The organism is Corallococcus exercitus (genome assembly GCF_003611585.1).
In the GTDB taxonomy this organism is placed as follows: domain Bacteria; phylum Myxococcota; class Myxococcia; order Myxococcales; family Myxococcaceae; genus Corallococcus; species Corallococcus exercitus.
This window is the reverse complement of record NZ_RAVW01000011.1, coordinates 1-52,573: the sequence shown is the minus strand read 5'-3', so window position 1 is coordinate 52,573 and position 52,573 is coordinate 1. Positions and strand designations below refer to the sequence as shown.

The 52,573-nt window shown below is 70.5% G+C and carries 47 protein-coding genes and 1 pseudogene; 28 read left to right on the top strand and 20 right to left on the bottom strand.

Annotated features, from left to right (window positions below; all coding sequences use genetic code 11):
• Nucleotides 1-293, top strand: a pseudogene (locus D7W79_RS02740) (threonine/serine exporter family protein); the annotation flags it as partial.
• Between the two features lie 3 nt (nt 294-296).
• Here D7W79_RS02740 and D7W79_RS02735 read toward each other — a convergent pair.
• The 3 genes from D7W79_RS02735 to D7W79_RS02725 form a co-directional block, all read right to left on the bottom strand.
• Nucleotides 297-1,298: a formylglycine-generating enzyme family protein gene (locus D7W79_RS02735; RefSeq protein WP_120523762.1), complete on the bottom strand. Its 1,002-nt coding sequence runs from the start codon at nt 1,296-1,298 to the stop codon at nt 297-299.
• A 123-nt stretch (nt 1,299-1,421) separates the two neighbouring features.
• Nucleotides 1,422-3,092 (bottom strand): arylsulfatase, encoded by a 1,671-nt coding sequence (locus D7W79_RS02730; RefSeq protein ID WP_120523761.1) that lies wholly within the window; start codon nt 3,090-3,092, stop codon nt 1,422-1,424.
• Nucleotides 3,093-3,208: 116 nt separating this feature from the next.
• A complete protein-coding gene (locus tag D7W79_RS02725; RefSeq protein WP_120523764.1) occupies nt 3,209-5,140 on the bottom strand; it encodes a SulP family inorganic anion transporter in 1,932 nt (643 codons plus the stop codon).
• Between the two features lie 120 nt (nt 5,141-5,260).
• Between D7W79_RS02725 and D7W79_RS02720 the strand changes: the two genes are divergently transcribed.
• The 4 genes from D7W79_RS02720 (at nt 5,261) to D7W79_RS02705 (ending at nt 9,551) form a co-directional block, all read left to right on the top strand.
• The gene (locus tag D7W79_RS02720; protein ID WP_120523760.1) at nt 5,261-5,914 is read left to right on the top strand and encodes a glutathione S-transferase family protein; all 654 of its coding nucleotides are present in this window, start codon (nt 5,261-5,263) and stop codon (nt 5,912-5,914) included.
• 126 nt (nt 5,915-6,040) lie between these two features.
• The gene (locus D7W79_RS02715) at nt 6,041-7,963 is read left to right on the top strand and encodes a S8 family peptidase (RefSeq protein ID WP_208729619.1); all 1,923 of its coding nucleotides are present in this window, start codon (nt 6,041-6,043) and stop codon (nt 7,961-7,963) included.
• A gap of 112 nt (nt 7,964-8,075) precedes the next feature.
• Nucleotides 8,076-8,885: a hypothetical protein gene (locus D7W79_RS02710; RefSeq protein WP_120523759.1), complete on the top strand. Its 810-nt coding sequence runs from the start codon at nt 8,076-8,078 to the stop codon at nt 8,883-8,885.
• 42 nt (nt 8,886-8,927) lie between these two features.
• A complete protein-coding gene (locus D7W79_RS02705) occupies nt 8,928-9,551 on the top strand; it encodes an LURP-one-related family protein (RefSeq protein WP_120523758.1) in 624 nt (207 codons plus the stop codon).
• Between the two features lie 83 nt (nt 9,552-9,634).
• Here the strand turns inward: D7W79_RS02705 and D7W79_RS02700 are convergent, their stop codons facing one another.
• Together D7W79_RS02700 and D7W79_RS02695 are read right to left on the bottom strand one after the other, a co-directional pair.
• A complete protein-coding gene (locus D7W79_RS02700; protein WP_120523757.1) occupies nt 9,635-10,828 on the bottom strand; it encodes a FadR/GntR family transcriptional regulator in 1,194 nt (397 codons plus the stop codon).
• A gap of 173 nt (nt 10,829-11,001) precedes the next feature.
• The gene (locus tag D7W79_RS02695) at nt 11,002-11,484 is read right to left on the bottom strand and encodes a helix-turn-helix domain-containing protein (RefSeq protein WP_120523763.1); all 483 of its coding nucleotides are present in this window, start codon (nt 11,482-11,484) and stop codon (nt 11,002-11,004) included.
• Between D7W79_RS02695 and D7W79_RS02690 the strand changes: the two genes are divergently transcribed.
• Both D7W79_RS02690 and D7W79_RS02685 read left to right on the top strand, forming a co-directional pair.
• Nucleotides 11,483-13,012 (top strand): FAD-dependent oxidoreductase, encoded by a 1,530-nt coding sequence (locus tag D7W79_RS02690; RefSeq protein WP_158616872.1) that lies wholly within the window; start codon nt 11,483-11,485, stop codon nt 13,010-13,012. The genes D7W79_RS02695 and D7W79_RS02690 overlap by 2 nt on opposite strands.
• Nucleotides 13,013-13,107: 95 nt before the next feature.
• The gene (locus D7W79_RS02685; RefSeq protein WP_120523755.1) at nt 13,108-13,842 is read left to right on the top strand and encodes a hypothetical protein; all 735 of its coding nucleotides are present in this window, start codon (nt 13,108-13,110) and stop codon (nt 13,840-13,842) included.
• Nucleotides 13,843-13,851: 9 nt separating this feature from the next.
• Here the strand turns inward: D7W79_RS02685 and D7W79_RS02680 are convergent, their stop codons facing one another.
• Nucleotides 13,852-14,898, bottom strand: a complete 1,047-nt coding sequence (locus D7W79_RS02680) for a histone deacetylase family protein (protein ID WP_120523754.1) — start codon at nt 14,896-14,898, stop codon at nt 13,852-13,854.
• Between the two features lie 90 nt (nt 14,899-14,988).
• On the opposite strand from D7W79_RS02680, the gene D7W79_RS02675 reads away from it, so the two are divergent.
• From D7W79_RS02675 to D7W79_RS02655, 5 genes are all read left to right on the top strand, one after another.
• Nucleotides 14,989-17,052, top strand: coding sequence for a methyl-accepting chemotaxis protein (locus D7W79_RS02675; RefSeq protein ID WP_120523753.1), 2,064 nt, complete (start codon nt 14,989-14,991; stop codon nt 17,050-17,052).
• A 26-nt stretch (nt 17,053-17,078) separates the two neighbouring features.
• Nucleotides 17,079-18,380: an MFS transporter gene (locus D7W79_RS02670; RefSeq protein WP_120523752.1), complete on the top strand. Its 1,302-nt coding sequence runs from the start codon at nt 17,079-17,081 to the stop codon at nt 18,378-18,380.
• Nucleotides 18,381-18,533: 153 nt separating this feature from the next.
• Complete coding sequence (gene tatB / locus D7W79_RS02665) at nt 18,534-19,010, top strand: Sec-independent protein translocase protein TatB (RefSeq protein ID WP_120523751.1); 477 nt, start codon at nt 18,534-18,536, stop codon at nt 19,008-19,010.
• 39 nt (nt 19,011-19,049) lie between these two features.
• Nucleotides 19,050-20,255 (top strand): twin-arginine translocase subunit TatC, encoded by a 1,206-nt coding sequence (tatC, locus tag D7W79_RS02660; RefSeq protein WP_120523750.1) that lies wholly within the window; start codon nt 19,050-19,052, stop codon nt 20,253-20,255.
• A 13-nt stretch (nt 20,256-20,268) separates the two neighbouring features.
• Complete coding sequence (locus D7W79_RS02655) at nt 20,269-21,360, top strand: potassium channel family protein (RefSeq protein WP_120523749.1); 1,092 nt, start codon at nt 20,269-20,271, stop codon at nt 21,358-21,360.
• On the opposite strand, the gene D7W79_RS02650 is transcribed toward D7W79_RS02655, so the two are convergent.
• Nucleotides 21,332-22,159, bottom strand: coding sequence for an NAD(P)H-dependent oxidoreductase (locus D7W79_RS02650; RefSeq protein WP_120523748.1), 828 nt, complete (start codon nt 22,157-22,159; stop codon nt 21,332-21,334). The two genes, D7W79_RS02655 and D7W79_RS02650, sit on opposite strands and share 29 nt — an antisense overlap.
• A gap of 75 nt (nt 22,160-22,234) precedes the next feature.
• On the opposite strand from D7W79_RS02650, the gene D7W79_RS02645 reads away from it, so the two are divergent.
• The gene (locus D7W79_RS02645; protein WP_120523747.1) at nt 22,235-22,579 is read left to right on the top strand and encodes a winged helix-turn-helix transcriptional regulator; all 345 of its coding nucleotides are present in this window, start codon (nt 22,235-22,237) and stop codon (nt 22,577-22,579) included.
• Between the two features lie 70 nt (nt 22,580-22,649).
• Nucleotides 22,650-23,573: an MBL fold metallo-hydrolase gene (locus D7W79_RS02640; protein ID WP_120523746.1), complete on the top strand. Its 924-nt coding sequence runs from the start codon at nt 22,650-22,652 to the stop codon at nt 23,571-23,573.
• Between the two features lie 4 nt (nt 23,574-23,577).
• Here D7W79_RS02640 and D7W79_RS02635 read toward each other — a convergent pair whose 3' ends face one another.
• Nucleotides 23,578-23,850 carry a DUF6289 family protein gene (locus D7W79_RS02635; protein WP_120523745.1) on the bottom strand — a complete coding sequence of 91 codons (273 nt, stop codon included), beginning with the start codon at nt 23,848-23,850 and terminating at the stop codon, nt 23,578-23,580.
• A gap of 89 nt (nt 23,851-23,939) precedes the next feature.
• Here D7W79_RS02635 and D7W79_RS02630 point away from each other — a divergent pair, with 89 nt between their 5' ends.
• Both D7W79_RS02630 and D7W79_RS02625 read left to right on the top strand, forming a co-directional pair.
• Complete coding sequence (locus D7W79_RS02630) at nt 23,940-24,653, top strand: SRPBCC domain-containing protein (RefSeq protein ID WP_158616871.1); 714 nt, start codon at nt 23,940-23,942, stop codon at nt 24,651-24,653.
• 229 nt (nt 24,654-24,882) lie between these two features.
• Entirely contained in the window at nt 24,883-25,692 is an 810-nt protein-coding gene (locus D7W79_RS02625; protein WP_120523743.1) for a transglycosylase SLT domain-containing protein, read from the top strand.
• Nucleotides 25,693-25,695: 3 nt separating this feature from the next.
• Here D7W79_RS02625 and D7W79_RS02620 read toward each other — a convergent pair whose 3' ends face one another.
• Genes D7W79_RS02620 through D7W79_RS02610 form a run of 3 tightly spaced genes read right to left on the bottom strand, consistent with a single transcriptional unit; the run spans nt 25,696 to nt 30,849 of the window.
• The gene (locus D7W79_RS02620) at nt 25,696-28,209 is read right to left on the bottom strand and encodes an amino acid kinase family protein (RefSeq protein WP_158616870.1); all 2,514 of its coding nucleotides are present in this window, start codon (nt 28,207-28,209) and stop codon (nt 25,696-25,698) included.
• A complete protein-coding gene (locus tag D7W79_RS02615; protein ID WP_120523741.1) occupies nt 28,206-29,552 on the bottom strand; it encodes an alpha/beta fold hydrolase in 1,347 nt (448 codons plus the stop codon). Before D7W79_RS02615 ends, D7W79_RS02620 begins: the two co-directional genes overlap by 4 nt.
• Nucleotides 29,553-29,556: 4 nt before the next feature.
• The gene (locus D7W79_RS02610; RefSeq protein WP_120523740.1) at nt 29,557-30,849 is read right to left on the bottom strand and encodes an O-acetylhomoserine aminocarboxypropyltransferase/cysteine synthase family protein; all 1,293 of its coding nucleotides are present in this window, start codon (nt 30,847-30,849) and stop codon (nt 29,557-29,559) included.
• Between the two features lie 410 nt (nt 30,850-31,259).
• Between D7W79_RS02610 and D7W79_RS02605 the strand changes: the two genes are divergently transcribed.
• Nucleotides 31,260-32,195, top strand: a complete 936-nt coding sequence (locus D7W79_RS02605; protein ID WP_158616869.1) for an alpha/beta hydrolase family protein — start codon at nt 31,260-31,262, stop codon at nt 32,193-32,195.
• Between the two features lie 124 nt (nt 32,196-32,319).
• On the opposite strand, the gene D7W79_RS02600 is transcribed toward D7W79_RS02605, so the two are convergent.
• Nucleotides 32,320-32,943: a glutathione S-transferase family protein gene (locus tag D7W79_RS02600; RefSeq protein WP_120523738.1), complete on the bottom strand. Its 624-nt coding sequence runs from the start codon at nt 32,941-32,943 to the stop codon at nt 32,320-32,322.
• Nucleotides 32,944-33,067: 124 nt separating this feature from the next.
• Between D7W79_RS02600 and D7W79_RS02595 the strand changes: the two genes are divergently transcribed.
• Nucleotides 33,068-33,904, top strand: a complete 837-nt coding sequence (locus tag D7W79_RS02595; RefSeq protein ID WP_120523737.1) for a class I SAM-dependent methyltransferase — start codon at nt 33,068-33,070, stop codon at nt 33,902-33,904.
• A 3-nt stretch (nt 33,905-33,907) separates the two neighbouring features.
• On the opposite strand, the gene D7W79_RS45625 is transcribed toward D7W79_RS02595, so the two are convergent.
• On the bottom strand, nt 33,908-34,894 hold the full coding sequence (locus tag D7W79_RS45625; RefSeq protein WP_208729620.1) for an alpha/beta hydrolase: 987 nt from the start codon (nt 34,892-34,894) through the stop codon (nt 33,908-33,910).
• Between the two features lie 86 nt (nt 34,895-34,980).
• On the opposite strand from D7W79_RS45625, the gene D7W79_RS02585 reads away from it, so the two are divergent.
• Nucleotides 34,981-36,168 (top strand): cytochrome P450, encoded by a 1,188-nt coding sequence (locus D7W79_RS02585; RefSeq protein WP_120523736.1) that lies wholly within the window; start codon nt 34,981-34,983, stop codon nt 36,166-36,168.
• Between the two features lie 10 nt (nt 36,169-36,178).
• Here the strand turns inward: D7W79_RS02585 and D7W79_RS02580 are convergent, their stop codons facing one another.
• From D7W79_RS02580 to D7W79_RS02560, 5 genes are all read right to left on the bottom strand, one after another.
• Nucleotides 36,179-37,027 (bottom strand): aldose epimerase family protein, encoded by an 849-nt coding sequence (locus D7W79_RS02580; RefSeq protein WP_120523735.1) that lies wholly within the window; start codon nt 37,025-37,027, stop codon nt 36,179-36,181.
• A gap of 4 nt (nt 37,028-37,031) precedes the next feature.
• Complete coding sequence (pruA, locus tag D7W79_RS02575; protein ID WP_120523734.1) at nt 37,032-38,687, bottom strand: L-glutamate gamma-semialdehyde dehydrogenase; 1,656 nt, start codon at nt 38,685-38,687, stop codon at nt 37,032-37,034.
• 130 nt (nt 38,688-38,817) lie between these two features.
• Complete coding sequence (locus D7W79_RS02570) at nt 38,818-39,216, bottom strand: response regulator (RefSeq protein ID WP_120523733.1); 399 nt, start codon at nt 39,214-39,216, stop codon at nt 38,818-38,820.
• 149 nt (nt 39,217-39,365) lie between these two features.
• Nucleotides 39,366-39,650 carry a hypothetical protein gene (locus D7W79_RS02565; protein ID WP_208729618.1) on the bottom strand — a complete coding sequence of 95 codons (285 nt, stop codon included), beginning with the start codon at nt 39,648-39,650 and terminating at the stop codon, nt 39,366-39,368.
• 120 nt (nt 39,651-39,770) lie between these two features.
• Nucleotides 39,771-40,436: a S1 family peptidase gene (locus D7W79_RS02560; protein WP_120523732.1), complete on the bottom strand. Its 666-nt coding sequence runs from the start codon at nt 40,434-40,436 to the stop codon at nt 39,771-39,773.
• Nucleotides 40,437-40,774: 338 nt separating this feature from the next.
• Between D7W79_RS02560 and D7W79_RS02555 the strand changes: the two genes are divergently transcribed.
• The 7 genes from D7W79_RS02555 (at nt 40,775) to D7W79_RS02525 (ending at nt 48,569) form a co-directional block, all read left to right on the top strand.
• Nucleotides 40,775-44,425, top strand: coding sequence for a serine/threonine-protein kinase (locus D7W79_RS02555; RefSeq protein ID WP_120523731.1), 3,651 nt, complete (start codon nt 40,775-40,777; stop codon nt 44,423-44,425).
• A 28-nt stretch (nt 44,426-44,453) separates the two neighbouring features.
• Nucleotides 44,454-45,131, top strand: a complete 678-nt coding sequence (locus D7W79_RS02550) for a 2-hydroxychromene-2-carboxylate isomerase (protein WP_120523730.1) — start codon at nt 44,454-44,456, stop codon at nt 45,129-45,131.
• Nucleotides 45,128-45,778, top strand: coding sequence for a hypothetical protein (locus D7W79_RS02545; protein WP_120523729.1), 651 nt, complete (start codon nt 45,128-45,130; stop codon nt 45,776-45,778). Before D7W79_RS02550 ends, D7W79_RS02545 begins: the two co-directional genes overlap by 4 nt.
• Before the next feature lie 76 nt (nt 45,779-45,854).
• Entirely contained in the window at nt 45,855-47,051 is a 1,197-nt protein-coding gene (locus D7W79_RS02540; protein ID WP_120523728.1) for an acetyl-CoA C-acetyltransferase, read from the top strand.
• A gap of 53 nt (nt 47,052-47,104) precedes the next feature.
• The gene (locus D7W79_RS02535) at nt 47,105-47,320 is read left to right on the top strand and encodes a hypothetical protein (RefSeq protein ID WP_120523727.1); all 216 of its coding nucleotides are present in this window, start codon (nt 47,105-47,107) and stop codon (nt 47,318-47,320) included.
• Nucleotides 47,321-47,507: 187 nt separating this feature from the next.
• Nucleotides 47,508-47,705 carry a hypothetical protein gene (locus tag D7W79_RS02530; RefSeq protein WP_120523726.1) on the top strand — a complete coding sequence of 66 codons (198 nt, stop codon included), beginning with the start codon at nt 47,508-47,510 and terminating at the stop codon, nt 47,703-47,705.
• A 132-nt stretch (nt 47,706-47,837) separates the two neighbouring features.
• The gene (locus D7W79_RS02525) at nt 47,838-48,569 is read left to right on the top strand and encodes a DUF1751 domain-containing protein (RefSeq protein WP_120523725.1); all 732 of its coding nucleotides are present in this window, start codon (nt 47,838-47,840) and stop codon (nt 48,567-48,569) included.
• Between the two features lie 29 nt (nt 48,570-48,598).
• Here D7W79_RS02525 and D7W79_RS02520 read toward each other — a convergent pair whose 3' ends face one another.
• A complete protein-coding gene (locus D7W79_RS02520; RefSeq protein WP_120523724.1) occupies nt 48,599-50,239 on the bottom strand; it encodes a sigma-54-dependent Fis family transcriptional regulator in 1,641 nt (546 codons plus the stop codon).
• 144 nt (nt 50,240-50,383) lie between these two features.
• On the opposite strand from D7W79_RS02520, the gene D7W79_RS02515 reads away from it, so the two are divergent.
• Both D7W79_RS02515 and D7W79_RS02510 read left to right on the top strand, forming a co-directional pair.
• Nucleotides 50,384-51,259 (top strand): dioxygenase family protein, encoded by an 876-nt coding sequence (locus D7W79_RS02515; RefSeq protein ID WP_120523723.1) that lies wholly within the window; start codon nt 50,384-50,386, stop codon nt 51,257-51,259.
• A 33-nt stretch (nt 51,260-51,292) separates the two neighbouring features.
• Entirely contained in the window at nt 51,293-51,919 is a 627-nt protein-coding gene (locus D7W79_RS02510) for a YceI family protein (RefSeq protein ID WP_120523722.1), read from the top strand.
• Nucleotides 51,920-52,021: 102 nt separating this feature from the next.
• Here D7W79_RS02510 and D7W79_RS02505 read toward each other — a convergent pair.
• A partial coding sequence (locus tag D7W79_RS02505; RefSeq protein WP_439099169.1) for a DUF6982 domain-containing protein occupies nt 52,022-52,573 on the bottom strand: 552 nt, incomplete at its 5' end.

The following is a 52,573-nucleotide window of genomic DNA, read 5'->3' as shown; positions in this document are numbered from 1 at the left end:
GGGGCAGCCCGATCGTGGCCGCGTTCGTGCTGGGCGTGGGGGGGCTGCTCTACGGACGCGGGAGGGACCGGATGCCCATGACGGTCATCATGCCCGGGATGTTGCAGCTGGCGCCGGGCTTCATCGGCACGGAGGCCATTGTCGCGCTGTTGGGCGCGGGCAGCGCGGGCGCGGAGGATGCCCGGCTGTTCAACGTGCTGCTGGTGGCGCTCCAGCTGGTGCTGGGGCTGGTGTTCGCCACGGTGGTGGTGCCGCCGCGCATCTCCATGGAGTACGACGCCAGCAGTGCGTAGCGGCTACGGGCGCACGATGCAGCGAAAGCCGATGTGGCTGGCCCCGCTGTCCACGGCCTGTGGCGAGCGAGCCGCGGGCCGGTAGCGGCGGCAGTAGTTGGGCGCGCACAGGTGGCTGCCGCCCTTGAGCACCCGGCGCGGGAGGGTGATGGCGGGCGTGGAAGGGTCCTGGCTGCCCTGGGCCGTGGCGGGGCCGCGAGGGTTGACGGGGATGCAGCACGCCTTGCCTTTGTTTCCCTGGTGGCGCTCCTGGTACCAGTCGGTGGTCCATTCCCAGACGTTGCCGGCCATCTCGTGGAGGCCATAGCCATTGGGAGGGAAGGCGCCGACGGGGCAGGTGCCCTCGTGGCCGTCCTCGCGCAGGTTCTGCCACGGGAAGTAGCCCTGCCAGGTGTTGGCCAGGTGTTCGCCGTTCGGGGTGAAGTCATTGCCCCAGCAGAACTCGTTGCGGTCCAGACCTCCGCGCGCGGCGCGCTCCCATTCGGCTTCGGAGGGGAGGGCCTTGCCGGCCCAGGTGGCATAGGCCTCCGCGTCCTCGAAGGCGACGTGGACGACGGGGTGGTCGCGGCGGTGCTTCACGGAGGAGCGGCGGCCTTCGGGGTGTTTCCAGCAGGCGTCGGGGACATAGCTCCACCAGTTGGCCACGTTGCCCAGGTCCACGGGGCCGTGGGCCTTCTGGAACACGAGCGAGCCGGGCACGAGCGATTCCGGCGTGGCGCCGGGGTAGTCCGCGGGATTGAGAGGGCGTTGCGCGACGGTGACGTAGCCGGTGGCTTCGACGAAGCGGGCGAACTGTTCGTTCGTCACGGTGAAGCGGTCCATCCAGAAGCCGGAGACGGTCACCTGATGCGCGGGGGCCTCTTCGGGATAGTGGTGGTCGGAGCCCATCCAGTACGTGCCGCCAGGAATCCAGACCATGTCCGGGAACGGAGCGCGGCCAGGTCGCGCGGCGGTGTCGGTGGGCTCCGCGTCAGGCGTGGCGTCGCGGCTGTCGTTGCGGTGCATGGCTGGAAGTCCTCCAACGGAGAACATCCGGCCCGGCGCCCCGAATGACACTCGCACCGGGGGCCGGGGCGGGTGTCGGGCAGTGGAGGGATGGACGCTCCACCGCCCGACGGACCCGAGCGGCTACGTATGCGACTGCTGGAAGCGGTGGATGAACTGCTCCACCTCGTTGGCCAGGGACATGACCTGGTCGCTGATGCTGGGCTCCTCCTTCTGCTTCCTCGCCTCCGCCATCTTCTGTTTCACGCGCTCCTTCAGCGGCCCGATGCTCAGGCTGCCCGGGGCCTGGCTGGGCAGGAACTCGATGAGGCTCTCCGCGAACTGCTTCACCAGCATCTGCGCCGGGACGAAGGTGAACATGCGCTCGCCGTACCACTGCGTGTAGAGGCCGGAGTGCGTCGCGTACTCGAACGGGTCCGAGCGCAGGTTGATGAGGTAGGGCCACGCCGGGTTGAAGCGCTTGCCGCTGAACCACATGTCCGGCCCTTCACCGTCCTGGTAGCTGAAGATGATCTTCCAGTCGTTGTAGCGGACCGCCGCGAGGTTGCCGCTGTCGAGCACGTAGATGAATTCGTGCCGGCGGCCCTCCTCCGTGCCCGCCAGCAGCCCCCGCTGGTCGTACCCGTCCAGGTAGACCTTGAAGGTCTTGTCCCCCACCTTGTAGCCCTGCTTGCACTTCTCCGCGAGGTCCGGGGGGCCGCCCGCGGCCGCCACCATCGTGGGCATCCAGTCCTCGTGCGCGAAGATGTCGTTGATGACGCGCCCCGGCTCCACCACGCCCGGCCAGCGCACCACGCACGGCACCCGCACGCCGCCCTCCCACGTCGACCCCTTCTCCCCGCGGAACGGGCTGTTGCCGCCGTCCGGCCAGCCCATCTTCTCCACGCCGTTGTCCGTGGAGAACACCACCAGGGTGTTGTCCGCGATGCCCAGCTCGTCCAGCTTGGCCAGCAGCACGCCCACGATGTCGTCCAGCTCCCGCATCGCGTCCGCGTAGAGGCCATAGCCCGTGGCGTTGCGGTACTTCTCCTGGAGGTACGTGAAGACGTGGGTGCGCGTGGTGTTGTGCCAGAGGAAGAACGGCTTGCCGTCCTTCACCGCGCGCTCCATGAAGTCCAGCGCCTCCTTCAGGAACTCGCCGTCCACCGTCTCCATGCGCTTCTTGGTGAGCGGGCCGGTGTCCTCGATGCGCTGCCTGCCCACGACGCCCCAGCGCGGGTCCTCGGTGACGTCCTGGCGGTCCGTGGCCCAGCTGTGCAGCACGCCGCGAGGCCCGAAGCGCGCCTTGAAGGCCGGATCCTTCGGGTAGTCGGGGCACTCCGGCTCGCACTCCGCGTTCAGGTGGTAGAGGTTGCCGAAGAACTCGTCGAAGCCGTGGTTCGTGGGCAGGTAGGGATTGGAGTCGCCCAGGTGGTTCTTGCCGAACTGGCCGCAGGTGTAGCCCAGCGGCTTGAGCATCTCCGCGATGGTGGGGTCGGAGTCCTGAAGGCCGTACTTCGCGCCCGGCATGCCAATGGTGGTGAGCCCCGTGCGCAGCGGGTTCATGCCCGTGATGAACGCCGCGCGGCCCGCGGTGCAGCTCTGCTGGCCGTAGCAGTCCGTCATCAGCGCGCCTTCCTTCGCGATGCGGTCGATGTTGGGCGTGCGGTAGCCCATCATCCCCTGGTTGTAGGCGCTGATGTTCCAGAAGCCGATGTCATCTCCCCAGATGACCAGGATGTTGGGCTGCTGCTTCGCCTGCTTCCCGTGACCATTGCCATGGCCGTTGCCCGAGGGCTTCGCCTTGCTTGCCATTCGCCACCTCCTGGGCACGAGGTGCCCACGGAGGCCGGTCCGGACATCGTTCCGGCGGCCGGGGCGGGCGGACGCTCAGGAGGCAGGTCCCGCTTCCCGCGTGACGCTCGCTGGCCTCAGTGCGTGGGCCCCCGCGAGTCATCATCGGCCGGTGGATGCGGCAGGTTCCGCAACAGCTCCCGCATGCGCGTGTCCGCCTCGTCCAGCCGGATGAGGAGGTCCTCCTGCCGGTGGCGCTCCTCGCCGTGCAGCGCCGCGCCCGCTTCGTCCACGCGCGAGCGCACCAGGTACAGCCCGTCCTGGATGAGGCGCCACTCCTGCCAGGCCTGGGACTCGTGCCGCGCCATCCAGGCCTCCACGCCCGTACTCACCTGGGGATACACGTTCCGCCGCTCCACCTTCGCCAGTACTCCGGTGCGCTCCAGCAACCGGAGCGTCGGCGCGTGCACGCGGGCCAGGGCCAGGGTGATGCCCCGGTGCGACAGGTCCTCGTGCAGGCCCGCCAGCATGTCCGCGCCCGGCACGTCCAGGTCCTCCGTCAGCTCCAGGTCCAGCAGCACCTCGCGCACCGGCACCTTCGCGTCACGCACGAGGGCTAGTACCTGGTCCCGCAGCGCCGTCGCGTTCGCGAAGAAGAGGCCTTCCTCCGGCCGGATGACGTGCAGGCCGGGCAGGGTGATGGCGGAGGACTCGCGGTGCGTGGCCACCAGGTCCAGCGTCCCGGGCACCCGCCCCAGCTCACTCAGGCGCGGCTGGCTGGCGCGGTAGACCGTGAGGAACAGCGACATGCCCACCGCGATGAGCAGGCCGGGCAGCACGTCGAAGGCCAGCACCGCCGCCAGCGCCACCGCCGCGCCCAGGAAGTCCCTCCGGCGCAGGCGCGCCAGCCGCGTCAGCGCCTTCACGTCCATCATCCCCAGGATGGCCACCACCACGATGGCGCCCAGCGTGGCCTCCGGCAGTGCGCGGAACAGCCCGGTGAGGAACAGCGCCACCAGCAGCGTCAGCCCCGCCGTCACCAGCGAGGACACCTGCGTGGTGGCGCCCGCCTGATCATTCGCGGCGGACTTGGACAGGCTGCACCCCATGCTGAAGCCCCGGAAGAGCCCGCCGCCCAGGTTCGCGGCGCCCAGGCCCACCAGTTCCCGGTTGGGGTCCACCTCGTAGCCGTGCTTCGCGGCGAACATGCGCGCCGGGCCTATGGCCTCCGCGAACGCCACCAGCGCGATGCCGCACGCGCCCGGGAGCAGCTTCACCAGGTCGCCCAGGCCCACGTCCGGAAGCTGGGGTGGCGCCAGGCCCGCGGGGATGTGCCCGACGATGGCCACCCCCTTCGCGTCCAGGTGCAGCCCGGCGGACACGGCGATGCCCAGCACCAGCACCACGAGCGCCGCGGGGATGCGCCGCGACAGCCGCCCCAGCAGCAGCAGCGCCGCGATGCTCGCCGCCCCCACGGCGAGCGTCAGCGGATGCGTCTGTCCCAGATGGGCGAGGATGAAGCCCAGCCGCTCGAAGAAGCCGCCCTTCGCGCCCTCGATGCCCAGGAGCTTGGGCACCTGCTTGATGGCGATGATGAGCGCCAGCCCGAACACGAAGCCGCTCAGCACGGAGGTGGAGAAGAACTGCGCCACGCGCCCCAGCTTCAGCACGCCCGCCAGCACGGCCACGGCACCCGCCATCAGGGCCAGCGCGGCCGTGAGCGCCACGAAGCGCGGGGTGCCCTGCCGTGCCATCGCGCCCACCGTGGCGGCGGACAGCACCGACACGCTGGCGGACACCGCGATGATGAGCTGCCGCGAGCTGCCGAACAGCGCGTAGAGCGCCAGCGCCGCCGGGGTGGAGTACAGCGCCGCCTGCGGAGGCAGCCCCGCGAGCTGCGCGTAGGCCATGCCCTTCGGGATGTGCAGCGCCGTCACCGTGAGCGCGCCCACCAGGTCCTTCTTCAGGCGCGTCCGGTCATAGCCCCGCAGCGAGCCCGGGAAGGGACTGACGCGGGTGAGCCACGAGGTGTGGCTCCGCGCGGAGCCCCGGCGCGCTTCGTCTCCCATGCGCACGAGGTGGCCACCGGGCCCGACACGGGCATCGTCCTCCGGGCAGGGGCATCCGGGCGGACAGGTGTTTCAGATGACGCTGGTCATGCCTGCCTGCATGACGCGAGGCTGCCGGGCATGATCACCGTCAGTGCTTTCAAGTGGGTGCCGCCGTTCGCGCAGGGCCTGGTGCGAGACCTCCGGGTGCGGTGGGCGCTGGAGGAGGCGGGCCTTCCGTATCAGGCGAGGCTCATCGATGGCGAAGTCCAGCGGTCGGCCGACTACCGCATGCAGCAGCCCTTCGGGCAGGTGCCGGTGTACGAGGAGGACGGCCTGTCCCTCTTCGAGTCGGGCGCCATCCTGGTGCACATCGCGTTGAAGAGCGACGTGCTCCTCCCCACGGACGAGGCAGGCCGGGGGCGTGCGCTGTCGTGGTTGTTCGCGGCGCTGAACTCGCTGGAGATCCACATCCAGCAGCTCGCGGAGATCGACCTCTTCGTCCCGGACGCCGAGTGGGCGAAGCTCCACCGGCCCGACGTGGTGAAGCGCATCCACCAGCGCATGGGCGAGCTGGCCACGTGGCTGGGAGACCGCCCGTACCTGGAGGATCGCTTCACCGTGGGCGACCTGATGATGACCACGGTGCTGCGCATCCTGCGGCACACGGACGTGCTCGACGCCCATCCCGCGCTCAAGGCCTACAAGGAACGCTGCGAGGCCCGGCCCGCGTTCCAGCGCGCGCTGGCCGCGCAGTTGAGCGCGTTCCAGGACGCGACGCCGCGCGGGAACTGAGGCCTGTCCGGGCTTTAGCCGCATTTCTTGTCAGACGGGTATTCTAGGGTGGAAGGCCGACGGAGGAGCCGGGCAGGAGGCCCGGTGACTCCGTCGATGACGTCTCCTTCCACGCCGGAGAACCGGATGAACACTTCGCGTTTCGCCTCCCGCCTGACGGGCGCGCTCGTCGGGCTCACGTTGTGCACCACCGCCTTCGCCGCTCCCCAGGAGCAGCAGCCCCGCGTCGCCGCCGACAAGCGTCTGCAGAAGGCGCTGCCGTCGGGCACGCCCGTGGAGCGCCTGGTGGTGAAGTTCCACGAGGGCAGCCGCGTGCGCCTGCGGGGCAATGCCCTGCGCCCGCTCGCGACGGAGCGCTCCCAGTCCGAGCGCTCGCTGCTCGCCGGGCGTGGGCTCTCCGAGGCCCGGCTCGACGGTGACGTGAAGGCCGCGCAGGCCCTGCTGGAGCGCGCGCCCCGTGCCTCCGCGCTCCGCCGCCTCTTCACGGAAGAAGAAGGTTCGCTGGAGGCGCGCAAGGTGTTGGGCGAGTCCGAGAGCGGCCGCCAGCTGGCGGACCTCAACCTCTACTACGAGGTGCCGCTCGTGCCCGGCACCACCGCGGAGCGCGTGGCGGAACTCGTCGCGTCGCTCAACGCGCTGGACAGCGTGGAGGTCGCCTACGCGGAGCCTCCCGCCGAGCCCGCCATGGTGAACTTCGGCATGGAGCCCACGCTGCGCGCGCTGCTCGCCGCCGCGGACATCGCTCCCACGACGCCGCTGTACGAGGGCAACCAGGGCTACCTCAACGCGGCCCCCAGCGGCGTGGACGCGCGCTTCGCCTGGGGCGTGGCTGGTGGCAACGGCGCGGGCATCCGCTTCGTGGACATCGAGGGCGGCTGGCGCACCACCCACGAGGACATGCCGGGCCTCTTCACGCAGATTGGCACGCAGTACAACGACCTGGGCTGGCGCAACCACGGCACCGCGGTGCTGGGTGAAATCGTGGGCACGGCCAACGGCTACGGCGTGACGGGCATCGCGCACGGCGCGACGGTGGGCGTGTCCGCGGCCTCGCAGGGCACCGCCGCCGCCATCTCCAACGCGGCGGCGGCCGTGGGACGTGGCGGCGTCATCCTGATTGAACTGCACGCGCAGGGGCCCGCGGACAGCACGCCCTGTACCTGCAACCAGGGCCAGTGCAACTACATCGCGATGGAGTACTGGCAGGCCAACTACGACGCCATCGCCACGGCCACCGCCAACGGCGTCACCGTGGTGGAGGCGGCGGGCAACGGCAGCGCCAACCTGGACGAGGCCGCGTACGGCGGCGTCTTCAACCGCAACGTGCGCGACTCGGGCGCCATCGTGGTGGGCGCGAGCACCGCCACCACGCGCGTCCCCATGTGCTGGACGAACTTCGGCTCGCGCGTGGACGTGCACGGCTGGGGTGAGAGCGTGGCGTCCATGGGCTACGGCGACCTGTTCGGCTCCGCCTACGGCGAGGACCAGTACTACACGGGCACCTTCAGCGGCACGTCCAGCGCGTCGCCCATCGTCACCGGCTCCGCGCTGAGCCTCCAGGGCGTGGCGCGTGCGCGCGGCACGGGCGCGCTCGACCCGCGCTACGTGCGCGGCCTGCTGGCCAGCACGGGCACGGCGCAGGCGGCGGATGCGCGCAACATCGGCCGGCTGCCCAACCTGCGCCAGGCCATCCAGACGATGCCGGACATCGCCTGGTCCTCGGCGGGCCCCATCGCCGGCCGGTACTGCACCCAGGTGAACGAGTCGTTGGACCCGGACACGTGGAACGACAACTTCCTGTGCTCCACGGTGAACTACGGCTTCGCGTGGAGCAGCGCGGGCCCCATCGCCGGCATGCGCTGCACGCAGGTCTACGAGGACTCCGAGCCCGCCGCGCACACGTGGAACGACAACTTCCTCTGCGTGCCGTCCAACAGCCCGCTGCAGCTGTCCTGGTCGCAGGCGGGCCCCATCGCGGGCAAGCTCTGCACGCTCATCCACGAGGGCGCGGACCCCCACGCCTGGAACGACAACTACCTCTGCTACTGATTGATGCTTGAAGTTCGGACACGCCGTGCGTGACGCGGCGTGTTCACCGGGCCATGGCGGGCGCTATCCTGCGCTTCCAGTTCCTCCAGAACCTCCCCTCAGGAGCGCCCCCATGCCCCGCGGAATCTCCAAGTTCAGCTCAGGTCCGTCGCTTCCGGTGAAGCGCAAGCACGACGACCTCACCTCGCCCATCCGCAAGCCCCAGGTGGAGGGGCCGCCGCAGAAGAAGCAGCGGACCGAGGGCCCCAACACCGTGCAGCAGCAGCCGGTGCAGAAGCCGCCCACGGACCCCTCGATGCATGCCGTCTACGACAAGATGGCGCACGAGGAGATGCTGAAGAACCCGAAGTACGCGGCGCTGGCGGACGACGCCGCGAAGGCGTCCGATGGCAAGCCGGTCAATGTCGTCACCAAGGACCAGGTCCATGGCGGCATGTTCTACAAGAAGGACAACCAGATCGGCCTGCGGCCGGACCTCACGGGCCCCAAGCGCGCCAGCGTCATGGCCTTCGAGGCCACCAACGCCGCGCAGCAGAAGAAGTTCAGCAAGGTCACGAGCGATGCCTTCAAGAACGAGCTCAACGCCGTGCAGGGCAAGCAGACCTTCGGCGGGGACCTGAACGCCCGGCGCGAGAACTTCGCCAAGAGCATGGAGCGCATCGAGTACGACGGCATCAAGCGCCACCATGACGTGATGAAGCACGGCATCGACAACCATGGCTGGCCCAAGGAGATGGACCGCTTCGGCAAGCGCCTGGAGGGCTCGGACCCCAGCTTCGACAGCTACTGGGCGCGCCAGAACGTCGCGGACGCGAAGACGGGCAAGAGCCACTCGGACGTGTACCGCGCCCAGTTCGACAACATCCACGCCACCGCGCAGAAGGCCGTGGCGGAGAGCAAGGCGAAGCAGGGCATCAAGTAGCCCCCTGGTCCCGCGTGCCGCTTCGCGCTAGGGAGGGAGGCCATGTCCTCCGCCATCCAGCCCCGTCCCCGGAGTGAGCTTGCCTCCGGGCGCCTCGGCCAGTCCCGCTACATGATCCGCCGCAAGTTCTTCAAGCTGTTCGGCGGCGCGTTCCACATCTACGACGAGGCGGGCAACGTCGCCTTCTACTCGAAGATGAAGGCCTTCAAGCTGAAGGAGGACCTGCGCATCTACAGCGGCGAGGACATGCAGGAGGAGCTCATCACCATCCAGGCGCGCAGCATCCTGGACTTCGGCGCCACCTACGACGTCACCGACGCGGCCACCGGCGAGCGGGTGGGCGCGCTGCGCCGCAAGGCCCTGAGCTCCATGCTGCGCGACACCTGGCTCATCCTGGACGTGGACGGGAACGAGGTGGGCAGGGTGGAGGAGGACAGCATGCTGCTGGCGCTCGTGCGGCGCTTCCTCACCAACCTCCTCCCACAGACCTTCACCGGCACCCTGGGCGGTGCGCAGGTGTTCAGCTTCCGGCAGCACTTCAACCCGTTCATCCAGAAGATCGACCTGGACTTCTCCATGGACACGCAGCGCCAGCTGGACCGGCGCCTGGGCATCGCCGCGGCGGTGCTCCTGTGCGCCATCGAAGGCCGCCAGTCCGGCGGGTGAGGTCTATCGGCGCGGGCGCTCTGCCTCAAGGGCGGGCGCGCGGAGCCTCATGGGCCCGAGTGGGCACGAAGGGCTGTCGCCGGTCATGAAGCGGGGGGCTTTGGCGTGTGGGCCATGGAGGCGTCAGAGGGGCACAGCCCATCGTCCTCGTGGTGGGGGTGGGCCCCTGGGGGCCATGAGGCGGCCCGCTCGACTTGCGCTTCTCCTCGCGCAAGCGGCTCCTCTTCCTGAGACGAAGCGCTCCCACCCGCTCGACAGTCGGACAGGTTTCCCGGGGCCGCGCCCGTCACGTCCACAGGGGCGCACGCACCCTGCGGCTCGCCGGGAGTAAGGCATGGGGCAGCTGGAAGACGCGGCGTCCCGCGGTCCGGCTCCACGGGAAGGGCTCCCTCGTGGACGCGGGGGGCAATACCGAGCGTTTCCGTTGCCCCGGCGGCTGGCGCGAGGGGGGCAGGGCCATGCTCCTCCACGCAGGGGCCCGCGGCGGGCGCATCGTCCTGCGCGGAGGCTGAAGCGGGGGCGTCAGGGTGGCACTCCGGGAGGCACTCGGCCTCGGGGGATTCCTGCTCCTGGGGGACAGGGGCGAAGTCCTCCAGCACGCGCTCATCGCACGCCTTCAGCAGCGCCGGCAGCTCGTGCTGGAGCGCCCGCGCGTCGCGATTTCGCAGGGCCTCTATCGCGCACAAGACCCACTGGCGCAGCGTCTCGCCGCCCATGAGGGACAGCAGCCGGGTCGCGTTGCCCCGTAAAGCCCGCTGCAGCGACTGGATGAGGAGCAGGTGCCCTGGACGCTCCGCAGCCCGGGCCGCGAGCCGCAGCAACTCGAACTCCCACTGTGCGCAGCGCGCGCCAGGATTCCAGCGCGCCGCGTCCGAAAGCCAGAAGCAGGCGTCCTCCAGCTGGCACAGGGCCGCGTCGGAGGCACTCGTGCAGCAGTCGGCCAGGAGCTCCACCAGCACCTGCCGCTTGAGGCTGAAGAAGCCCTCCAGCAGCCGACGGCACTCCGGGCGGCGTTCGTCATGCAGCGCCAAGCCCAGGTTCTCCAGCGTCAGCGACTCATCCAGCGCCACGGCTCTTGTCTGACGTCCGGAGCGCTGCTCCACCAGGCCCCGCGCCGCCAGCCGCCGCAGGGCCTCGCGCACCGTGCCCCGACTCACCCCGTAGATGCGCGCCAGCGTCTTTTCCGAGCCCAACTGCCCGCTTCTCGGCAGCCTCCCCAGCGAAATGTCCCGCTCGAGCTGCTCCTCCACGTACGCCACGAGTCCAACCCGCACCATCACCGTCGCCCTCCTCGCCCAAGCCTCGTGCACCAAACCACGGGGGTCTGACATGGATGCGGGCCAGCCCGCCCTGGGGCGCCAGGCGGCGCGAACCTGTCCGACTGTCGGACAGGTTTGGAGAGGGCGTTCCCGGCAGGGCGCCGCTGCACGTGGACTCGCCTTGGCGTCGTTCATGCACACCGTCGGGCCCACCACCGCTCCGCGAGGTGCGGGGCCTCGCGGAGAACTTCGAGGCAGGATGGGTTGACGAACTCCTGGCGGCCTTCTCGTCCGTGGCGCGAGGTACTCGCGGGGCGCGCAGCCGAAGCGGGAACGGAAGGCCCGGGTGAAGCGGCCGGGTCTCCGAAGCCGCACATGCGCGCGGTCGCCAGCACGGACGCGGCCTGGCCCTGGCGGAGCCGCTCCGCCGCGCGCGCCAGCCGGTAGCCTTGGAGGTACCGGGTGGGGCTTTCGCCCATGCTGGCGCGGAAGGCCCGCAGGAAGGGGGCGCGGCACAGGCTGGCGGCTTCCACCAGATCCTTCACGCGCAGGGCGTCCGCGTCCTCCACCACGATGCGCTCCAGGGCCCGCTGGGGCCGCGCGTCACGATTCGCCGGATGGACCACCCGTTGCGCCAGGACCGGGTCGCGGCCTGGCGCTATATCTCCGGGCATGCAAGCCCATCCCTCGCAGGTGCGTCAGGTCCCCGTGCTCATCGTCGGAGGCGGCCTCGTGGGGCTGTCGACCGCGTTGTTCCTCGCCCACCAGGGTGTGCGCGCGCTGATCATCGAGAAGCACGCGGGCACGTCGCTCCATCCGCGTGCACGCGGCTTCCACGCGCGCACCGTGGAGTTGTTGCGGTCCACGTGCGCGGGTGAGGAGGTGGAACGGGCCGGGGCCGTTCCCGAGGGCACGGTGGTCGGAGAACTGGTGGCCGTCACGCTCGCGGGGCCGGTGCATTCGTGGAAGACGCGGGCGGTCTCCACGCAGCGGATGGACCTCAGCCCGTGTCCGTTCGTCTTCCTGGGCCAGGACCGGCTGGAGCCCATCCTCTTGACCGCCGTGAGGAGCCAGGACGTGGAGGTGTGCTTCCGTCACGAGCTGACGGGCTTCACGCAGGATGAGCAAGGCGTGCGCGCCACGGTGCTCGACCGCGACACGGGCGCGGTGTCCACCGTGCATGCGGCGTATCTCATTGGCGCGGACGGGGTGCGCAGTCCGGTGCGCGAGGCGCTAGGCATCCAGCAGCGTGGCCGGGGCTCCTTTGGCCACAACCTCTCCACACTCTTCGAGGCCGACCTCTCGCCCGTGCAGCGGGAGGTGCCGCTGGGCTTCGCGGTGCTCACGCATCCGGAGGTGGGCGGCGTCATCGTGGCCACGGACGTGAAGGACCGGTGGATCCACGCGACCCGGATCGACATGTCCCGTGAAACGGCCGCTGACTTCACGGAGGCCCGGTGGACACAGCGGCTGCGCACCGTCACGGGCATCCCGGACCTGAAGCCCACGTTCCACGGGACCTTCGTGTGGGAGGGCGCGGAGCGAGTCGCGGAGCGTTTCAGCGCGGGCCGTGTCCTTCTTGTCGGAGACGCCGCGCACCAGATGCCGCCCACGGGAGGCTTTGGCGCCAACACCGGCATCCATGACGCGGCGAACCTCGCCTGGAAGCTGGCGGCGGTGTTGAATGGCCACGCAGGCCCCGCGTTGCTGGAGACCTACGACGCCGAGCGAAGGCCCGTGGCTGCTGCCACCGCGAACCAGGCCGCGCTGCTCGCGATGAAGATGATGAAACGCGAGCTTCCGGCGGGCGAGGAGATCGTCGAGGACGACGCCGTCACCCTGGGCTACCGCTACGGTGACGGTCCGCCATTGCCGAAGACCTTCGTCCCCACGGGCGAACCCGGCACGCGCGCGCCGCATGTCTGGCTGGACGGAGCGGAGGGGCGCAAGTCGACGCTGGATCTCTTCGGCAACGGCTTCGTCCTGCTCGCGGGGAGCGAGGCGTGGAGCAGCGCGGAGCGCATGGCGCTGCGGGTCCACGTCGTCCAGGGCTGGCAACACGCATATGGGGTCGGGGACGGTGGTGCCTGCCTCGTGCGCCCGGATGGCGTGGTGGCGGCACGGTGGAATGAACCCGTCCCGGACGCGGAGCAGGTCCTCGATGCAACGCTGGAGGCACAGCTGTTCCGAAGCGGCTCCTGATCACAGCCTGTGTCAGGAGTGCCCACGCGGATGCCGTCCCCGAAAGGGTAGACTGCATCCACGGGAACGCGGGGCACCGCGTGCAAGGAGGGGGCTTGAAGGCATCAGCGATTGCTGCTCGGGGACTGCTGCTCCTGCTCGGCGCCTGCACCGGCGCGCACCGGACGGAGTCACCGGCCAGGTCCCCGAAGGCCGAGGAGCCATCGAAGTACGTCAGGACCGACAGCCTGGGCACCCGGACCTGCTTCGCGGAGGACGGGGAGACCTGGCCCGATTTGTTTCCTCGCGGGGCCTTGGCCCTGAACCTGGGGCCGCATCTCGACATGAGTCATCGCAGTCAGGAGCTGCTGGAACTGGAGCAGTGCTGGTGCTCGTACAAGCTCTTGGCCTTGAAGGAAGACTCGCTGCTCCCCCTGGCTCCGGACAGCGAGGTCTACCGCTTCACCTGGATGCCCTCCTTTGAACCGTACCGGCTCATTCGCGTCGAGCACCGGGGGAGCGTCTACTCCCTGCACGTCAAGGAGGAGGGCAACAGCAAGGGGGCCCTGGCTGTCGACAGACGCATCCTGCTCACGCCCACCCAGTGGCAGGCCCTCCAACATCGATTGGAGCAGGCCCGGTTCTGGACCCTCGATCGCTTCGCTCCGCCGAACTCCCTGGTCTACCTCGACGGTTCACAGTGGCTGTTCGAAGGAGGGCGGAAGGGCCGCTATCGGGCCCTGGACATCCAGAGCCCCGAGCCGGACGGGCGCGCAGGGGCTCTTTACGGCCTGGGGGCATTCATGATGGAGCTGGCTGGCCTTCCCATGGACAGGAACGCGCTGTACTGAACCGCCCCGTCAGCGCACGCTGGCCCAGTACGGCTTGAGCGCTTCGCGGCTCGCGGCCAGTGCCTCCCTCGCGTCCGCGTTGGTGGCGCCGGACGCGAAGCTGTCATCCCTTCCCGCCAGCACCTCGATGCACGCGTGCACGGAGTTCGACAGCCCCTCCAGCGAATAGCCGCCCTCCAGCACCAGCACCAGCTTCCCGCCGGAGACCTCCTCCGCCAGCTTGCGCACGGACGTGCACATCGCCGCGAAGCCGCGCTCGGTGACGTCCATGCCGCCAATCGGATCCGCGCGGTGCGGGTCGAACCCCGCGGACACCAGCACCAGGTCCGGCCGGTACGCCTGCGCCACGGGCAGCAGCAGCTCCTCGAAGATCATCCCGTAGTCCGCGTCGGTGTTGCCGCCCGGCAGGCCGCAGTTGACCGTGAAGCCCTGGCCTTCTCCCCGGCCCACCTCCGGCGCCGCGCCGCTGCCCGGGTAGTAGGGGAACTGGTGCACCGACTGGTACAGCACGTCCCGCCGTCCCCAGAACGCCGCCTGCGTGCCGTTGCCGTGGTGCACGTCCCAGTCCAGCACCAGCACGCGCTCGGCCCCCAGCTGCCGTCCGGCCTCCGCCGCGATGGCGACGTTGTTGTAGAGGCAGAAGCCCATGGCCCGGCCCGGCTCCGCGTGGTGGCCGGGCGGACGCACCAGCGCGAACGCATTCCTCGCGTGCCCCGCCATCACCTGCTCCACGGCCTGCACCGCCGCGCCCGCGGCCACCCGCGCCGCGTCGAGGCTGTCCGGGGACACCGCCGTGTCCTCGTCGATGCGCTCGAAGCGGCCCCCCAGCTTCTCCATCGCGTCCAGGTGCGCCGGGGTGTGCACCGCCAGGATTTCCGCGTCCGTGGCGGAGCGGGGATGGGCCATCACCGTGCCCGCGACGGGGTTGCGCGCCAGCACCTGGAGGATGCGCCGCAGGCGGGCGGGCGACTCGGGGTGGCCCTCGCCAGCGTCGTGCTGGAGGAAGAGCGGGTCGGTGAGCAGCAGCGTCGCGGTCATCCCCTGGACCTTACGCATCCTGCCCCCGGGAACCCAGCGTCCGGCCCTGGCAGGCGGGGAAGTCCGTTCCTTGCCCGGACGGGCCACCCTCCCTACAGTGGGCCGGCCTTGCCACGTCGCCTCAAGAAACCCGGTCTCCGGGGCATCCTCCTGGGTTCGTTCGGCCTCGCGCTGGCCGTCATCCTGGGAGCGCTCTTCTTCGTCGTTCCCCTCCAGGTGGCCAACCACCTGAGGGAGCGCATGGCGCTGCACGCTCAGGCCAAGGCCCGGGAGGTGAAGGTCCTGGTCGAAAGACAGGCCGCCACCCAACCGGTCCCCAGCCTGGATGGGCTCTACCCGCTGGATGACGACTTCAGCGTCGTCGCGGTGGTGGACGCCCAGGGCGTGCCTCGCGCCACGTTCCCCGCGCCGCCGCCGGAATGGTTCAGGACGGGCCTGGAGAAGCGCCTCTCGGTCCGCCCCCTCCCGCCGCTGGACAAGACGGAGTTGTCCGATACCGCCTGGGCGGTGTCCGAACCCGTGACGCTCGCGGGCGGCGTGCCCGGCGAGGTCGTGGTGGTGGTGAACGACTCCCAGCTGAATGGGGTGCTCACGGCCCTGCGCCACACGGTGCTGCTGGCCTTCGTCGTGGGCCTGGTGCTGTTCCTCCTGGTGGCGTTCCTCATCTCGCGCGCGTTCATCCTCCACCCGCTGGACGCGATGATGTCCATGGCGCGCAAGCTGGCGGAGGCCGACCTCACCGGCCGCGCGGAGGTGCGCAACAGCAAGGACGAACTGGGCCAATTGGCCGAAGCCCTCAACCGCATGGCCCAGTCCTGGCGCGACACGCTGGGCCGCGTGCGCGGCGTGTCCGACGTGGTGGCCGGCGTCATCGAGCAGATCCACCGCACCGGCACCACCGTGTCCTCCGGCGCGGGCACCGTGCAGTCGCGCGTGGAGGAGACGTCCTCCTCCATGGTGGAGATGATGGCCAGCTTGCGCGGCATCGCGGAGAACGTGGAGGTCCTCTACCAGAGCGCGGAGGAGAGCAGCTCCTCCATCATGGAGATGGCCGCCACCAACGACGAGGTGGCGGAGAACGTCCAGGCCATGGCCGCCAGCGTGGAGGAGACCACCAGCGCCATCGAGGAGATGACGTACTCCATCAAGGAGGTGGCCAAGAACATCGAGGACCTCTCCGCGTCCACCGAGGACACGTCCTCCGCCATCAGCCAGATGGACGCCGCCATCGGTCAGGTCGACGCCAACGCCAACGAGACCGCGCGCCTGTCCGAGCAGGTCTTCGAGGACGCGCAGACGGGCGTGGAGGCCCTGCGCAAGACGCTCTCCGGCATCGACCGCATCAAGGACACCAGCCGCACCGCCGCGGGCGTCATCGACAGCCTGGGCCGGCGCATCAGCGAGATTGGCAACATCCTCAACGTCATTGACGACGTGGCGGAGCAGACGAACCTGCTGGCCCTCAACGCCGCCATCATCGCCGCGCAGGCGGGCGAGCACGGCAAGGGCTTCGCGGTGGTGGCGGAGGAGATCAAGGACCTGGCCGAGCGCACCGGCGCGTCCACCAAGGAGATCGCCGAGCTCATCCGCGGCGTGCAGGAGGAGAGCCGCAACGCCGTGGTGGTGATGAACCAGGGCGTCAAGAGCGTGGAGGAGGGCGTGCAGCTGGGCCGCGAGGCGGAAGGCGCCCTGCGGAAGATCAACGACAGCACCCAGAAGTCCACGCAGATGGTGAAGGCCATTGCCCGCGCCACGGTGGAGCAGGCGCGCGGCAGCAAGCAGGTGACCGCCGCCATCCACCGCATCTCCGCCACCGTGTCGATGATCTCCCAGGCCTCCAACGAGCAGGCCCGGGGCGGCGAGCAGATCATGAAGAGCGCGGAGCGGATGAAGACGCTCACCCAGCACGTGCAGCGCTCCAGCCAGGAGCAGGCGCACGGCAGCAAGCAGATCACCCGCTCCATCGAGAGCATCAACGAGATGGTCACCCACCTGAACCGCGCCCAGAAGGAGCAGACCAAGGGCAGCGAGCAGGTGCTCAAGGCCGTGGAGACCATCAAGGGCGTGTCCGAGCACCAGACGCGCTCGGTGCGCCAGCTGGAAGAGGCCATCGACAACCTCACGCGCCAGGCGGAGATCCTCCGCGCCGAGGTCCGCCGCTTCCGCGTCTGACGCACCGCCATTCCCCCAAGGCTTCCATGCCCGAGTCGTCCGAGTCCGCCTCCTCCCGTTCCGTGTCCGAGCGCGCCGTGGTGCTGCTCATCGGCGCGGTGCAGTTCGTCAACATCCTCGACTTCGTGATGGTGATGCCGCTGGGCCCGGACTTCGCGAAGGGGCTGGGCATCGAGTCGTCGCACATCGGCACCATCGGCGGCAGCTACACCGCCGCCGCGAGCGTGGCGGGGCTGTTGGGGGGCTACTTCCTGGACCGCTTCGACCGGCGCAAGGCGCTGGCGGTGTGCATGCTGGGGCTCGTCGCGGCCACGGCGGCGGGGGGCCTGGCGCTGGGGCTGTCCACGCTGCTGCTGGCGCGCGTGTGCGCGGGCCTCTTCGGCGGGCCGGCGACGGCGCTGTCGCTGTCCATCATCGCGGACCTCATCCCGGTGGAGCGCCGGGGCCGGGCGCTGGGCGCGGTGATGGCGTCCTTCTCCGTGGCCTCCGTGCTGGGCGTGCCCCTGGCCCTGAAGGTGGCGGAGCTGGGCACCTGGCGGACGCCCTTCTTCGTGGTGGCGGCGCTGGGCCTGGTCGTGGTGGTGGCCGCGCTGTGGCTGCTGCCGCCGGTGCGCGGACACCTGAAGCCCGGGGGCAGCGCGTCCCGGGCCGTAGGCGTGGGGGAGCTGCTCACCCGCACCGACGTGCAGCTGTCCTACCTGATGACGGCGCTGGTGATGATGAGCGGCTTCATCGTCATCCCCAACATCTCCGCGTACCTCCAGCAGAACCTGGGCTACCCGCGCGACCACCTGTGGATCATCTACTTCGCGGGCGGCATCGTGAGCTTCATCACGCTGCGGCTGACGGGGCCGCTGGTGGACCGCTTCGGCTCCTTCCGCGTGGGCACGGTGGGCGTGGTGCTGGCGGCCCTCAGCACATACGTGGGCTTCGTGCACTATCCCGCGTGGCTGCCCATCCCCGCGCTGTTCATGGTCTTCATGCTGGCCATGGGGGTGCGCAACGTGGCGTACAACACGCTCACCTCGCGCGTGCCGGACAACCCGGTGCGCGCCCGCTTCATGTCGCTGCAGTCCGCCACCCAGCACATGGCCTCCGCGCTGGGGGCCTTCCTGTCGTCGCGCCTGCTGGTGGACCTGCCGGACGGGACGCTCGGCGGCATGGACACCATCGCCTGGGTGTCCATCGCGCTGTCGGTGGGCATTCCCGTCATGCTGTGGGTGGTGGAGGGCCGGGTGCGCTCGCGCGAGCAGGCCCGGGCCCTGGCGGTGCCCCCGGCCCAGGGGATGGCGGCGCCGCTGTCGCCCCAGGCCAATCCGCACGCCTGATGGGGCAATGTGCCCCAGCCGGGGTAGGGTGCCCGGCCGCCCGCCTCCCTGACACGAGGCCGGACGGACGCTGGACGGTCGCTGACGGTTGCGCGAGCCGCCAGTGGGCGCGATAACCCCGGGACGTTCCCTTCAAGGGAAAGACGACGACCCATGTTCAACATCGGCGCAGGCGAAATGGTGTTCATCCTGGTGGCCGCGCTGATCGTGCTCGGCCCCCAGCGGTTGCCTGAGCTGGCGCGGGCCATCGGCAAGTTCATGCGCGAGTTCCGCCGGCAGACGGACGACGTGCGCAACGTGGTGGAGCGCGAGTTCTACGCCATGGACGAGGACTTCAACCGCGAGCCCCCGCCCCGCCCGGGCACGCGCGTGCCGTCCCCACCGCCGGAGCTGGCTCCGTCCACGCTCCCGGACATGTCCCCGCCCAACGTGCTGGCCGAGCCCGCGCCCGCGCTCACCGCGACGCTGGACCCCGCGAACGTGCCCGCGCCTTCGGAGGCCGCCGTGGACGCAGCCGCGCCCGGCACGGAAGCCCAGGTCGAGGCGGCGCCGGCGCAGGACGAGAACGGCCTTCCGCAACTCGCCCCCATCCCGGGCACGGTGGCGCGCAACGCGCCGAAACGGAGCTGAGCCCTGAACCGCCAAGGGGTTGACCTGTCGGATTTCCGCATGAGCCTGGCGGAGCACCTCACGGAGCTGCGCTCGCGGCTCGTGAAGTGCTCGCTCGCGGTGCTCGTGCTGGGCGCCGTGTCGCTCATCTTCGCCAAGCCCATCTTCGGCGTGTTGATGCGGCCGGTGCTGGACGCGCTGCCCCCGGAGGGGCGCTCGCTCGTCTACACATCCGGCATCGAAGAAATCAACGTGCTGATGAAGGTGGGCGTGTACTGCGGCATCTTCCTCACCACGCCCGTCATCCTCTGGCAGATCTGGGGCTTCGTGGCGCCGGGGCTCTACCCGGAGGAGCGCAAGTACGCGTCGCCCTTCGTGGTGCTGGGCTCCGTGGCCTTCATCGTGGGCTCGCTGTTCTGCTACTTCCTGGTGCTGCCCTCCATGTTCAAGTTCCTCCTCAACGAGGAGGAGACGCTCGCCCTGGAGCAGCGCATGGACACGGCGCGCATGGGCGCCGAGGACTCCCTGCGCTTCCTGCGCATTGGCGAGGTGGAGCGCGCCGGCCACGTGGCGAAGGAGACCAGCGCCGCGCTGACCGCCGCGGGCGAGGGCCAGGTGCAGGACCCGCAGGTGGCGACCGCGAAGAGCGTGGAGCTCACGGCGCGCCTCAAGGGCCTGGGCGACCTGCTGGACGCGGCGGCGGACGGGATAGGAGTCCCCGCGCGCGGCGTGCTGCGCCAGGCGGTGGAGAAGCGCGTGGAGGCGGTGACGGCCTTCGGCAAGCAGGACTACGTCGCGTCGGAGGCCGCCATGGACCAGGCGGCGAGCCTGCTCGCGGGCGTGGCGCCCACGCGCGCCGAGGAGATGTCCGGCCTGTGGCGGCTGCAGAAGGAGCTGGCCCGGGGCCACGCGGAGGCCGAGGCCGCGCGCTGGACGCGGCCCATGCTGACGATGAACGAGCAGCTGTCGCTGGTGCTGCTGCTCATCCTCGCCTTCGGCGTCATCTTCGAATTGCCGCTGGTGATGGCGCTCCTGGGCATCGTCGGGGTGGTGCAGTCGAGGTGGCTCTTCCGCTACCAGCGCCACGCGTTCGTGGTGTGCCTCATCGCCGCGGCGGTGCTGACGCCCACGGGTGACGTGGTGAACCTGTCGCTCATGGCCGGCCCCATGTTGCTCTGCTACGAGCTGGGCGTGCTGGCGGTGTGGCTCATCGAGAAGCGCCGTGCGAAGGCGGAAGCCTCCACGGACATCACCCCGGCGGCGTAGGGCTCCCGCGCGCATGAAGAGCCCCGCCGCGCGCCTGATGGTGGACCTGCGGTACCTGCGCGCGCTGTCGCGGAGGTTCCGCAGCACGCTGCTGCTGGCGGCGGTCATCTTCGGGCTGGGGCCGCTGCTGTACCACTGGCGCTACGTGGGACCGGGCGGGGACCGCATCTCCTACGGAGAGGCGCTGCACCACGTCTACTTCCTGCTCTTCGGGCAGCCGTCGCTGCCGTATGTGAGCGACTGGCTGGTGGAGACGCTCAACATCCTCATCCCGCCGGTCAGCATCGCGCTGGTGGTGGATGGCGTGGTGCGCTTCGCGTACCTCTTCTTCGCGCGGCACAAGAACGACAAGGAGTGGGTCTCCGTGGTGTCCGAAACGATGAAGGGCCACGTCGTGGTGTGCGGCGCGGGCCGCGTGGGCTACCGCGTGGTGACGCAGCTGCGGGAGATGGGCAAGGACGTCGTCGTGGTGGAGAAGCGCGAGGACGCGACGTTCGTGTCCGCGCTGCGCGACGAGAACGTGCCCCTGCTCATCGACGACACGCGCAGCCCGCTGTGCCTGCCGCGCACGCACGTGAAGAAGGCGTCCGCCATCGTCTGCGCCACGGACGACGACCTGGCGAACCTGAACATCGCGCTGGACGCGCGGCGGTTGAACCCCGGCATCCGCGTGGTCATCCGCCTGTTCGACGACGACCTGGGCGCGAAGGTGCGCGACACGTTCAAGGCGGAGGCCCTGTCCAGCTCCTCGCTGGCCGCGCCCGCCATGGCGCTGGCCGCGTTGGATCCACGGCTCATCCATTCGTTCCGCATCGGCAAGCACCTGATGGTGGTGTCGCTGTTCGTGGTGCGCGACGGCCTGTCGGGGATGAACGTGTCCCAGGTGCGAGACCGCTTCGGCGGGCTGGCGCTGTCGCTCATCCGGGGCGAGACGGAGACGCTGCACCCCACCGGCGACGTGGTGCTCCAGGCGGGAGACCAGGTCACCATCCAGGCGTCCTATCCGGAGTACTGCGCCCTGCGCGCCTTCACCGGCGAGTCGGATGCGCCGGCGTACGCGGACCACGACAACTTCCTCATGCCGGGGTACCGCCCCACGGGGTGAGGGGCCGCTGCTCTGGTTCACCCTCCCGCACCCGGTGGATGCGGGTGCCGGAAGCGCCGTCGCCCAGCCCGGGCTTCAGCACCTGCTGCGTGTCGTAGTGCCCGCCGTTCTGCCTGCGGAACGGAATGGGCGCGTCGGTGAACAGGCCGTCCAGCCGTGCCTTGAACGCCTCCGCCACGGCGGGCCACTGCTCCTCCTTCATGCGGTCGGACTGGTAGACCGTGAATGACGGCAGGACGTCCATCCCCGGATAGAAGAGCACCCCGTGCTCGATGGGGAAGAGGAGGTCTTCCAGCGCCCCGTTGACGCCCCGGTCCGTGTAGTGCGGCGCGCGTCCGCCAATGGTGATGGAGAGCATGGCGCGGCGGCCCGTCAGCGTGCCCTCTCCGTAGCGGTCACCCCAGCGTTCGCCTTCATGCACGCCCACGCCATAGGCGAAGCCGAAGGCGAAGACCCGGTCGATCCACCCCTTGAGGATGGCCGGCATGGAGAACCACCACAGCGGGAACTGGAGGATGACGGCCTGGGCCCAGAGCAGCTTCTGCTGCTCGGCGGAGATGTCCGCCGTCTGGGTGCCGTTGGTGAAGGCGGCCTTCGACGCGCGCTCGTAGAAGAGCCGCTCTCCAGCGTTGGAGGTGAGGAAGTCCGCTCCATCCGCGCTGGCCTTCCAGCCCATGGCGTAGAGGTCCGACACCTGGACCGTATGGCCCAGGGCCGTCAGGTGCTGCACGGCCAGGTCCTTCAATGCGCCATTGAGTGAACGGGGTTCGGGATGGGCGTGGACGATGAGGACGTTCATGGCCCATGAGGTACGATTGCGGTTATTTCTCCGCAAGTACGCACATGTTTGGGCAGTACGTACAAAGAGGTAACCATGAGCCGCAAGCGCGACGACGACTCGAACACGAACTGCGCGGTGGAGGCGTCCCTCGGCGTCATCGGCGGACGCTGGAAGGGCGTGGTCTTGTACTGGTTGCTGAAGGGCACGCACCGCTTCGGTGAGCTGCGCAAGCGGCTGCCCAACTGCAGCCAGCGCATGCTGACGTTGCAGCTGCGCGAGCTTGAAGAGGACGGGCTGGTGAAGCGCACGGTCTACGCGCAGGTGCCGCCGCGCGTGGAGTACGAACTCACCGCCTTCGGCCGCTCCCTGGAGCCGGTGCTCATCGGGCTGCGGGATTGGGGTGAGAAGTACAAGCGCCGGCTGCAGCGCACGGGGTGAGTCACCCAGGACGGCTTGCGAGCGGGACGGCGGCCGACTAGGCAGGGCGCGCTCTCTTCCGGAGGCCGCCTTGCATCGTTTCGCCGTCGTCCTGGGTCTGCTGGCCGTTCTGTCGGCGGGGTGTGCGTCGTCCCCGCCACCGCGTCTGAAGGGGGCGCAGGTGACGCTGGCCTCGCACGCGGACGCGCGCGTGGGCACGTACGTGTCCTCGCCGTGGGGCTTCAGCACGTCGTCGTATTGGATTGAGGGGCCCACGGGGCTCATCCTGGTGGACACGCAGTTCCTGCCGTCCGCGGCGGAGGAGTTCGTCACCTGGGCGGAGGCGGTGACGGGCAAGAAGGCGGAGCTGGCCATCGTGCTGCACGCCAACCCGGACAAGTTCAACGGCACGGACGTGCTGCGCAAGCGCGGCATCCGCGTCGTGACGAGCGAGCAGGTGCGCGCGTCCATCCCGGCCATCCACGAGAAGCGCACGCGGGCGTTCGCCGCGCGCTATGCGCCGGACTACCCGATGTCGCTGCCGCTGCCGGACAGCTTCGGAAGCCAGACGGCGGAGCTGAGCGCGGGCGGCGTGACGGTGAAGGCGCACGTGCTGGGCGCCGGGTGCAGCGAGGCGCACGTGGTGGTGGAGTTCGACGGGCACGTGTTCCCCGGCGACCTGGTGGCGAACGACGCGCACAGCTGGCTGGAGATGGGTCGCACGGAGGCGTGGCTCCAGCGGCTGGAGGAGCTGAAGGCGCTGCACCCGAAGTGGGTCCATCCGGGGCGGGGGCCCTCAGGAGACGCGGGGCTGCTCGCGAGCGAGCGGCAGTACCTGGAGCGCGTCATCGCGGAGGTCGCGGCGGAGAAGCCCCAGGGACCGTTCACGGACGCGGCGGCGCAGCACATCCGCGCGCGCATCGAGGCCGCGTACCCGGGGCTGCGCTTCCCGGTGTTCCTCAACATCGGCCTGCCGGCGGAGTGGGAGCGGCAGGCGAAGGTTGCCGCTCCCTAGCGGGCTACTGGCAGAGCGCGTAGGAGACGGTCGTGAAGGTCGTCGTCTGGCCGTAGGTGGTGGTGGTGCCGTTGCAGCCGCAGATGAGGTGGCCCACCTCCACGGTCTTCGTGCTGTCGCTGAAGTAGGTGACTCGGGTGTACTGGCCCGTGCGGCAGGGGGACGCGGCCTGCTCGGCCGTGTCGAGCGTGGGCGCGCCGGGGGCATCCGCTTCGCCACCACATGCGGTGAACAGCAGGGCTCCCGTGCACAGCAGGCTCGTCAGAAGATGGCGCATCGTTCCTCCTAGATTTGGAAAACAAGATTATTCAGTAAGGAGTGTCAATGTCGACAGGTCGGACGGCTGATGGTGGATACCAGGCAGGAGTGCGGCGCTCGTTCGCGGTGGGGTCGGAGATGGCCTGGGCCGCGTGGGGCGAGGAGGCAGGACTCGTGCGCTGGGTGGGCGCGTGCTCCCAGCCGCTGAAGGAAGGGGAGCAGGTCGCGCTTCCGGACGGCACGCGCCTCAAGGTGGTGCGCCGGGTTCCGCCCCAGCAGCTCCGCATGCGCCTGGAGCATGACGCGTGGCCTCGTGCGCGCACCGTGCAGCTGCGCGTGCTGCCGTCGGTGCATGGCGTCACCGTCGCGCTCCATGCGGAGGGATTGCCGGACGCGGGCGCACGCGAGGAGACGCTGGCCCGATGGACGCGCGCGCTGGAGAGCTGGGACGCCTTCTCCGGAAGGGCCGTGGCGGTGAACCGGGATGGGCCCCCGAAGCGTGAGCCCGCGGGGAAGAAGGGCGCCAAGAGGCCTCCCGCGCTGGAGGCAGGTCTGGCGGAGCAGGGCGCCGCCGCGCTGAAGAAGCATGGCCCCGCGCGAGGAACGAAGAATGCCGCGACCACGAAGCAGCCCCGGGTGACGGAGAAGGCCGCGCCCGCGAAGAAGGCCGTGGCCAGGAAGCAGGCCCGAGCGGTGAAGAAGGCCGCGCCCGCGAAGAAGGCCGTGGCCGGGAAGCAGGCCCGGGCGGTGAAGAAGGCCGCACCCGCGAAGAAGGTCGCGCCGCCCTCGCGGAGCCGGAAGCCCGATGCGCGCACGAAGTAGAGCGCGACGCGGATGGCCGTGAGGCGTCGGCGCATCGCGGGTGGTGACCGCGGTTCGTGATGCGATGACTCCAGTCACCAGGAACGAGGCCCGGTGAGCTCCACCGTGCCTCGCGCTTCCTCAAGGACATCAAGCACTTGGCTTGCGGTGGATGTCCTCCAAAGGGTTGGCATGTCTCCTGCTGTAGGTGTTCCTCGTCAGCAGCACTCAACCTTCGAGGAAATCCCCCATGGTCATCGCCCCCGGCTCCACCCGCTCCGCTTCCTTCCGCGTCCCCTCCCAGGACTTCGCTTCCCGTCCGGATGCCGTGTCCGGCGCCCGCGTGCAGGGCGGCGCCTGCCAGAAGCCCGGTTCCAGCTTCGCGTCCCAGTTCCAGCAGGACGGCTTCAGCGCGGGCCCCGCGAAGGGCGCGCAGTTCAAGCAGTTCATGGAGGGGCTCAGCGAGGTGGTGAAGGAGCTGCAGCAGATCGTCCAGATGCTCCAGACCTCCATCAGCGGCGGTGCTGCCGCCGCGGGCGGCGTGGACGGAGCCCAGGCCCCGTCGGGCGTGTCCGGCGCGTCCAGCGCGGGCGCTCCTTCGAACTCGGGCGGCGCTCCCAGCACGGGCGGCGCGTCCGGCGCGGGTGACTCGTTCCAGGCGGGCTCCGCCCAGTCGGCAGGCGCCACGGGCGACATGCCGAAGGGCGAGGTGGGTGACTGGATCAAGCAGGCCATGGAGATCCTCAAGGCCGCTGGCATCCCGGTGGACAAGATGAACCCCCAGGACATCGCGAAGATCATCGAGCACGAGTCCAGCGGCAACCCGAACGCCATCAACCTGACGGATCAGAACGCGAAGGACGGCCATCCCTCCATCGGCCTGATGCAGACCATCCAGCCCACGTTCGACGCGTTCAAGCTCCCGGGCCACGACAACATCCGCAACCCGGTGGACAACATCATCGCGGCCGTCCGCTACTCGGTGGACCGCTACGGCTCGGTGTCCAACACCCCGGGCATCCAGGCGATGAACAGCGGCAGCGGCTACGTCGGCTACTGAGCCTCACCGCCCCCGCAGGTTCTGGGCGATCTTCAGGATGTCCGCGAGGACGCCCGCCGCCGTGACAGGGCCACCAGCGCCCGCGCCCTGCACGAGCAGCGGGTAGTCCGCGTATCTCTCCGTGGAGAAGGCCACGAACGCCTCCGAGCCGCGCAGCCGTGTCGCCGGATGTTCCTTCGGCACGGCCACCGGGCCCACGCGCAGCACCGGCCCGTCCTTCGCCGCAGGGTCGATGCGCGCCAGGTAGCGCAGCACCTTGCCCTCCGCGCGCAGGCCCTCGACGCGCGAGGTGAACGTCCGGTCCAGCTTCTCCAGCCCCGTGAGGAAGCGCTCCACGTCCGGCTCCTCCAGGTACTCGCGCGGCACGAACGGCTCCACCTCCACGTCCTCCAGCGACAGGTCCAATCCCTGCTCACGCGCGAGGATGAGCGCCTTTCGAGCCGCGTCCGTGCCCGCCAGGTCCTCGCGCGGGTGCGGCTCCGTGAAGCCCTTCTCGCGCGCCGTGCGCACCGCCTTCGACAGCGGCACGCCGTCCATCAGCTGCTGGCTCAGGTACCCGAGCGTCCCGGAGAACGAACCCTCCACTCCGTGCACCCGGTCTCCCGTGCGCACCAGGTCCTTCAGCGTCTGGATGACCGGGAGCCCCGCGCCCACCGTCGTCTCGTAGTGGTACGCGCGGTGGTTCAGGTGCGCCGTGCTCCGCAGCCGCTCCCACACCTCGCGCGGCTGCGTCAGCGGCTTCTTGTTCGCAGCCACCACGTGGATGCCGTTGCGGAAGGCCTCCAGGTACAGCTCCTCCATGCCCTCCGCCGCGGTGCAGTCCACCAGCACCGGCACCGGCAGCCGTCGCAGCGGCTCCAGCAGCGCGCGCACCACGGGCGGTGACGCGCCCTCGGGCACGGATGCGATGCGCTCTCGCCACTGCTTCAGCGGGATGCCCTCTGGAGAGAAGAGCACCCGCCGGCTGTCCGCGAGCCCCACCAGGTTGAGCTGGATGCCGTGCTCCTGCGCCAGCGTCTCCTGCAACGCGCGCAGTTGGTCCAACAGCTGGCTGCCCACCACGCCGTGCCCCAGCACCAGCAGGCTCACCTCCTCGTGCGCGAAGTGGAAGGCCGCGTGCACCGTGCGCACCGTCAGCGCCGTCTCCGCCCCGTCCACGATGAACGAGATGGAGCGCGCGCTCGCCGTCTGCGCGATGGCGCGCACGTTGATGCCCAGCGCGCCCAGCGGCTGGAACAGCCGTCCCGCCACGTTGGCGCCCTGGCCCATGGCCTCCGCCACCAGCGCCACCTGCGTCACCGGCGCGCGCACCTGGGGCGGCTGCAACGCGCCGCGCTCCAGCTCCGGCGCCAGCTCCCGTCGCAACACCTCCTCCGCTCGGGCCGCGTGCGCCCGGCGCAGCACCACCGCCACCGAACGTCCCGGTGACGACTGCGCCGCCATCCACGCGTCGATGCCCGCGGCCTCCAGCGCCTGCAACGCGCGAGGCCCCACCGGCCGCGCCGCTTCCTCCGTGCCGCCCTCCAGCCCCAGCAGCGCCAGGTCCTCCAGCGACACCACGCACGTGGGCACGCTGCCGTTGCCCGCGCCGCGCACGTCGATGAGAGTGCCGGGTTCGTCGGGCTGTTGCAGATGGCGCACGCGCAGCGGGATGTCCGCGTCGCGCAGCGTGGACAGCGCTCGCGGATGCAGCGTGGGCAGGCCCAGGTACACCAGCTCCAGGGCCTCCGTGTAGCTCAGGTGCGGCACCGGCCGCGCATCCGCCACGTGCAGCGGATCCGCCGTCATCACCCCGGGCACGTCCGTCCACAACGTCAACGGCGTGCCCAGCAGCACGGACAGCACCGCCGCCGTCTCGTCCGCGCCATCCACGCCCAGCGTCGTGGAGCGCCCATCCAGCGCCACGCCCCGGCCGCCCGCGTGCAGCGTCAGTCGTCCCTCCCACGAAGGCCGCAGCGTCGCCACCCGGGCGCGGGTGTGCTCGCGGTTCACGCGCGCCTGCCCGGGCTCGCCCTCCGTCACCGTCCAGTCGGCCGCGTCCACCTCCAGCGAAGGCACTCCGCGAGCGCCCAGCAGCCGCGCCAGCAGCGCCGCGGTCAGCCGCTCGCCGGTGCCGCGCACCACGTCCTCCAGCGCGGGCCGCCGCTCACGCACCAGGCTGGCGCCATCCAGCGCGCGGCGAGCGGGCTCCAGCAACGACGCCAGCGTGCGCGCACCGTCCGTCTCCACCGACGTGGAGCCCGGGGGCGCGCCCAGCCGGCGCTCGGCGTCCTCCAGCATCAACAGGCCCCGCGCGAGCAGTCCATCCAGCTCCTGCCGGGCCAGCGTGGAGTTGCCCTTCAACGCGATGGACAGCGCGGCCTCCAGCCCCGCCGCGAGCCACGGAGGTGACGACACGATGGCGGCGCGCGTGCTGCCCGCGTCGCGGCGCGACAGGTGCGTGGCCACGGACGCGAGTCCCTGGGCGGTGTCGAGCAGGAAGGGAGCGTAACGGGTGATGCTCACAGGGGCGGTCATGAGGTCTTCCGGGCGCGAACGCCGGCAGTGGAGGAAAGGCGGGCGTCGCGGCCCACGCCCGGAGGCAGGGCCAGCGCGCGAAGCAACAGGGGCGCGAGCGCGTCCCATTCGATGAGGAAGCCGTCGTGGCCGTGCACGCTGCACAGGACCGCGTACTCGGCATGGAGTCCCTGCGCGCGCAGGCGACGGGACAGGTTCTTCATGTGCTCGGGAGGGAAGAGGACGTCCCGGTCGATGCCGATGGTCAACGTGCTCGCGCGGATGCGGTCCACGCCGGGACCGCCGTTCGGCGTCGGCACGCGCGTGAGATCGTGGTGGTCCATGACGCCCAGCAGCGCCAGGTAGGAGCGGGCATCGAAGCGCGCCTCCAGCTTCGCGCCCTGGTGCTCCAGGTAGCTCTCCACCGGGTACAGCGTGCGCGACGACCAGGCCTGCGGACGCGGCTGGAGCGCGTCCAGTCCGGCCTCCGCGCGATAGGTGAGCGTCGCCAGCTGGCGCGCCAGCTCCAGGCCACGCCTTGGGGATTCGGGATACTCCGGGTCGAGGAGCAGGGCCTGCCGGGCCACGTGGTTCCAGCCCACCACCCACGCGGACGCGGCCTCCGCCGTCGCGATGGGGACCATGCGCTGGAAGCGCTCCGGCGCGAGCGCCGCCAGGCACAGCACCACCATGCCGCCCAGCGAGCCGCCGGTGACGAGCGCCACCTCGTCCACGCCCAGCGCGTCCAGCGCCGCGAGGATGGAGCGCGCCTGGTCCCACGGCGTAATCGTCGCGGGCAGGCTCCGCTCGTCCAGGCGCAGGTCGCCCTTGGGCAGCACCGGGGACGGGCCGAACCGCGTGTCGTCGGTGCGCTGCGGGAAGCCTTCGTCCGCGGGGCCGAAGGTGCCGTAGCAGGAGCCCAGGTTGTTGAAGCACAGCAGCCGCACGCGCGACGGATCCAACGGCCGGCCAGGCCCGATGACGGGCTCCCACCAGCCGCCTTCACCGCCCGCGTTCATGTCCCCGGTGAGCGCGTGCACCAGCAGCACGGTGGGCACCGCGTCCGGCGTGCGGCGGGGTCCGGTGCGGCGCGCGTCGCGCAGCTCGGAGGCTGCGTCGCGCAGCTCGGAGGCGGACCTGCGCACCACGCGCAGCCGGCCCGCGCGCGTCGCCTCCTCGGAATGCACGCGGGCGCGGGACTGCAACCACGCGAGGTCCTCCGGGGGCCCCCACCACCAGCCGCGCACGAGGTGGGGCGCCACGCGGGCGCCGGCCTCCAGCGGCAGGTCCGGCAGCGACAGGTCAAAGACGCGCGGGGTCTCCGCGCGCGGGGGCACTTCCTGGCCAGGCCTCACGGGTCGCATGGCGTCAGGCCGCGCTCAGGGCCTGGTCCAGGTCGGCCAGGATGTCGTCCAGGTGCTCCAGGCCCACGGACAGGCGCACCAGGTCGTCGGTGACGCCCGTGCTGGCGCGCTCCTGCGGGCTGAGCTGTTCGTGCGTGGTGGACGCGGGGTGGATGATGAGCGAGCGCGTGTCGCCGATGTTCGCGAGCAGGCTCCACAGCTTCACGCCGTCAATCACCTTGCGCCCCGCGGACAGGCCGCCCTTCACGCCGAAGGTGACGAGCCCGCCGAAGCCGCCCTGGAGGTACTTCTTCGCGTTGGGGAACGCGGGGTCGTCCTCCAGGCCCGGGTAGCGCACCCACTCCACCTTCTTGTGCTGCTTGAGCCACTTCGCCACCGCGAGCGCGTTCTGCGAGTGGCGCTCCAGCCGCAGCCGCAGCGTCTCCAGGCCCAGGATGAACGCATGCGCATTGAAGGGGCTGAGCGCGGGGCCCAGGTCGCGCAGGCCCTCCAGCCGGGCCTTGAGGATGAACGCCGCGGGGCCGAAGGCCTCTCGCAAGCGCAGGCCGTGGTAGCCGGGGTTGGGCTCGGTCAGCTCCGGGAACTTGCCGTTCTCCCAGGGGAAGTTGCCGCCGTCCACGATGACGCCGCCAATGGAGGTGCCGTGGCCGCCGATGTACTTCGTCGCGCTGTGCAGCACGATGTTCGCGCCGTGGCGCAGCGGGTTGAAGAGGGCAGGGGACAGCGCGGTGTTGTCCACGAAGAGAGGCAGGCCCGCCTCGCGCGCCACGGCGCCGATGGCGTCGAAGTCCGGCACGTCCAGGCGCGGGTTGCCCAGTGACTCCAGGTAGAGCGCCTTCGTCTTCGGCCCGATGGCCTGACGGAACGCGTCCGGGTTGCCCGCGTCCACGAACCTCGTGGTGATGCCCAGGCGCGCGAGCGTCACCTTGAACAGGTTGTACGTGCCGCCGTAGAGGCTGGCGCCGGAGACGATCTCGTCTCCCGTCTTCAGGATGTTGAGGATGCCCAGCGTCTGCGCGGCCTGTCCGGACGCGACCGCGAGCGCCCCCACGCCCCCTTCGAGCGCTGCGATGCGCTTCTCGAAGACATCCGTCGTGGGGTTCATGATGCGCGTGTAGATGTTGCCGAACTCCTTGAGGCCGAAGAGGGCGGCGGCGTGGTCCGCGTCGCGGAAGCGGTAGCTGGTTGTCTGGTAGATGGGCACCGCGCGAGCGCCCGTGGTGGGGTCGGGCGAATAGCCGGCGTGCAGCGCGAGCGTGTCGGGGTGCAGCGGGCGTTCGTTGTTGGGCGTGCTCATGGCAAGGGACTCCTGTTCGCGTCGCTCCGGAGGGAGCGCGCGTGCGTGAAGGCAGACGGGTGGCGGGGACGTCAGGGCACTGCGGGCGGCGGGGAGGACTTCAGGACGTGCTGGGCGCTGCGACGCTCCTCGGCAGGGGTGCGAGAGCGGAGGCCCGGAACGACGAAGCCCACCGACCCTCGCGGGTGGGTGGGCTCCGGTTGGCTCGCCAGGGGCAGGCTGTGCGTCAGCCGGCCGCAGCGGGCTTGGGCCCACCCGGAACAGGCATCGAACACATGCACATGGCGGAGGTGACGAACATTCTGCGAGAAGAAGTAGACGCGATGGCGTGAGCTGTCAAGCCACCCTCCGGAACATCGCCGCGCATGTCGCGGACCCGTGACATTCCACTGCTCCGTATTCCCAACACGATGATGCCTTCACGAAGTGTCCTCCTCTCCAGCCTGCTGGCCTGCCTCTTCGTCGGGGCCTGCTCCAAGCCCGCGCCGCCCACGTCCGTGAACCTTCGAAAGACCTTCCGCACGCAGTTGAAGGTAGAGCCCACGCAGCGCATCCCCGCGCCCACGCCGCCGAAGGAGCTGTTTGAGCTGGTGCGCTATCCCGCGCCGCTGGGCAGCAACGCGGCCTACGTCACGCCCGTGCGCGAAAGCGCGAAGCGTCCGGCGGTGGTGTGGATCCACGGAGGCATGGACTTCGGGCTCGACGACTTCGCATGGACGCCTTCGCCCCGGAGCAATGATCAGAGCGCGCGGGCGTTTCGCGAAGCAGGGCTGGTGTTGATGCTGCCGTCCTTGCGCGGGTCGGACGACAACCCGGGCGCGCGCGAGTACTTCCTGGGCGAGGTGGATGACGTGGTGGCCGCCATCGACTTCGTGGCGCAGCGCCCGGACGTGGACCCCGCGCGCATCTACGTGGCGGGGCACAGCACGGGAGGCACGGTGGCGCTGATGGCCGCGGTGCTGTCACCGCGCTTGAAGGGGGCCTACGTGTTCGGCCCGGTGCACGACGTGTCCGAGTACGCGGCCTATGTCCCGCTCCTGGGGCAGGCCCGTGGGTCGGAGCTGTGGATGCGCAACCCGGTGAGCTACGTGGAGCACCTGCGCGTGCCCACGCAGGTCATCGAGGGCTCGGACCACGGCAACATGGACGCGTTCGAACCGCTGCGCGTGGCGGCGAAGGGCGCACCGCTGTCGTTCCTCGCGGTGCCGGGCGCCACGCACTTCAGCGTGCTCGCGCCCGTGACGGAGTTGCTGGCGAAGCGGCTCATGGAAGCGAAGGCGGATGCGCCTGCGGTCGTACTCACGGACGCGGAGGCCCGTCAGGCCGTAGCAGCGGAAGCGGAGTGAGGACTTCGCGTCAGCCGCGTTCGCGGAGCGCAGAACACGTAGGCGAGTGGCGCGGGTCGCGGCGCAAGAGGCCCACGTCCACCAGACGTGGAGCGCGGAGCGCAGGGCAGTGCCGCTCGCTGCTTCAGCCCACGCGCGCGTTCGCGGAGTAGGGCGGCACGGGGCCCAGGAAGCCGGGCTGGGCCCTCACGCGCTCCAGCCACGCGGTCACGGCCGGGTAGGGCGCGAGGTCCACGCCCGCATCCGGCGCCAGGTGCGTGTACGCGAAGAGGCAGAGGTCCGCGACGGTGTAGCGCTCGTCCACAAGGAACATGCGGCTGCCCAGGTGCCGCTCCAGCGCGGACAGGGCGCGCTCGGTGTTCTGCACGCGATTGCGGAGCACTTCGGATTGCGGTGACTGCCGGCCCGTGAGGAGCCAGTAGCGCGCGGTGCCCAGGTTCGGCTCCACCGCGTTCTGTTCAAAGAACATCCACTGATGCACCTGCGCCCGCGCGAAGCGGTCGTCCGGCATCAGGCGCGTACCCTCCGCCAGGAACAGCAGGATGGCGTTGGACTCCGCGAGGAACCGCCCGGGCTCCGGCTCCAGCACCGGAATGCGGCCGTCCGGGTTCTTCGCGTGGAAGTCCGCCGTGTGGCTCTCCCCCGCGAAGATGTCCACCGGCACCAACTCGTAAGCGAGCCCGAGCTGCGCGAGCAACGTGCGGACCTTGTAGCCGTTCGCGGAAGGCAGATAGTCGTAGAGGCGCATTCGGCTGCTCCATGCGGCGAAGGAAGAGTGCGCGTCACAGTAGACAGCTCCGTCCTCTGCCCGCGCTCCGCTTCTTGCTCCCGAATCCACCGGGTCGTATGGAAGCCCAAGCAGGGGACCTGACATGGCCGAGCGCTACGTTCCGAACTTGACGGGCATCCCGGAGACGATGCTCCTGACGCTGCACAATCGCGCGGCGGAGGCGAAGCGGCCCGACGGCATCCTTCGCGACGCGGACTGCGTGCGCATCTACGACGCCATCCAGTACGACTTCGAGCGCTCGTTCGGGAAGGCGCAGGCGTCCCACGCCATCCGCGCGGTGGAGACGGACCGCGTCCTGCGCCAGTGGCTTGCCACGCACCCGGACGGCTTCGTCGTGTCGCTGGGGGAGGGGCTGGAGACGCAGGCCCTGCGCGTGGACAATGGCCGGCTGTGTTGGTTGAGCGTGGACCTGCCGGAGGCCATGGCTATCCGCGAGCGCTTCCTTCCTCCCACGGAGCGGCTTCGCCACTTTGCAGCCAGCGCGCTGGACCGCTCGTGGATGGACGCGGTGGACGCATCCCATGGCGTTTTGATCATCGCGCAGGGGCTGCTCATGTACTTCCAGGAGGAGGAGGTCCGCCGCCTGTTCGCCGACATCGCGGAGCGCTTCCCGGGCGCGGAGCTCCTCTTCGACACGATTCCCCGGTGGGTCTCCCAGCAGACGCTCGCGGGGCAGCGCCGCACGCGTGCCTACCGGTCACCGCCCATGCCGTGGGGCATCAACCTGGATGAGGTGGCGCCCACGCTGAAGCGCTGGCACCCACGCGTGACGCACGTCTCGAAGGTGCCGTACGTGTTCCCCCGGGGCTTCCATCGCGCCGTCTTGAACACGTTCAACCGGCTGCCCTGGTTCCGGCACCGGACACCGGGAATCATCCACGTGAGGCTGGCGGATGCCCCGGTGCCCGCGAAGGCCTGATGCCTACTGCGCGGTGGCCTCGTTCCACACTTCCGTGACGCGGCCCACCTGGTCGAACGCGCAGTGCTGCGCGCCCGCGATGACCTTGTCGTTCACCGGGAACTGGAGTCCGCCGAGGTACTGCTCCGCCGCCTGGATGTCCTGGAGCAGGTAATCCTGGTCGCCGTACGTGAAGTAGAACTTCGTGCCCGCGCGCAGCGCCGCGTTGGACGCGTCCCAGTCCATCTGGCCCGACCACGGCTTCTCACCGCCGCAGCTCAGCGCATAGACGCCCGGGTAGCGGTCGCCGTAGCGCGGCAGGAAGCTGGCCGTCAGCTGGATGCTGCCGCCCGACGAGCCGCCGAAGAGGATGGGGCCGTCCTGGATGTCCCAGCCCTTGCGCAGCGCCTCGATGAGCGACACCAGCTCCGCCGCGTTCTTGCCCTCCAGGTCGCGTGCCTCGATGGGCGCCTCCGTGGAGCAGTCCGTGCGCTCCGGCACCGTCCACCACGCGCACTTGTTGGGCGCGAGCGCCGTCACGTAGAGCGTGTTGTGCCCGTACGTCCAACCGCCGTGCGTGAACAGCGAACGCGGGTTGCTGCCGTTGTACGTGGCCGCGCCGTCGCCGTGCAGGTAGATGGCCAGCCGCATGGGCCCGGGCGCGATGCCCTGCTTCGGCTCGATGAGCTTCACCTCCGTTGCGCCCACCTGCGCCACGCAGTACGTCAGCGTGCCCGCGTCCGTGCTCACCGTGCCCGTCTTGCTGCACGCGAGCTTGCCGGCGCCGTGCGAGCTGCCCGTGCCCGCATCCGTCCCGGCGTCCATGCCCGTGCCGGCATCCGTGCCCGCGTCCACGTCCGTCCCCGCGTCGGCCCCCGCGTCCATGTCCGCGCCCGCATCGCGGCCCGCGTCGGTGGTCGAGGTGCCCGAGTCAGGCGTGACTTCATCGGGGTCGTCGGAACACGCGGACAGACCGAGGGCGAGAACGGCGGCGAGCAGGATGCGGGACATGGTGACTCGAAGGGGGGGAGGCAGCGCCTCTGTTCAGCAGCCAGTATACCGGCTATAGATTTCCAGTCGGGAAAGGAAATTCCACCATGAGTGAACGCGTGAACCTGATGGCCCCGGAGGTCCGGGCGAATCCCTACCCCGTCTACGCGGAGCTGCGCCGCACCGCGCCGGTGTGTCAGGTGGAGCCCGGCGGACTGTGGGCCCTCACGCGCTTCGAGGACGTGGCCGCGGCCTTCAAGAACCCGCAGGTCTTCTCCTCCGCCGGGGTGCGCACCACCACCGCGCCGCCGTGGCTGGGCCACAACCCGTTCTCCGAGTCGATGATCGTCATGGATCCGCCGCGCCACATGCGGCTGCGCACGCTGGTGAGCCGCGCGTGGACGCCCGCGGCGGTGAACCGGCTGGAGCCGCGCATCCGGAGCTTCGCGCAGACGCTGGCGGAGCGGCTGACCCCGGAGCGCGAGGTGGACTTCGTGGACGCCTTCGCCATGCCGCTGCCCGCCAGCGTGATTGGTGAGCTCTTCGCCTTGGACCCCACCATGACGGCCCGCTACAAGCGCTGGTCGGTGGACCTGTCCAGCGTGTCCGGCACGACGGAGAAGGACACCCACCGGCACGAGTCCATCAAGGCCACCGTGCGCGAGATGGAGGACTACCTGTCCGACGTCGTCGCCGAGCGCCGCCGCCACCCGCAGGACGACATGGTGTCGGACCTGGTGAAGACGCGCGTGGACGGCGAGGCGCTCTCCGACGCGGAGGTGATGAGCTTCCTGTTCCTGCTGGTGGTGGCGGGGCTGGAGACCACCGTGCAACTCGTCAGCCACAGCGTGCGCCTCTTGATGGAACAGCCGCACCTGGTGGCCCGGCTGCGCGAGAACCCGTCGCAGGTGGGGCGCTTCGTGGAGGAGGTGCTGCGCTACGAGCCGTCCGTGCACGGCCTGGTGCGCGTCACCACGAAGGCCACGGAGGTGTCAGGCGTGGTGATTCCGGAGGGCGCGCGCGTGGCGCTGATGATCGGCTCCGCGTGCCGCGACGGCGAGCGCTTCAAGGACCCGGACACCTTCGACATGGACCGAGAGGGCGTGAACAACATGCCCTTCGGCCACGGCATCCACTTCTGCCTGGGCGCGCCGCTGGCCCGGCTGGAGGCGCGCGTGGGGCTGGAGGTGCTGCTGTCCCGCTTCACGCGCTTCACGCCCACGGGCCCGGTGAAGTGGAACACCTCCCTCACCGTGCGCGGCCCGCTGAGCCTGCCCCTCATCCCGCACGCCTGACGCGCGCGGGTTACGCCTCGATGTCGAACGCGAGCGACACGCGCTCGCCCGGGGCCACGTGCAACAAGCCCTCGCCGGTGGCCAGCGCCCCGGCGGCGGCCGTCCACGGCTCCACGCAGACGAAGTCCTTCCCCGCGAGCGTCCACACGACGAGCATGCGGAACTCCCCGCTCCACGACAGCTTCACGGGGGAGAGGCCCGGCCCGCGCTCCAGCACCGTGCCCGGCGCGGAGTGGTCACGCAGGTGCATGTCCACCTCCTGCGCCGTGAGGTCCAGGCCGGTGAAGGGCACCTCGTGCTTCGCGCGGTTGTCCCACGCGTGCGTGGCGTCCGTCTCCACGCGCGCCTGGGCCTTCTGCCCTTGAGGCACGCGGAAGTACGGGTGGTAGCCCAGGTGGAACGGCAGGGGCCGCGTGTCCCGGTTCTCCAAATCGAAGTCCAGCGTGAGCCGGCGCCCCGCGAGCGAGAACGCCAGCTGCGCGTCGAAGGCCCACGGGTACTGGCGCAGCGTCTCCTCCGAAGACGTGAGCCCCAGCACCAGCAGGGACTCTTCCGCCTGGCGCACCGTCCACGGCAGCTTCCGCGCGAAGCCGTGCTGCGGCAGCGAGTACGCCTTGCGGTCCGCCGGATACGTGTCCCCGGGCAGGGGACCGGCGTTGGGAAAGAGCACGGGGATGCCCCCGCGTACGCTCTTCGTGAGGTCGGCGACGGTGCCCTCGTCCAGATAGAGCACCTCCTCGCCTTCCACCACCATGCGCGTGACGAGCGCGCCGCGCGTGGGAATGACCTCCACGCGGCAGCCGCCGTCCTCCAGCGCGTAGGTCTCCAGCCCCGCGATGCCCGGGAACGGTCCGCTCATGGAACTAGATGGCCCCTTCCTTCGGGTCGCTGTCCATGAACGGGTAGGGGACCTTCACGGGCGGCGCGAAGTTCTCCTTGATGGTGCGCGGGCTGCTCCAGCGGAACAGGTTGATCATCGACCCGGACTTGTCGTTGGTGCCCGACGCCCGGCTGCCGCCGAAGGGCTGCTGGCCCACCACCGCGCCCGTGGGCTTGTCGTTGATGTAGAAGTTGCCCGCCGCGCTGCGCAGGCCGCTCATCATCTGCTCGATGGCCTTGCGGTCGCGCGCGAAGATGGCGCCCGTGAGCGCGTAGCTCGCGGACTGGTCGCACTCCTTCAGCGTCTCCTCGAACTTCGCGTCCGGGTAGACGTACACGCCCACGAGCGGCGCGAAGATCTCCTCCGTCATGATGCGGTGGCGCGGGTTCGTGCACTGCACCAGCGTGGGCTGCACGAACCAGCCCTCGCTCTTGTCCGTGCCGCCGCCCGCGACGATGGTCGCGTCGCCGCCGGACTTCGCCAGCTCGATGTACGAGGACACCTTCTTGAACGAGCGCTCGTCGATGACCGCGCCCATGAAGTTCCGGAAGTCCGCCACGTCGCCCATCTTGATTTCGCCGATGAGCGCCTGGAGCCGCGACTTCAGCTTGGGCCACAGGGACTCCGGCACGTAGACGCGGCTGGCCGCGCTGCACTTCTGGCCCTGGTACTCGTAGCCGCCGCGCACGATGGCGACCGCGAGCGCCTCCAGGTCGTCCGCCGCGGACGCGTGCGCGAAGATGAAGTCCTTGCCGCCCGTCTCACCCACCAGCCGCGGGTACTGCTTGTAGCGGCCGATGTTCTCCCCCACCGTCTTCCACAGGTTGTTGAACGTGGGCGTGGAGCCGGTGAAGTGGATGCCGCCCAGGTGGGGGCTGGCCAGCACCGGGTTGCCCACCGTGGGGCCGTCGCCGGGCAGCATGTTGATGACGCCGTCGGGCAGGCCCGCCTCGCGCAGCAGCTCCAGGCCGTACCACGCGCTCAGCGCCTGCGTGGAGGACGGCTTCCACAGCACCACGTTGCCCATGATGGCGGGCGACACGCAGAGGTTCAGCGCGATGGAGGTGAAGTTGAACGGCGCGATGGCGAAGACGAACCCGTCCAGCGGCCGGTAGTCCGTCATGTTCCACGTCTGCGGCGAGTTCTCCGGCTGGATGGCGAGGATCTGCTGCGCGAAGTGGACGTTGTAGCGAAGGAAGTCGATGAGCTCGCACGCCGCGTCGATCTCCGCCTGGTGCGCCGTCTTCGACTGGCCCAGCATGGAGGACGCGTTGAGCAGCGGGCGGTAGCGCGTGGTGAGCAGCTCCGCGGCGCGCAGGAAGATGGCCGCCCTCGCGTGGAAGGGCATCCGCGCCCAGTCCTCCTTCACGCTCATGGCGTTCTGGATGGCCTGCTCCACGTGGCCCGCGTCGGCCTCGTGCAGGGTGGCCAGCACGTGCTGGTGCCGGTGCGGCATGCGCACGGTGTCCGTCTTGCCGGACTTCACGTGCTTGCCGCCGATGACGACGGGGATGTCGATGCGCTCCCCGCTCATGCGCTTGAGGGTGGACTGGAGCTCCGCGCGCTCGGGGGTGCCGGGGGCGTAGGAGAGGACGGGCTCGTTCTTGGGAGCCGGGACGCGGGGAAAGGCGTTGAGCACGCGAGCACCTCAGGGACGGGAGGAAAGAAAAGGTGGGCAAGGTATAGCCCTCCCCGGGTCCCAGGTCAGTGTCAGAAGCGTGTGGCGTCCGCGCCGCGACACAGGCGCGGGCTCCGGGCGGGCGTCCGGCTCAGCCCTCGCCGGCGGCCTTGGCGGTGGCGCCCCGCGCACGCTGCAGCACGGCATGAAGCTGCGCGATGAGGTACGGCGGCTTGACCGGCTTGACCAGGTACGCATCCGGCTGGGGCTGCCCGGGCTCCAGGTCCGCGCGCGGCGCGTAGCCGCTCACGAACACCACCGGCAGGTGCGCCAGGGCTGGCTCGGCGCGCACGCGGCGGCACAGCTCGTAGCCGTCGATGCCCTCCATGTTCACGTCCGACAGGAGCACGTCCGGCGGCTGCGTCCGCGCGTGCGCGAGCCCCGTCTCTCCATCCGCCGCCACCGTGCAGTCGAACTCACCCGACAAGAGCAGCCGAAGCGTCTCGCGCATGGTCCAGGAGTTCTCCACGATGAGGACCTTGGGCTTCACGGTGCATCGACTCCCGGGGCAGCAACAGCGGACGGCAAGGGGGAACGGCGTGCACAGCATCCCCCCGCCGTGCGCACCGGGCAAGAGGTCCCCCTTCACCCGTGAGAATTCGCGAAAGCCTCCACCTCACGGGTTTGCCGCCAACGCCCCTAAGACTCGGGTGGCGGATTCACGAGGCCCCGCCGGGAAACCTCGGAGTCCGGCTCCTCGTCGCCTCGCGCCTCACGCTCGGGGACCTCCTGGTCCTCCCACTCCTCGCCGCGCTCCACCTCCGCCTCCCAGCGCGTCTCCTCCAGCGGGCTGGGGTTGACGTCCTCCTGGGCGGCCGAGCGGGAGCGCTCCCGGGCCAGCTCGGCGGCGCCGCGGTCCAGCGCGTCCTCCATCTGTCCCCGGTTGCGCGGCTGGAAGTTCTTGGAGTCCTTGTCCGAAGCCATGGTGTCACCTCCGACGTGAAGGTGGGACGCGCGGGGGCGAGCGGGCAACGACGGCCCGTGCGGAGGCCGCCTGCCCGGCCGTCCAGGTGCGGGAAGGGCAGGGTGCGCTGTCCTGTCGCGTCAGCGCGGCGCGGAGGCCGGCCGCCGGGCCAGGGGCTGCGCGTCCTCTCGCGACAGGCGCTCAATCTCCGGCGCGACGCCTCCGGTGGGCGCGGCGATGCTGCACCGCGCGCCGCCGTGCACCAGGCCCACCACGCGCTGCTGCTCGTCCACCAGCGGCGCGCCGGAGTCTCCGGGGACGCCGTGCATCGTGGTGAAGAGGGCGGTGGGCACGTCCGGCAGCGACGGACAGCGGCCCCAGCGCTCCACCCTCACCCGCTGGGGCTCGCCGGGCCGGTCATGGCGTCCGGTGAAGACGAGCATCGCGCCGGGGATGGGCAGCCCTTCGGCCACCTCCAGCGGGGCCACCGGCGCCTTCGCCTCCAGCTCCAGCACCGCCATGTCCCGGCCGCGATCCACGAACACGTAGCGGCCCCACAGCTGCCGGCCGTCCTCGAAGTTCGTCCGCTCGTTGCCCGCGTCCGGTGCGACGCAGTGGGCCGCGGTGAGGACATGGCGGCCCTGACCCACCACCACGCCCGCGCAGTGCCCTTCGCCCAGCGTCACCGTCGCGGCCTCGGCTTTCTCGATTCCCTCGGCTCCTGGGGTTCCGGACCGGCCGCAGGCCATCCAGGCCGTCACGGACGCGAGTGCCACCGTGGCGCCGCCCCACTTCCATGCGCGCATGCCGCCTCCTCCTCCCGCGAGCGGCGGGCCCACGGCCTGGAGGAAGGGTGTGCATGCGTCCGGGTGGGTCCCGGGTGCTGATGTGGAAGTGGCTCCCCAGCAGGCGTCCGGGCTGGCGGGATGCGCCTGCTTCCCGCCAGACGGGGAATCAGGGACCAGGAAGCGAGGTGCACCTGCTCGGATGTCCCGGAGGCGGTGTCACTGAAACGTGGTATTCCTCCGACGTCTGGATTCTGGACCCTGGCCTGAAAAGGCCAGCCCTTTGGCTCGTGAGCGACGACGAGAAGACAACGGTACTGGATGAGCGCACCCGCCCTCCGAGCACGTGGGGGGAGCGGATGCGTACGCCCATCACGTTGCCGGGCTCGGGCGTGGGCGAGCGGCGCTCGCTGATTCCAGGCGTCATCGTCACCGGGCGCTACCGCGTGGAGTCGCTGCTGGGCGAAGGCGGCATGGGCCGCATCTGGCTGGCGGAGGACCTGCAGGAGCGCCGCCGCGTGGCGCTCAAGGAGATGCACGTCCCCGCGGAGCTGTCCGCCGCGAAGGTGGAGGAGCTGGTGCTGCTGTTCCGGCACGAGTTCTTCGCGATGAAGAAGCTGCAGCACCCGTCCACGCTCAAGGTCTTCGACTGGGGCATGACGGAGGCCGGCAACCGCTTCATCACCATGGAGGTCGTGGGCGGCAAGGACCTGAGCTCGCTGGTGCACGACACGCCGCTGGACACGCGCACGCTGTATCGCGTCTTGATCCAGATGGCGCAGGTGCTGGCGTTCATCCACTCGCGCCTGTACGTGCACTGCGACATCAAGGCCAGCAACGTGCGCATCACCGAGTCCGGCGCGGTGAAGCTGATGGACTTCGGCGTGATGCACCAGCTGGGCACGCCAAGCCCCGGCAAGCTCAAGGGCACGCTGGAGTACCTGGCGCCGGAGTGGCAGCGGGGCGCGAGCATCGACGGCCGCGCGGACCTGTACTCGCTGGGCGTGATGGCCTGGTACCTGGCCACGCGCAAATTGCCCTTCAAGCGCGCGAGCCCCGCGGTGCTGCTCGCGGACCACCTGACGCGCCCGGCGCCGCGCCCGTCCACCATCTGCCCGGTGGATCCGCAGCTGGAGGAGATCATCCTCCTCCTGATGGCGAAGGACCCCCGCGAGCGCTTCCAGGACGCGGGCGAACTGCTGGAGGCGCTCTGCCAGGCCAGCGGCGAGCCCGTGCCGGAGGAGTCGCTGTCCGCGCGCGCCAGCTACCTGCACGTGCCGGAGGTGGTGGGGCGCGAGGCGGAGCTGGAAGGGCTGATGAACGGCCTGGCGGAAGCGGACTGGGGCCAGTCGCGCGCGGTGCTCGTGGGCGGGCCCGCGGGCGTGGGCAAGACGCGGCTGCTCCAGGAGTTCGAGCTCCAGGCGAAGCTGGCGGAGCTGCCCTTCGGCCGGGGCCAGTGCCGCGCGGAGGGGCTGTCGCCGCTGGCGCCGGTGGCGCAGGCCCTGCGCTGCCTGGTGCCGCACACGTCCGCGGAGCTGATGGACCGGGTGAAGGCCCCGCTCGCGCGCCTCCTGTCGACGGACGTCTTCGACGGCGACCTGCACGAGCAGCTCCCGCGCGACGGATCCGATGAAAAGACCGCCTTCTTCGAGGCGCTGTCGGAGTGGACGCGCACGCTGGGGGCGAAGCAGTCCTTCGTGCTGTGCTTCGAGGACCTGCAGTGGGCGGACAGCGCGTCGCTGGAGGCGCTCAACGTCCTCATCCGCGCGCTGCACGGCACGCGCGGCATGGTGGTGGGCACGTTCCGCTCCCAGGAGCTGTCGCGCCTGAGCCTCGCGTTCCAGACGGTGGATGAGAAGCTCACGTCCCGCGTGGACCTGGAGCCCCTGTCCGCCGAGCACGTGGCCACGCTGGTGGAGCTGGTGCTGCCGGGCCTGGACGTGCCGCGGGGCTTCGTGCAGCGGCTGCACGCGACCACGGGCGGCAACGCCTTCTTCGCCACGGAATGCCTGCGCATGCTGGTGGAGGCGGGCGCGCTCAAGCGCGTGGGCGGACGGTGGGAGGCGGAGGAGGGGCTGGGCACGCGCCGGCTTCCGGAGAGCATCCAGGAGGCGGTGCTGGTGCGTCTGGCCAACGCGCCGCCGGAGCAGGTGGCGCTCTTGCGCAAGCTGGCGCCCGCGGGCCGGATGCTGGACCTGCCGCTGGTGCGCGCGCTGTCGGGCCTGCCGGAGTCGGAGCTGTTCGCCGTGCTGGACGGCATCGTGGAGCGGCAGTTCCTCCAGGACGTGGAGGGCCGCTACGTCTTCACGCACGACACCGTGCACCAGGCCGTCTACGACAGCACGCCGGAGGCGCAGCGCCGGGCGCACCATGGCCTGGTGGCGCGGGCGCTCCAGGCGCTGCCGTCGGGACACGCAGGCGTGGTGCGCGCGGTGGGGTGGCACTTCGCGCGCTCGGACGCGCCCGCGGAGGCCATCCAGCCGCTGCTGCAGGCGGGGCACGCGGCCATCGAGGCGGAGGCGCTGCTGGAGGCCACGCTGCTGTTGAAGGAAGCGGCGGAGCTGCTGGAGTCCGCGCCGGACTACCCGGGGCGCTCGGAGCAGCTCTTGCGCACGTGGGTGTCGCTGGTGGAGGTGGGCTACTCCAGCGACCCGCCGACGTCGGTGGCGTACGCGGACCGGCTCTTCGCGCACTGGGATGCCACGGTGGACGTGGAGTCCGGACGGCGCGAGGCGCTCTCCCGGCTGGAGTCCGCGCGCTCGGCCACGCCCGCGGAGCGCGAGGAGCTGCTGATTCCGCTCTTCCGCGAGGTGGCGGCGGACGCGCGGATGACGCCGGTGGACGTCTTCTGGAAGCGCTCGGAGCTCGAAATCCTCCAGGGCATGGCGCTGGCCATCCTGGGGCGCACGGACGCGCTGGAGGCGCTCATCGCGCGCGTGGCCGCGGAGCACCCGGAGGACTCGCCGTACCGGGCGGGGCTGTCCGTGGCGCGCTCCACGCTGAGCGCGTACACCGGCCAGTGGGCGGGTGGGGTGGCCGAGCAGCGCAAGCAGGTGCAGCGGCTGCGCGAGTTCCGCGACGCGGTGGGGCGTCCTCCCCGGCGGCTGGCGTGGGCGCTGGGCATGGGCGGCTACCTGCTCAACGTGAACCTGGCCCTGCGCGGCGAGCCGCTGGATGAGGATCTGCTGAAGGACGGGCTCCAGCTGGCCGAAGCGCAGGGCTTCACCGACGTGCGCGCCTACCACCTCTTCGCGCAGGTGGCGCGCGCGGCCTTCACCGGCGACGGCGCCGCGTTCGCGTCCGCGCTCGCGCAGAAGACGGAGCTCATCCGCCGGCTGGGCAGCCCCCGGCTGATGGAGCGCAACCTGGCCCTCTTCACGCCGCCGTACTACCTGGAGCGCGGCGAGCACGAGCTCGTCGCCGCGGTGGTGTCGCGCGGCGAGGCGCTCTCCCGCGTGCTGCCCGAGGACCGCTGGCTGCGCGCGCACGTGCTCGTGTACCAGGCCTGCCGCGACGTGCTCTTCGAGGACGCGGGCGCCGCGCGCGAGTCGCTGCCCCGCGCGCTGGAGGCCGCGAGGAGCGGCGGCCTGCGCATGGAGACGCTGGTGCGCGTGTACCAGTCGCGCTTCGAACGCGACCAGGGCCGGCTGCCCGCCGCGCTCGCCGCCGCGCAAGGCGCGCTGGAGCGCGCCCTGGACCCCCGGTTCGCCAACCCCTGGGACGAAATCCTGGCCCGCCGCGCCCTGGCGCCGCTGGTGTCCCAGGAGGAGGGGGACGCGCACCTGCGCCGCGCGCGCCTGCTGGCGGAGTCCACCGGCAACGTGCTCCAGATGGGGCTCGTCTACCTGCAGCACGCGGAGCGCTACGGCACGCCGGAAGAGGTGATGCGGGAGCTGGAGATCGCCGAGCGGGCCTTCGCCACCGCCCGGGCCACGCACCTCCAGCTCCTGGCCCAGTCGCTGCGCGGCCCGCTGTCGCGCCAGCTCGAGGACGTGAAGCAGAGCGCCTGACGGCCGGGTCGTGCATAGGATGGGGCCCATGGCCTCTTCCCCCCTGCGCTTCTGCCTGGACTACCTGTCCCCGTACGCCTACCTCGCCTGGCTCCGCATGCCCGCCATCGCGGCCAGGCACGGCCGGGAGCTGGAGCCCGTGCCGGTGCTGCTCGCGGGGCTGCTCAACGCCGTAGGCTCCGTTGGCCCGGCGGAGATTCCCGCCAAGCGCGTCTACGTCTTCAAGCAGACGTTCCGCATCGCGCATGAGCAGGGCGCGCCCTTCACCCTGCCGCCCTCGCACCCGTTCAATCCGCTGTTGTCCCTGCGCGTGACGGCCGCGGTGGACGACGTGGCGGAGCGGACGCGGCTCACCACCGCGCTCTACTCGGCCGCGTGGGGCCAGGGCCGGGGCGTCGAGACGCCGGAGCAGGTGGGCGCGGTGCTGACGGAGGCCGGCTTCGACGCGCGGGCGCTGCTCGAGCGCGCGCAGCTGCCGGAGGTGAAGGACCGCGTGCGCAAGAACACGGAAGGAGCGCTCGCCGCGGGCGCGTTCGGCGTGCCGTCCGTGCTGGTGGACGACGAGATGTTCTGGGGCGTGGACTCACTGGGCCACCTGGAGCGCTACCTGGAGGGCCGCGACCCGCTCACCCCCGGGGACCTGGCGAAGTGGCGGGACCTGCCCGCCACCGCCAACCGGCGTCCGGAAGGAAAGCCCCGGTCGTGAACGTGCTCGGGCAGCTGGGAGTGGCCGTCGCCGGGCTGGTGCTGGCCGGCGTGCTCCTGTTCCTCAACTTCTGGCGCGCGGTGCTCTACCTCTTTCCCCACACCGTCCGCGTGGAGCCGGAGGCCCCGGCGGACCAGATGGACCTGCCGGACGCGCTCGGTCCCCTGGCGGGCCAGCTCCAGGCGCTGGGCTTCACGCCGCTGGGCAGCCACGAGGAGAAGCCGCTGCTCCAGAAGGCCACCCGCTCTTACGACTGGGCGCACGCGGGCGAGCGCGTCTTCGCCACCCTCCACGAGGGGAGCGACGAGCTGCCCCGGCTCTACCTGCTGACCCCCCTGGCCTCCGGGGGCTTCGTCGTCACCGCCAGCTACCGGCGCCCCGCGCTGGACGTGCCCGGCTACCGCTCCGGGTCGCTGGAGGACGCCGCACCGGAGCGCCTGTTGCGCGCGCATGTGCGACGACTCGAGGGGTTGGATCTGGCGGGCCCGGAGGGCTTCACCTGGGAGGGGCGCGTCCAGACGGCGAAGGCCTGGTACGAGGGTTTGGGCCGCAAGGAAATCCGCCGCCAGAACCTCCAGGGGTTGTTGTGGACGGCCATCGCGCTTGCCATCGTCGCCAGCGCCTTCCTGGGACGGCGCGCGGGCTGACAGCCCCCTGGACGCTTTTTTATGCGTCACGTCGTGCGTGCACCGCGCGCCCCGGAAGAGTAGGGAGACGAGCACCATGAAGAGCGTGTCCAAGAACGAGGAAATCTACTTCCTGTCCGGCAAGCGCACCCCGTTTGGTACCTACGGCGGCAGCCTCAAGGACCTGAGCGCCACCGACCTGGCCGTGGAGTCCGCGAAGGCGGCCCTGGCCCAGGCGGGCGTCTCCCCGGAGCAGATTGAGCACGTGGTGTACGGCAACGTCGTCCAGACGAGCGCGGACGCCATCTACCTGCCGCGCCACGTGGGGCTGCGCACGGGCGTGCCGGTGCCGGTGCCCGCGCTGGGCGTCAACCGGCTGTGCGGCTCCGGCTTCCAGGCCTTCGTCACGGCCGCGGAGATGATGCTGACGGGCGGCGCGGAGGCCGTCCTCGCGGGCGGCACGGAGTCCATGAGCCAGGCGCCCCACGTCATCCGCGGCGCACGCTGGGGCCTGCCGCTGGGCAAGGGCGGCCTGGAGGACATGCTCTGGACGGCCCTCACGGACAGCTACACCGGCCAGGCCATGGCGCTCACCGCCGAGCAGCTGGCGGTGGACTACGGCCTCACCCAGGACGACGTGGACCAGTACGCCGTCCTCACCCAGAAGCGCTTCGCCGCGGCGCAGGAGTCCGGCCGGCTGGCGGATGAAATCGCGCCGGTGACGCTCAAGGGCAAGAAGGGCGACACGGTGGTGTCCAAGGACGAGCACAACCGTCCGGAGACCACGGTGGAGGGGCTGCGCAAGCTGCCCAAGGTGTTCAAGAAGGACGGCGTGGTGCACGCGGGCGCGGCCAGCGGCATCTGCGACGGCGCGGGCTCCATGGTGATGGCCACGCGCAGGTTCGTGGAGAAGCACGGCCTGAAGCCCATGGCGCGGCTGGTCAACTGGGGCGTGTCCGGCTGCGACCCGAAAATCATGGGCATTGGCCCCGCGCCGGCCATCCGCAACCTGCTCAAGCGCGCGGACGCGAAGCTCACGGACGTGGACCTCTTCGAGGTCAACGAGGCCTTCGCGCCCCAGTACCTGGCGGTGGAGAAGGAGCTGGGCCTGCCACGCGACGCCACCAACGTCAACGGCGGCGCCATCGCCGTGGGCCACCCGCTGGGGGCCTCCGGGGCGCGCATCACCATGACGCTGGCGTACGAGCTGAAGCGCCGGGGCGCCCGCTATGGTATCGGGTCCGCCTGCATCGGTGGCGGCCAGGGCATCGCCGTGCTGGTCGAGGCGCTCTAGGCGTGCTCGGGGCGACGGGGTACGGGGCAGACGACTTCCGGACGGGACGTGAGATGAGCAACGAGGTGGACGCGAAGACGGCCCGCGAGCGGGCCAAGGCCATCGCCGAGCAGCGCCGTGCCGAGCGCCGCAACCGCAAGCGCCGCTGTGTGGTGTGCGGCGTGGAGGAGAGCGACAAGACGCCCCTGACGGCCCACCCGGAGGGCATCGGTCCCGCCTGCAAGGACGAGATCACCTGTCAGACCCGCCGGGCCGCCGCCGGCCGCTGAATCGCCGGGGCCCCTGCCCATGCCGCTTCGCCGCACTGTCGGCGGGTGGACGGTGGGCGGGCCCCTCTTCAGGGGCCTCTCTTGAGGGGCGGGACGCGCCTCCCGGGCCGGATTGTCGGGCCCGTTTCTTGATGGCGCCCGCGACTCGGGGTAAACATTTGTAATCTCTGGTGACACGAGGGTTGGAATGGGCGTTATCAGCTTCACGGGAGTCAAGGTGTTCTCCACCACGCTCGCGCGCGATCGCGAGAACATGGGCGAGAACATCACCAAGTGGCTGAAGGAGAACTCCTCGGTGGAGGTCGTGGACAAGATCGTCACGCAGTCCTCGGACAAGGAGTTTCACTGTCTGACCATCACGCTCTTCTACCGCCACAAGGTCTAGCGACCCCGGCAGGGTAGGGAAGGCGTGGGATGCGAGGGCGCTTCTCCCGGGTGACACCCGGGTGGGGCGCCCTTCATCGTTTCTGGATTTGGGGTTGCGGACCGGGCGGGGTTCCACCACCTTTGGGCCTCTATGCGACCCATGCGGGGCTTCAACCGGGGAGGCGGCGGTTTCGGCGGCGGCTTTCCGGGCCTGGATTCGATGGCCGCCAAGCTGGCGGTGGCGCTGGTGGCGTTCTCCGCGCTGTTCCTGGCGACGCGGCAGGGGCAGGGCGTGCTGCTGCTGCTCAACCCGCGGGACGTGCTGGGCCTGCGCGTGTGGCAGCTGTTCACCTACGCCTTCGTCGCCACGGACGCGCTGGGCATCATCTTCGGCGGCATCATCATCTGGTCCATCGGCGGCTTCCTGGAGTCCACCTGGGGGTCCAGGCGCCTGCTGATGGCGTCGGTGGGCATCACGGTGCTCGCGGGCCTCATCACGGTGCTGCTGTCGCTGGTGATGCCCATGGCCAACCTCTACGCCGGCGGCACGGTGATGACGACGGTGCTGTGGGTGGCCTACGGCCTGGTGATTGGCCGGGGGCAGACGAACTTCTGGGGCATCCCGCTCACGGGCAACTGGTTCGCGGCCATTGGCGCGGGCTTCACCGTGCTGCGGCTGCTCACCGCGCCGGCCTGGCAGGTGATGGCCCCGGAGCTCATCAGCCTGGTGCTCATCTTCGCGTACGTGCGCGGCGCGAGCCCCAAGCGGCTGATGCTCCAGCTGCAGCACTGGCGCCTGCAGCGGCAGCTGCGGGACCGCTCCAAGCACCTGCGCGTGGTGGACCGTGAGCGTCCGCCGGACCGCGACCAGTACCTCAACTGAGGCGCTGAAGGACTCGGAGCCGCGCGCGGCTAGTGCGCGGCCTCCGGGTGGCCGTACTGCTTGAGCTTCCGGTAGAGCGTGGCCACCCCGATGTCCAGCTGCTCCGCGGTGCGTGAGCGGTTGCCGCCGTTCTGCGCCAGCACCGCGAGGATGTACTCCTTCTCCATGTCCTCCAGCCGGCGCGGGTTGCCGGTGGGCACCAGCGGGGGCGGCGCGGCGCGTACCTCCTCGGGCAAATCGTCGCGCTCCACGCGCGGGCCCTCGCACAGCACCACCGCGCGTTCAATCGCGTTGCCCAGCTCGCGCACGTTGCCCGGCCACGGGTAGCGCAGCAGCTGATCCGCCGCGTCGGGGGAGAGGCTGGTGACACGCCGGCCCAGGCGCTCGCCGGCCTCCGCCAGCAGCAGCCGCGCCAGGGGGAGGATGTCCTCCTTGCGCTCGCGCAGGGGCGGGATGCGCAGCTCGATGACGCGCAGCCGGTAGAAGAGGTCCTGGCGGAAGCGGCCCAGGCGGACCTCCTCGGACAGCTCGCGGTTGGTGGCGGCCACCACGCGCACGTCCACCTTGCGGCTGGTGTTCTCCCCCACGCGGCGCACCTCGCGCTCCTGGAGGGCGCGCAGGAGCTTGGCCTGCATGGCGGGGGGCACCTCGCCCACTTCATCCAGGAAGAGGGTGCCGCCGTGCGCGGCTTCGAAGAGGCCGGGCCGGTCGTGCGTGGCGCCGGTGAAGGCGCCCTTCGCGTGGCCGAACAGCTCGCTCTCCAGCAGGCTCTCCGTCACCGCGGCGCAGTTCACGGCGATGAAGGCCTTGGGCGCGCGGCCGGACTCGTCGTGGATGAGCCGGGCGATGCGCTCCTTGCCCACGCCGCTCTCCCCGGTGACGAGGATGGTGGTGTCCACCTTCGCCGACCGGCGCGCCAGGTTGAGCACGCGCTGCATGGGCTCCGCGCGGGCCACCATGCCGGCCGGGTCCTCCGTCACGCCGGACACGCGCGCCAGCGACTGCCGCTTCGCGCGCAGCTTGCGCTCCGCCTGCCGCAGGGCCTCCGTCACCTGCCCGAGCACGCCCTCCATGCACTGCGTTTCATAGAAGCGCAGGAACTCCGTGCACTCGGTGCTCCACTCCTCCTCGGGGCGGCCCACGATGTGGCAGAGCGCGTCGCCGTGGCCCACGCACTTGAGCTCCGCGCAGTAGATGGGTTTGTTGTTGCAGTAGCTCAGGTACCCGGACGCGAAGCCGGTGAGGCTCCAGCACACCGGCTGATCCGCCTGGCCCAGGTGGAGCAGGTGCTGCTCGGCTTCATAGGAGTCGCGCCACTGCGCCTCCGCGAAGGGCTCCGGGCCGTCCTTGTCCGTGCGCTCGATGCGCTCCACGCGCACCTGGCCCATCAGCGTGTGCAGCCGTCCGCCCGCGCGGCGCCACTCCGCTTCGTCGTTCCACGGCACCGCGGTCTTCATCGCCTCCGCCGTGCGCCAGCCGTGCGCGTAGCCCAGCCGCGTGAAGATGCCGCGCGCGGCCGTCATCCCCAGCATCCCGATGAGCTCCTTGCGCAGGAGCCCCAGCGCCACGGGGTCCATCAACAGCGCCCGCTGCCCGGCGAAGCGGATGACCCCGCCCTTCGGCTCGAACGCGAGCAGCTCCCTCAAGTCCAACCCTTCCAGACCCGCCACGGTGTCTCCCGGTGTCTTTCAGACTGATGTGCCTCTCTATCAATCTGAGAGGCATTTCATAGCGGCGGAATGTGAACCTGAGTGATTTCATGGGGTTGTCATGTTTGGTGCGCTGGTCCCGGCGTTGCAGTACAAGGCGCCACGATGGCTTCCGGGGTGGACAGACGCGAGGTGCTGCAGGGTGTGGCGGCAGCCGGGGTGGCGGGGGTGATGGGGCCTGGCCCCTCGGTCGCCCGGCAGGTGGCGGCGGCCCTGTTCGTCTCGCACGGCTCGCCCATGACGGCGCTGGACGCGGACGCGTACCCCCAGGCCCTCAAGCGCTTCGGTGACGGCGCGGGCCCGGTGAAGGCGCTGGTGGTGGTGTCCGCGCACTGGGAGACGGACGCGCGCGTGCACGTCACCGCGATGGCCGCTCCGCCGCTCGTCTACGACTTCTACGGCTTCCCTGAAGAGATGTACCGGCTGCGGTATGCGCCGCCGGGTGCGCCTTCGCTGGCGCAGGACGTGGTGGCGCGGCTGTCCGCGGCGGGCGTGCCTGCGGTGGCGGACGGCGAGCGCGGGCTGGACCACGGCGTCTGGGTGCCCTTGCGGCATGCCTTCCCGGAGGCGCGCGTGCCCGTGTTGCAGGTGGCGCTGCCGGCGGACGCGACGCCCGCGCAGGTGGCGCGCATGGGGGAAGCGCTGCGTCCGCTGCGCGCGGAGGGCGTGCTGCTCATGGGCAGCGGCGGGGTGGTGCACAACCTTCGCCGGGTGAATTTCAGAAACAAGCTGGCGTCCGCTGAGCCATGGGCCGCCGAGTTCGACGCGTGGGTCGCCGGAAAACTTGCCGCGCGTGATTACGTAGGGCTTCAGTCGTGGATGGACGCACCGAATGCTCGGGTCGCGCATCCATCTCCCGAGCACTGGCTGCCCATCTATTTCGTCCTCGGAGCCGCCCTCCCCGAGGACCGCATCACCCCCGTGTTCGAGGGCTTCCATCACGGAACCTTGTCCATGCGCAGCTTCGCGCTGCGCGCCTGAACCTCGCAGTCCGCAATCTCAAGGAGTCACACCATGAAGATGTCGCTCAAGTCCGCCATCACGCTGCTCGCCGTCGCCGCCCCCTCCTTCGCGTTCGCCTCCACGTGGGAGATCGACTCGTCGCACTCCAGCGCGCAGTTCGGCGTGAAGCACATGATGGTGTCCACCGTGCGCGGCTCCTTCAGCAACGTGAAGGGCACCGTCAACCTGGATGACAAGGACATCACCAAGTCCACCATCGAGACGACCATCGACGCGACCACCATCAACACCAACGAGCCCAAGCGCGACGAGCACCTGAAGAGCCCTGACTTCTTCGACGTGGCGAAGTTCCCGACCATCACCTTCAAGTCCACGAAGATCGCGAAGGCCGGCAAGGACAAGCTGAACGTCACGGGCGACCTGACCATGCACGGCGTGACCAAGCCGGTCGTGCTGGCCGTGGAAGGCCCGACGGCGGAGACGAAGGACGCGTGGGGCAACGTGCGCCGCGGCGCCACGGCGACCACGAAGATCAAGCGCAGCGACTTCGGCCTGACCTGGAACAAGGCGCTGGAGGCCGGCGGCGTGGCGGTGGGTGACGAGGTGACCATCACCCTGGACCTGGAGACCACGAAGAAGGCCGAGGCGGCGGCGCCGGCGGCCAAGGACACGAAGTAGTCTTCGTCCGAAGCATGAAATGAAGAGAGGGGCCTCGGGTGACCGGGGCCCCTCTTTTTTGTGCGGCGTGTGGGGCGGCGGGGGCCGCCCCGGTGGTGGGACTCAGCCCTCGGCGACGGCCTGCACGCTGGCGCGGTAGATGAAGATGCGCGCGGTGTTGGTGCGGGTGTCGGCCGGGACGACGAAGAAGCCCGGGGTGGGGCCCTTGAAGTCCTGGGAGAAGCCGGCCACCTGGCGGCCGTCGTTGAAGGTGACGCGGATCTTCGAGCCCTCCGCCTGCGGCTGACGCGCGCCCGCGGCGAGCATGAAGAAGATGGCCTTCACGCGCTTGCCGGGGATGCGCTCCGGGGCGAAGCCGCTCTGCTGCTCCAGGGAGATGGTGTCCTCCAGGAGGTCCGCGTCGCGGATGGTGCCGCGCTTCACCTGGCCTTCCACGGTGTGGATGATGACGCGGTGCTCGCCCTCCACGAAGGACCTGGTGGCGGAGGTGAAGCCGTCACCCGGCACTTCGAACAGCGTGTCGTCCGTGGGGCGCAGGTGGTTGGCCGTCACGGGGGTGGCGGCCACGACCGGCGTCGCGGGGGCGACGGGCGCGGGGCCCCGGAGGGTCGGAATCGGGGCGGCGGGCGTCAGCCGGGCCACGGGCATGGCGTG

Coding starts and splice junctions, on each gene's coding strand:
- D7W79_RS02735 (WP_120523762.1), bottom strand. CDS start 1,298: ATGCACCGCAACGACAGCCGCGACGCCACGCCTGACGCGGAGCCCACC.
- D7W79_RS02730 (WP_120523761.1), bottom strand. CDS start 3,092: ATGGCAAGCAAGGCGAAGCCCTCGGGCAACGGCCATGGCAATGGTCAC.
- D7W79_RS02725 (WP_120523764.1), bottom strand. CDS start 5,140: ATGGGAGACGAAGCGCGCCGGGGCTCCGCGCGGAGCCACACCTCGTGG.
- D7W79_RS02720 (WP_120523760.1), top strand. CDS start 5,261: ATGATCACCGTCAGTGCTTTCAAGTGGGTGCCGCCGTTCGCGCAGGGC.
- D7W79_RS02715 (WP_208729619.1), top strand. CDS start 6,041: ATGAACACTTCGCGTTTCGCCTCCCGCCTGACGGGCGCGCTCGTCGGG.
- D7W79_RS02710 (WP_120523759.1), top strand. CDS start 8,076: ATGCCCCGCGGAATCTCCAAGTTCAGCTCAGGTCCGTCGCTTCCGGTG.
- D7W79_RS02705 (WP_120523758.1), top strand. CDS start 8,928: ATGTCCTCCGCCATCCAGCCCCGTCCCCGGAGTGAGCTTGCCTCCGGG.
- D7W79_RS02700 (WP_120523757.1), bottom strand. CDS start 10,828: ATGGTGCGGGTTGGACTCGTGGCGTACGTGGAGGAGCAGCTCGAGCGG.
- D7W79_RS02690 (WP_158616872.1), top strand. CDS start 11,483: ATGCAAGCCCATCCCTCGCAGGTGCGTCAGGTCCCCGTGCTCATCGTC.
- D7W79_RS02695 (WP_120523763.1), bottom strand. CDS start 11,484: ATGCCCGGAGATATAGCGCCAGGCCGCGACCCGGTCCTGGCGCAACGG.
- D7W79_RS02680 (WP_120523754.1), bottom strand. CDS start 14,898: ATGCGTAAGGTCCAGGGGATGACCGCGACGCTGCTGCTCACCGACCCG.
- D7W79_RS02670 (WP_120523752.1), top strand. CDS start 17,079: ATGCCCGAGTCGTCCGAGTCCGCCTCCTCCCGTTCCGTGTCCGAGCGC.
- tatB (WP_120523751.1), top strand. CDS start 18,534: ATGTTCAACATCGGCGCAGGCGAAATGGTGTTCATCCTGGTGGCCGCG.
- tatC (WP_120523750.1), top strand. CDS start 19,050: ATGAGCCTGGCGGAGCACCTCACGGAGCTGCGCTCGCGGCTCGTGAAG.
- D7W79_RS02655 (WP_120523749.1), top strand. CDS start 20,269: ATGAAGAGCCCCGCCGCGCGCCTGATGGTGGACCTGCGGTACCTGCGC.
- D7W79_RS02650 (WP_120523748.1), bottom strand. CDS start 22,159: ATGAACGTCCTCATCGTCCACGCCCATCCCGAACCCCGTTCACTCAAT.
- D7W79_RS02645 (WP_120523747.1), top strand. CDS start 22,235: ATGAGCCGCAAGCGCGACGACGACTCGAACACGAACTGCGCGGTGGAG.
- D7W79_RS02635 (WP_120523745.1), bottom strand. CDS start 23,850: ATGCGCCATCTTCTGACGAGCCTGCTGTGCACGGGAGCCCTGCTGTTC.
- D7W79_RS02625 (WP_120523743.1), top strand. CDS start 24,883: ATGGTCATCGCCCCCGGCTCCACCCGCTCCGCTTCCTTCCGCGTCCCC.
- D7W79_RS02620 (WP_158616870.1), bottom strand. CDS start 28,209: ATGACCGCCCCTGTGAGCATCACCCGTTACGCTCCCTTCCTGCTCGAC.
- D7W79_RS02615 (WP_120523741.1), bottom strand. CDS start 29,552: ATGCGACCCGTGAGGCCTGGCCAGGAAGTGCCCCCGCGCGCGGAGACC.
- D7W79_RS02610 (WP_120523740.1), bottom strand. CDS start 30,849: ATGAGCACGCCCAACAACGAACGCCCGCTGCACCCCGACACGCTCGCG.
- D7W79_RS02605 (WP_158616869.1), top strand. CDS start 31,260: ATGATGCCTTCACGAAGTGTCCTCCTCTCCAGCCTGCTGGCCTGCCTC.
- D7W79_RS02600 (WP_120523738.1), bottom strand. CDS start 32,943: ATGCGCCTCTACGACTATCTGCCTTCCGCGAACGGCTACAAGGTCCGC.
- D7W79_RS02595 (WP_120523737.1), top strand. CDS start 33,068: ATGGCCGAGCGCTACGTTCCGAACTTGACGGGCATCCCGGAGACGATG.
- D7W79_RS45625 (WP_208729620.1), bottom strand. CDS start 34,894: ATGTCCCGCATCCTGCTCGCCGCCGTTCTCGCCCTCGGTCTGTCCGCG.
- D7W79_RS02585 (WP_120523736.1), top strand. CDS start 34,981: ATGAGTGAACGCGTGAACCTGATGGCCCCGGAGGTCCGGGCGAATCCC.
- D7W79_RS02580 (WP_120523735.1), bottom strand. CDS start 37,027: ATGAGCGGACCGTTCCCGGGCATCGCGGGGCTGGAGACCTACGCGCTG.
- D7W79_RS02565 (WP_208729618.1), bottom strand. CDS start 39,650: ATGGCTTCGGACAAGGACTCCAAGAACTTCCAGCCGCGCAACCGGGGA.
- D7W79_RS02560 (WP_120523732.1), bottom strand. CDS start 40,436: ATGCGCGCATGGAAGTGGGGCGGCGCCACGGTGGCACTCGCGTCCGTG.
- D7W79_RS02555 (WP_120523731.1), top strand. CDS start 40,775: ATGCGTACGCCCATCACGTTGCCGGGCTCGGGCGTGGGCGAGCGGCGC.
- D7W79_RS02550 (WP_120523730.1), top strand. CDS start 44,454: ATGGCCTCTTCCCCCCTGCGCTTCTGCCTGGACTACCTGTCCCCGTAC.
- D7W79_RS02540 (WP_120523728.1), top strand. CDS start 45,855: ATGAAGAGCGTGTCCAAGAACGAGGAAATCTACTTCCTGTCCGGCAAG.
- D7W79_RS02535 (WP_120523727.1), top strand. CDS start 47,105: ATGAGCAACGAGGTGGACGCGAAGACGGCCCGCGAGCGGGCCAAGGCC.
- D7W79_RS02530 (WP_120523726.1), top strand. CDS start 47,508: ATGGGCGTTATCAGCTTCACGGGAGTCAAGGTGTTCTCCACCACGCTC.
- D7W79_RS02525 (WP_120523725.1), top strand. CDS start 47,838: ATGCGACCCATGCGGGGCTTCAACCGGGGAGGCGGCGGTTTCGGCGGC.
- D7W79_RS02515 (WP_120523723.1), top strand. CDS start 50,384: ATGGCTTCCGGGGTGGACAGACGCGAGGTGCTGCAGGGTGTGGCGGCA.
- D7W79_RS02510 (WP_120523722.1), top strand. CDS start 51,293: ATGAAGATGTCGCTCAAGTCCGCCATCACGCTGCTCGCCGTCGCCGCC.